The organism is Streptomyces albofaciens JCM 4342 (assembly GCF_008634025.1).
Taxonomy (GTDB): domain Bacteria; phylum Actinomycetota; class Actinomycetes; order Streptomycetales; family Streptomycetaceae; genus Streptomyces; species Streptomyces albofaciens.
On sequence record NZ_PDCM01000002.1, the window covers coordinates 2,562,672 to 2,619,528 of the forward strand.

The window sequence follows — 56,857 nt, forward strand, 5'->3', positions numbered from 1 at the left end:
CACGCACGCGGGCATGATCAGGTCCATCTCGTGCTTGCCGACGCGCCGGACGTACGGGTCGGGTTCGACCTCGGTGGCGAAGGAGGACGTGACCATCAGCGGCTGGTGGGCGCGGACCTCGCGGGCCGGGCCCCAGGCCGGTTCCAGGAGGGACCACAGGTCGGCGGTGGGTCCGGCCGGGCCGACGATGGAGGAGCAGCGGCGTCCCTGGCGGCGGGCCCGTTCGGCGAAGCCGCGCACCGCCTCGGGAGTGGCGCAGATGGGGACGAGGTTGGCGCCCGCGTAGCACAGCGACTCCAGGCGGCCGTCCGCGTACCAGCCCCACATCTCGCCGCCGAGGCGCCACGGGTCGAGCCCGGCGACCTGCACCCGCGCGGCGACGAACGCGTTGGCGACGGGGTCGCGGTCCAGCACCGCCAGCGCGTCGTCGAGCTCCCCGGGCTCCAGCACCTTGGTGGTCGTGGTGGTCAGCACGTGTCGGAAAGCCTCACCTTTACGGGCCTGGGAGGCCAGGCAACTGCGGGTCCTGGAACTTTACCTCCCCGGCGGCGCGAGCAGCGGATTCGCTGCGGGTACCGCTCCTGACGCGGTTTACGCATCGAGCCCCGCCACCGGTGTCGTCCGGTGGCGGGGCTCGTGGGGCGCGCGGGGCGCCGGGTCCTACGGGGTCGTACGGGTCAGCCGGCGACGGAGATCGTGGGCTCGCCGGACGTCACGCCGTCCTTCTCCATCTGCTCGGCGATCTTCATGGCCTCTTCGATGAGGGTCTCCACGATCTTCGACTCCGGGACGGTCTTGATGACCTCGCCCTTCACGAAGATCTGCCCCTTGCCGTTGCCGGACGCCACACCGAGGTCGGCCTCACGCGCCTCGCCCGGGCCGTTGACGACACAGCCCATGACCGCGACGCGCAGCGGCACCTCCATGCCCTCCAGGCCCGCGGTCACCTCGTCGGCCAGCTTGTACACATCCACCTGGGCCCGGCCGCACGACGGGCAGGAGACGATCTCCAGACGGCGCGGGCGCAGGTTCAGCGACTCCAGGATCTGCAGCCCCACCTTGACCTCCTCGGCCGGCGGCGCCGACAGGGAGACCCGGATGGTGTCGCCGATGCCCTCCGACAGCAGCGCGCCGAAGGCCACGGCCGACTTGATCGTGCCCTGGAAGGCCGGACCGGCCTCGGTCACGCCCAGGTGCAGCGGATAGTCGCACTGCGCGGCCAGCTGCCGGTACGCGTTGACCATGACGACCGGGTCGTTGTGCTTGACCGAGATCTTGATGTCCCGGAAACCGTGCTCCTCGAACAGCGAGCACTCCCACAAAGCCGACTCCACCAGCGCCTCCGGCGTGGCCTTGCCGTACTTCTGGAGCAGGCGGCGGTCGAGGGAGCCCGCGTTCACACCGATGCGGATGGGGGTGCCCGCGTCGGAGGCCGCCTTGGCGATCTCCTTGACCTTGTCGTCGAACTGCTTGATGTTGCCGGGGTTGACCCGGACCGCGGCGCAGCCGGCATCGATCGCGGCGAACACGTACTTCGGCTGGAAGTGGATGTCGGCGATGACCGGGATCTGCGACTTCTTCGCGATGACCGGCAGCGCGTCGGCGTCGTCCTGGGTCGGGCAGGCGACCCGGACGATCTGGCAGCCGGAGGCCGTCAGCTCGGCGATCTGCTGGAGCGTGGCACCGATGTCGGACGTGCGCGTGGTCGTCATCGACTGCACCGAGACCGGTGCGTCTCCGCCCACGGCGACCGGACCGACCTGGATCTGGCGGCTGACCCGGCGGTCGGCCAGCTTGGTCGGTACGTCCGGCATTCCCAGTGAAATGGCAGTCATCTGGCGAGCAACCCCAAGGTGTGGATCTAGGTCCCGAGATCGGCGGGCTCCGGCCTTCGAGATTACGGCACGGTGGTTGCCGCGGGCACATCGAACCCCTCCCGCCCCCCGTTGGGGGGCGGAGGAGCACCCGTGTGCGCGGTTCGAGCGGCCGGTGGGCGGGGCGGGGGCCCCGGTGCCTACGTCAGCTTCACCGGATTCACCACGTCCGCCACCAGCACCAGCAGCGTGAAGCAGATGAAGATCCCGGCGACCACGTACGCGACCGGCATGAGCTTGGCCACGTCGAAGGGGCCGGGGTCGGGGCGGCGGAAGACCCGGGCGAAGGCGCGGCGGACCGACTCCCACAGGGCGCCCGCGATGTGGCCGCCGTCCAGCGGCAGCAGCGGGAGCATGTTGAACAGGAAGAGGGACAGGTTGAACCCGGCGACCAGGAAGAGCATGGTCGCCACCCGCTGCTCCGGCGGGATGTTCAGCGAGAAGACCTCGCCGCCGACCCGGGCCGCGCCGACCACGCCCATCGGGGAGTCCTGCTTGCGCTCGCCCCCGTTGAAGGCGGCGTCCCACAGGTCGGGGACCTTGGCGGGCAGGTTGACCAGGGACTGGACGCCCTGTTCGACCATGTTGCCCATCCGGTCCACGGACTGCCCGAAGGACTGCTGGACGATGCCGGTGGCCGGGGTGAAGCCGAGGAAGCCCGCGGTGACGTACTCGCCCGGTACGTAGGAGCCGTGTCCGTCGGTCTTGGCGACCTTGTTCTCGATCAGGTTCGCGTGCAGCTGCTGCCGCTTGCCGTCCCGTTCGACGGTGATCGTCGCGGGGCCCGTGGTGTCCCGGATGCTCTGCTGGAGGCTGCCCCAGTCCGCCACGGGCCGGCCGTTGAACTCGACGATCTTGTCACCGGCGCGCAGCCCGGCGGCCTTGGCCGGGGAGTCCTTGGCGCCCTGCGTGCACTTGTCGGTCTTGGCGGAGGCCGCGATGACGCAGTCCGAGACCGAGCCGACCTGGGTGGTCTGGGTGTTGATGCCGAAGCCCATCAGCACCCCCATGAAGATCACGACCGCGAGGACCAGGTTCATGAACGGCCCGGCGAACATCACGATGACGCGCTTCCAGGGCTTGCGCGTGTAGAACAGGCGCTTCTCGTCACCGGGCTGCAGCTCTTCGAAGGCCGCCGAACGGGCGTCCTCGATCATGCCGCGCCAGGGGGAGGTGGACCGGGCGCTTATGGCGCCGTCCTCCCCCGGCGGGAACATCCCGATCATGCGGATGTAGCCGCCGAGCGGTATGGCCTTGATGCCGTATTCGGTGTCGCCCTTGCGCCGCGAGAACAGCGTCGGCCCGAAGCCGACCATGTACTGCGGCACCCGGATGCCGAACATCTTGGCCGTGGACAGATGCCCCAGCTCGTGCCAGGCGATCGAGAAGAGCAGGCCGACGACGAAGACGACTATGCCCAGAATGGTCATCCAGGTCGTCATGCGCGGGCCTCCGATGTCGTACGGGCCGCTCGGGCGGCCAGCTCACGGGCGCGGGCGCGCGCCCAGGTTTCCGCCTGCAAGACGTCCGCGACCGTCAGGGAGGTTCCCCCGGCGGGCGTGCCGTGCTCCGCGACCACTTCGGCGACCGTATCGACAATCCCTGTGAACGGCAGCCCGCCCTTGAGGAAAGCATCGACGCATTCCTCGTTGGCGGCGTTGAAGACGGCGGGCGCGGTGCCGCCCAGATCGCCGACGTGGCAGGCCAGCGGCACGGACGGGAACGCCTCGGTGTCCAGGGGCGAGAATTCCCACTGGTGGGCGCGGGTCCAGTCGATGCCGGGGGCGGCGTCCGGAACCCGGTCGGGCCAGCCGATGCCCAGCGCGATCGGCATGCGCATGTCCGGCGGGCTGGCCTGGGCCAGCGTGGAACCGTCGGTGAACTCCACCATCGAGTGGATGTAGGACTGCGGATGGACGACGACCTCGATGCGGTCGAAGGGCACGTCGTACAGCAGGTGCGCCTCGATGACCTCCAGGCCCTTGTTGACCAGGGTCGCGGAGTTGATCGTGATGACCGGGCCCATCGCCCAGGTGGGGTGGGCGAGCGCCTGCTCCGGCGTGACGGACGCCAGCTCCCGCTTCGTACGGCCGCGGAACGGCCCGCCGGAGGCGGTGACGACGAGCTTGCGCACCTCCTTGCGGGGGCCGCCCAGCAGCCCCTGGAAGAGCGCGGAGTGCTCGGAGTCGACGGGCACGATCTGGCCGGGGCGCGCCTGGGCCTTCACCAGCGGGCCGCCGACGATCAGCGACTCCTTGTTGGCGAGCGCCAGCGCGCGGCCCGCCTTCAGGGCGGCGAGGGTGGGCGCGAGGCCGATGGAGCCGGTGATGCCGTTGAGGACGGTGTGGCAGGCGGAGGCGGCGACCTCGGTGGCCGCGTCGGGCCCGGCGAGGATCTCCGGCAGCGGCTCCCCCGCCCCGTACCGCGCGGACAGCGCCTCGCGCAGCGCCGGCACCGCGTCCTCGCGGGCCACCGCCACCGTACGGACCCGCAGCAGGTGCGCCTGCTCGGCCAGCAGCTCCACCCGGCCGCCCGCCGCGGACAGCGCGGTCACCCGGAACCGGTCGGGGTTGCGCAGCACCAGGTCGATGGCCTGGGTGCCGATGGAGCCGGTCGAGCCGAGGATCACGATGTCGCGCGGCCCGTCGCCGCCGCCGGTGAGCGGGGCGGGGACGAAGCGCAGATGCGGGTCAGCGAGGGTGTCCGTCATGGGCACCATTGTTGCCGGTCCGGGAGGGGTCGTGAGCCGCAGGGGATTGTCAGTGGGTCGTGGGACCGTACGGACATGGAACGAACGATGTCCCCGCCCGCGCGACTGGCCGCCGGGCTGATGCCCGCCGACGCGGCGGAGCGCTGGACGGCGCTGCTGCGTCCGGCGGTGCGCCTGACGCGCCCCGACGACCGCCGCGGCCCGCTCGCCGGGCCGCCCGTGGGGTATCTGGGCGGCCGTCCCGAGCTGCCGGACGACGTGCCGTGGCCGGTCTGGGAGGGCAACGGACCGCTCACGTTCGTCGCTTCCCTGTCGCTGTCCGCACTGGCCGGCGCGGACCTGGACATACCGCTGCCCGAGGACGGCACACTGCTGTTCTTCGTGTCCTACGGCCCCGGGCAGGGTGACGGCGTGCCCGGTCTCGGCCCGGAGGGACAGCGGGGCGCCCGCGTGGTGTACGTGCCCGAGGGCACGCCCGTCGCCGAGCGCCGGGTTCCCGGGGGCCTCGAAGAGCCGTACCCCCGTGTCCCGCTGTCGGCCGAGCCGGAGATGACGTGGCCCGATCGCGAGGAGTTCTGGCTGGGGGATCTGGTGGGTGCCTCGCCCGGCGACGAGCTTCCGGAGTGGGCGGACGCCTTCGACGACGCCTTGACCGACCTCATGCCCGAGGTGTGGCACCGCGTCGGCGGCTACCCCATCCCCATACAGGGCGGTCTGGACTGCGACTTCCTCGGCGAGGACGAGGACCTGGACGACTGGGTGCTGCTCGCCCAGATCGACAGCGACCACCGGGCCCGGATGGACTGGGTCCACCAGGGCACCCTGTACTGGCTGATATCCCGCGCGGACCTGGCCGCGCGGAACTTCGCGGGAGCGCGCTTCACCTGGCAGTTCCTCTAGAACGGCACGGCCCGGTGAAGCGCGCCCCGCCCGGCTCAGCGGATCGGCCGGTGGACGTTCTCCTTGGCCGTCGGTCCGGGCGTCGCGTCGGCGATCCACGGGCCGTCGCCGCTCGGGTCCACGACGCCGTCCTCCAGCCAGGCGTAGGTGCCGGTGAGCACGCCGGAGACGACCTTGCGGTCCAGGTCGTCGGTGTTGGTCCACAGCCGGCCGAAGAGCTCGTCCACGCGGATCCGGGCCTGCCGGCAGAACACGTCGGCGAGCTGGTGCGCCTCGCGGCCGTGGTCGTCGGTGGCGCGCAGGTGCTCGGCCCGTACGACGGCCGCGCTCATGGCGAACAGCTCGGCGCCGATGTCCACGATCCGGCCGAGGAAGCCCTGCTTGGTCTCCATCCGGCCCTGCCAGCGGGACATGGCGTAGAAGGTGGACCGGGCGAGCTTGCGGGCGGCCCGCTCCACGTACCGCAAGTGCCCGGCGAGTTCCCCGAACTCCGCGTACGTACGGGGCAGTTGGCCGGGACCGGCGACCAGCTTGGGCAGCCAGCGGGCGTAGAACGTACCGGCCCTGGCGGCGGCCCTGCCCTTGTCGCCGAGCGACTTGTCGGGGTCGATGAGGTCACCGGCCACGGACAGGTGCGCGTCCACCGCCTCGCGGGCGATCAGCAGGTGCATGATCTCCGAGGAGCCCTCGAAGATGCGGTTGATGCGCAGGTCGCGCAGGATCTGCTCGGCGGGCACGGCGCGCTCACCGCGGGCGGCGAGGGAGGCCGCGGTCTCGAAGCCCCGGCCGCCGCGGATCTGGACGAGTTCGTCGGCCATCAGCCAGCCCATCTCGGAGCCGTAGAGCTTGGCCAGCGCCGCCTCGATGCGGATGTCGTTGCGGTCCTCGTCCGCCATCTGGGAGGACAGGTCGACCACGGCCTCCAGCGCGAACGTGGTCGCCGCGATGAAGGAGATCTTGGAGCCGACCGCCTCGTGCTTCGCGATCGGCTTGCCCCACTGCTCACGGGCGGCGGACCACTCACGGGCGATCTTCAGACACCACTTCCCGGCGCCGACGCACATGGCGGGCAGCGAGAGGCGGCCGGTGTTGAGCGTGGTCAGGGCGATCTTCAGACCGGCGCCCTCGGGCCCGATGCGGTTCGCGGCGGGCACCCGTACCCGGTGGAAGCGGGTGACGCCGTTCTCGATGCCGCGCAGGCCCATGAAGGCGTTGCGGTTCTCGACGGTGACGCCCTCGGCGGCGGCCTCCACGACGAACGCGGTGATGCCGCCCTTGTGCCCCTCGCTCTTCGGCACGCGTGCCATGACCACGAGGAGGTCGGCGACGACCCCGTTGGTGGTCCAGAGCTTCACGCCGTCCAGAACGTAACCCTCGCCGTCGGGCACCGCCGTGGTCGCCAGCCGGGCCGGGTCGGAGCCCACGTCCGGCTCGGTGAGCAGGAACGCGGTGATGTCCGTCCGGGCGCAGCGCGGCAGGAAGGTGTCCTTCTGCTCCTGGGTGCCGAACAGTTTCAGCGGCTGCGGTACGCCGATCGACTGATGCGCGGAGAGCAGCGCGCCGATGGCGGGGTTGGCGGAGCCGACGAGGGCGAGCGCCTTGTTGTAGTAGACCTGGGTGAGGCCGAGGCCGCCGTACTTGGTGTCGATCTTCATGCCGAGCGCGCCGATCTCCTTGAGACCGTCGATGGTCTCGTCGGGGATCCGCGCCTCGCGCTCGATACGGGCGCCGTCGATCTTCGTCTCGCAGAAGTCGCGGAGCTTGGCGAGGAACTCCTCACCGCGCTGGGCGTCCTCGGTGGCGGGGGTGGGGTGCGGGTGGATGAGGTCGAGCCGGAAGCGGCCCAGGAACAGTTCCTTGGCGAAGCTGGGCTTGCGCCAGTCCTGCTCCCGGGCGGCCTCGGCGACCTGCCGGGCCTCGCGCTCGGACACGTTGCGGGTGGATGGAGCGGTCATGAGGGGCTCACCTCGCCGCGGAGTCGGGTCACGGAGTGGGTCACCGGCCGGTGGGGCCGGGCGGTCGGTGGGATCAGGCGGCCGGCGGTCACGGAATCCGGCGTTCCGTAGCGGCCGACGCTGAGCCGGCAGGCGTACGGCGGTCCCGCCGCCGTCCGGCTACCGGCCGGTGCTACTTGTGAGTCTGTACCCGTTCCGTTCGACTTGCACCAGACTTCACGGCACGGAAGGGAGCGGACGGCGCCCCTCCGGCCCCGCCGGGCCTCACCGGGCGCCCGGCGTGACCAGCCCCGTCTCGTACGCCAGCACCACGGCCTGGGCCCGGCTGCACAGCCCCAGCTTGGCCATCGTCCGGTTCAGATGCGTCTTGACCGTGGCCTCGCTGATCACCAGCCGGGCCGCGATCTCGGGGTTGGACAGGCCCTTGGCGGTGTGCCGCAGCACCTCCAGCTCGCGGGCGGTGAGCGCCTGGAGGGTCCCGGGCCCGTCCGCCGGCTCCGGTCCGGGTTCGTCCCGCTGCCGTGCGTACGCCTCGACCAGCCTGCGGGTGACGCTCGGCGCGAAGAGCATGTCGCCGCCCGCGACGATGGCGATGGCCGAGAGCAGCCGCTCCGGCGGGGTGTCCTTCAGCAGGAAGCCGCTGGCCCCGGCGCGCAGCGCCGCGTAGACGTACTCGTCCAGGTCGAACGTGGTCAGCACCACGACGCGCGGGGCGGGTTCGGCGGCCTCGGCCGCGCCGCGCAGGATGCGTTCGGTGGCGGTGATGCCGCTGACGCCGGGCATCCGGATGTCCATGAGGATCACGTCGGGGCGGTGTTCGGCGGCCAGCCGGACCGCCTCCTCGCCGTCCGACGCCTCGGCCACCACCTCGACGTCGGGCGCGGCCCGCAGCAGGGCGGCGACACCGGCCCGGATGAGGACCTGGTCATCGGCCACCAGCACCCTGATCATGCTCCGTCGTCCCTTTCCGCGGCGGCGCCGGCCCCGCCGCGGAGTGGACAGGCAGGGTGAGCCGCACCTGGAAGCCGCCGCCCGGGGCAGGCCCGGCCCGCAGACTGCCGCCGTAAATCCTGGCCCGCTCGCGCATCCCTATCAACCCGTGTCCGGTCGACAGGTGGCCGGAAGCCGCCGGTGGAGCGGCGGCTTCCGCGGGCGGGCCGCCGTCGTCGCGCACCTCGACGGTGAGGCGTTCGGCGCCGTGGTGGACGTGCACTTCGACGCGGGCGCCCCGGGCGTGCTTGAGGGCGTTGGTCAGCGCTTCCTGGACGACGCGGTAGGCGCACTGTTCCAGACCCGGCGGGTACGGCCGCCGCTCCCCCGTCGTACGCCACTCGACCGGCAGCCCCGCGGCCCGCACCCGCTCGACGACCCCGCCGATCCGGTCCAGGCCCGGCGCCGGTTCATAGGCCCCGGCGTCCTCGCCCTCGCCCGTTTCCCGGCGGTCCACGGCGGCCGGGCCGCCCGCCATCTCCCGCGGGTCCACGCGCAGGACGGCCAGCAGCCGCCGCATCTCCTCCAGCGCCTCGCCGCTGGTCCCGGCGATGGTGTCGAGCGCGCGCCGGGCGGTGTCCGGGTCGGAGCCGAAGACGTACCCGGCCAGCCCGGCCTGTACGGAGATCACGGACATGTGGTGGGCGACCACGTCATGCAGCTCGCGGGCGATGCGCACGCGCTCGTCGGCGACGGCGCGCCGGGCGTTCTCCTCCTTCTCGCGGCGCAGCTGCCCGGCCATCTCGGTGAGCCGGACGTTGCGTTCGGCGGAGGTGCGGGCGATGTTGCCGAACCAGCACAGGATGACCGGGTACAGCACGCTCTGCCCGAGCACCGTCAGCCACGCGCTCTCGTTGCCCGTCACACCGGCGAAGTTCCACAGCGCGGCCAGCAGCACGGAACAGCCCGCGGCGACGCGCGGGGGCCGGTGGGAGGCGACGGTGTAGAGGGCCAGCAGGCCCGCGAGGCTGTTGACGACGGGCCAGTAGTCCAGGGCGATGTAGGCGAACCACAGGAGGAAGACGCTCAGGCACACCGCGACGGGGGCCCGCCTGCGGGCCACGAGCAGCAGATTGACCGCACAGGTCAGTACGGATCCGAGGCCGTCCAGACGGTGCCAGCCGGCGGGCGCGTTGTCGTGGCCGAGCAGCAGCGACACGGTCGCGAAGGCCGCGGCGACGGCCGTGTCGAGAGCGTACGGCGAGGGTTTCCGCACCCACCGTCGCACCGCCCCGGCCACCCCGCCCCTGCGCACGGCCGCAGCGTAACCCGGGCGGCACAGCGGGGCGTCGAACCGGAGGTGGCCGTCCGCCTACCGCGGAAGTTGTATGTCCGGGCCGGGGCTACCACGGAAGTCACACCCGCTTTTCCACCCGTGACGGGACGCCCCGGCGCACGGGACGCGCGTACGGTCGCAGAGCGACACCGCACCACGGCGCCGCCACGGGGGAACGGCGCCGGCGCACGGCCACGGGGGAACGGGGGAGGCGGCGTGCTCAGGGACGGGGTCCCGGAGCACGCCGCTCGTTCTCCAGGGGACGGCTGTCAGAGGTCCAGCCCCGTGAGCACCAGCACCCGCTCGTACGTGTAGTCCTCCATCGCGAAGCGCACGCCCTCGCGGCCCACGCCGGACTGCTTGGCGCCGCCGTACGGCATCTGGTCCGCGCGGTAGGACGGCACATCGCCGATGATCACGCCGCCGACCTCCAGCTCCCGGTGCGCCCGGAAGGCGGTCTGCACGTCGTGCGTGAACACGCCCGCCTGGAGCCCGTACTTGGAGTCGTTGACGGCGGCGAACGCCGCGTCCGCGCCGTCCACCTTCGTCAGGCTGAGGACCGGCCCGAAGACCTCCTCGCAGGCCAGCGTCACACCGGCCGGCACGCCCTCCAGGACGGTCGGCGCGTAGGAGGCGCCGTCCCGCTTGCCGCCCGCGAGCAGCTTCGCGCCCGCGCCCACCGCCTCGTCGACCCACGCCTCGACGCGCTTGGCGGCGTCCTCGCTGACCAGCGGGCCGACCTCGGTCTCGTCGTCCGACGGGTCACCGGTGACCTGCGCGTTGACGGCCGCGACGATCCTGGGCACCAGCCGGTCGTAGACGGACGCGTCGGCGATCACCCGCTGCACGGAGATGCAGGACTGGCCGCCCTGGTAGTTGGAGAAGGTGGCGATGCGCTGCGCCGCCCAGTCCAGGTCGGCGTCGGAGGCGTAGTCCGCCAGCACCACGGCCGCGCCGTTGCCGCCCAGTTCGAGGGTGCAGTGCTTGCGCGGCACCGAGTCCATGATCGCGTAGCCGACCTTCTCGGACCCGGTGAAGGAGATCACCGGCAGCCGCTCGTCCTGGACCAGCGCCGGCATCCGGTCGTTGGACACCGGAAGGATCGACCAGGAGCCGGCCGGCAGGTCGGTCTCGGCCAGCAGCTCGCCGAGGACCAGGCCGGACAGCGGGGTGGCCGGGGCCGGCTTGAGGATGATCGGCACGCCCGCGGCGATCGCCGGGGCGATCTTGTGGGCGCAGAGGTTGAGCGGGAAGTTGAAGGGCGCGATGCCCAGCACCGTGCCGCGCGGGAAGCGGCGGGTCAGCGCGAGCCGGCCGGCGCCGCCCGCGTCGGTGTCCAGGCGCTGCGCCTCGCCGCCGTTGAAGCGGCGGGCCTCCTCGGCCGCGAACCGGAAGACGGAGACGGCCCGGCCCAGCTCGCCGCGGGCCCACTTCATGGGCTTGCCGTTCTCGGCGGAGATCAGCCGGGCGATCTCCTCCGTGCGCTCCACCAGCCGCCGCTGCACGTGGTCCAGGGCCGCGGCCCGTACGTGGGCGGGGGTGGCGGACAGCTCGGCCTGTACGGCGACGGAGGCCGCGACGGCCTCCTCGACCTGCGCCTCGGTGGGAACGCTCACCGTGCCGACGAGACGGCCGTCCCAGGGGGAGGTGACGTCGAAGGTGTCCTCGCCGGTGGCCTGGCGACCGGCGAGCCAAAAGGCGGTGGGAGTAGTCACAGTGGGTCCCGGCCCTTCCGAAGTGGGGGTGGTACGGACGGCCCGCGCGGGCCTGGGTCCACCGTAGGGGCGGGGTGCGGCCAGGGCGTTTGTCCGGCACGTAGTAGTCGTACGGTGCGGCCCGCCGCATTGGCGTACGGGCCGCCGCCGTCCCGCTACGACCGCTCGGCGGTGCCGCCCCCGTACGGCTCCGCGACCGCCGCCGTCGTCTTGAGCGCCAGCCACAGCTCCATGCGCACGTCCGGGTCGTCCAGCGAGCGCCCGAGGATCTCCTCCACCCGCCGCATCCGGTAGCGCAGCGTGTGCCGGTGCACGCCCAGGTCGGCGGCGGCCGCGTCCCACTGGCCGTGCCGGGACAGCCAGGCCCGCAGGGAGGCGACGAGGTCGCCGCGGCCGGTGGCGTCGTGCTCGTGCAGGGCGCGCAGCAGACCGTCCGCGAAGGCCCGTACGGCGTCGTCGGCGAGCAGCGGCAGGACCGAACCGGCCGCCACGTCCTCGTGCTCGACGAGCACCCGGCCGCGGCGGCGGGCGACGGACAGGGCCTGCTCCGCCTGGCGGTAGGCGTGCGCGGCGTCCCGCGGCCCGGAGGGCGCGGACAGGCCGACGGCCAGGCCCTCACCGGAGCGCCCCGCCTCCGCCCGCGCCGCGCGCCCGACGGGCAGCGGCTGCCCGCCGTAGCGGGCCTCGGCCGCCGCGGCGTGCTCGGCACACGCCTCGGCGGCGGCCCCGCCGTCGGCGGCCACCACGACCAGCCGGCCGCCCTCCGGCACCGCCAGCACCGCTTCACCGGTGCGGGCCGCCGCCGACTCCATCGCGTCGGCGAGCGCGTCCAGGACGGGCGGCCCGTCCGCGGACTCCGCGCCGTCCGCGGCGACCGGTTCGGCGACCACCACCCGGAAGGGGGCGTCCAGGAGCCCGCCGTACAGCCGGCCCGCGACCGCCCGCGCGTGGTCCGGCTCGCCCGCCAGCAGCATCCGCAGCACCGCGGCGCCGAGCCGCTGCTCCGCCTCCTGGAGGGCGCGGGACCGCTCGGTGGTCAGGGTCAGCAGGGCCACGGCGGAGTGCACGGCGAAGCGCTCGGCGGTGCCCAGGGGCGCGCCCGTGCCGACCGCGAGCACGCCGCGGGCGCGGCGGCCGGTGCCCAGCGACTGGAGCTCGACCCGGTCGTCACCGGCCGCCTCGCTGACCACCGAGCTGGCGGGCGCCGGGCGCTCGCGCAGCCGCCCCACGTCGTCGCCGAGCCGGGCGGCGCGGCGCGCGGCCCAGTCGGGGGCCGCGGCGACCACCGCGCCGGACGCGTCGTACAGCGCGGCCCAGCCCTTGAGGTGTGCGGCGAGCCGGGCCAGCAGCTCGGCCGGGCCCTCGGCGCCGAGCGCCGCCCGGGTCAGCTCGCGCTGCGCCTCGAAGCCCTCGGTCACCGCGCGGTACTGGTCGGCGGCGACCGCGGCGGAGACGGCCTTGCTGATCGCGATGAACGGAGTGCTGCGGGGCACGCCCAGCAGCGGCAGCCCCTCCTCGGCGGCGGCGGCGACCAGCGCGTCCGGCACGTCGTCGTAGTTGACGCCGACCGCGAAGCCCAGCCCGACGACACCGGCGCCCGCGACCCGCCGCACATACCTGCGGGCGGTCTCCGGGTCCTCGGCGTCCAGCTTGAGGGCGGTGATGAGCAGCAGCTCGCCGCCTTCCATGTACGGCACCGGGTCGATCAGCTCACTGGCGTGCGCCCAGCGCACGGGGGTGTCCAGCCGGTCCGCGCCCGCGAGCACCGTCAGCTTGAGCGCGGAGTGGTGGGCCAGGGAGGCGAGGGTGTGCGGCATGGGACCTTCGGGGGGCGTCGGCGGGGCGGTGGCGGTGACGGCCGGGAATCTTCTTCGCCGTCCCGTATGAACGGTCGCTCTCGATTCTGCCTCAGCGGAAGGGTGCGGGGGTGGGTTCGTCCGCGGATACGTCCGTACGCGCACGGGGCGGCGCGCACGGGCGGCGGCCGGACCGGCCCCGGCCGGGGAAAACCGGTGGACGCACCGGGCGACGCCGTGAACTGATCGGCACCGACCGTTTCGGCAGCACCGCAGACGCCACCTCGGAGGAGTCCCGATGGCCCGCTTCACGACCGTGCCCGGCCTGTTCCCGCCCCCGCGCTACTCGCACGCCGCCGTCGTCGAGGCGGGCGAACGCCTGGTCTTCACCGCGGGCGCGGTCCCCCTCGACGCGGACGGCAACCTCGTCGGCCCCGGCGACCTCGCCGCCCAGACCCGCCAGGTCCTCGCCAACCTCGCCACTCAGCTGGAGGCGGCCGGCAGCGGCCTGGACCGGGTGATCGCAAGCACGGTGTACGTGGCCGCCACCACCACGGAGGCCCTCTTCCCCGCCTGGGAGGAGATCCGCGCCTCGGCCCTGTCCACCGGCCCGCACACGTCCACGCTCGTGGGCGTCACCGTGCTCGGCTATCCGGGGCAGCTGGTGGAGATCACGGCCACGGGGGTGGTGCAGGAAGCGTGAGCCGGGCCGCCGGCCAGGGTGCCACCGGCCGGGGCGGCGCCCCGGCCTTCCCGGCCCTCACCCCCGCAGATCCACCAGGACCGGCGGCGCGTGCTCCCCCCGCACCGACGTGACCGACAGCACCGCGTGCCCCGGCGGTACCGAGTTGGCCAGGTCGGAGGCGGACCAGCGTTCGCGTTCGACGGTGCGGACGGTGACGGCCTTGGCGGTGGCGGCCTTGCCGGTGACCAGGTGGCGGAAGACGTGGAACGCCTTCATCGCGGCGCCTTCCGCGATGATCTGCCGGTCGGTCACATCGCGCGTCTCGACCCACTCCTTGCCCCACACCTCCGCGAACCGCGCCCCGTCCCACGTCGTCACGCCCGCGAACGCCATCCGGCAGCCCACCGCGCCCAGCAGCGCGCTGCGCAGCGACTCGGGTACGTCGTCCAGGGAGCGCAGGGTCAGCAGGACGCCCGCGTTGGCGGCGCGCAGTCGCTGGAGGCCGCGCAGCGACTCGGCGGTGACGGTGTGCGCCGCGTCGTCGAGGATCAGGCAGGCGAAGAGCGAGCGGTCGGCGCGGGCCGCCGCGCACTCGGTGAACTGGGCCAGCACCAGCCGCGCCAGGATGCGCGAGGCCTCGGCGTGGCCGCGTTCGGGCAGGTCGATACGGACCCGCAGCGGGTGGTCGAGCGCGCGCAGGGACAGCCGGCGGTCGCCGCCTTCGGGGTCGAAGTACGGCGCGAAGGCGGGGCGGTCGAGGAGGGCGACGCGGTCGGCGAGGAGTTCGCCGATGTCGCCGGGGCGGCCGGACTGCCGTGCGCGGGCGTCGAGTTCGCGCAGCATCGGCTGCGCCCCGGCGGTCTCCAGCGCGTCCCGCAGCGCGGCCAGCGCCGTCGCCGAGCCGTCGAGGAGTTCGCGCAGTTCGGGTACGGACGGGAAGCGGCCGTGCGCGGCGCGGTACGGGCCGAGGAGCTGGCCGAGCGCGGTCGCGGCGCGCCGGCTGTCGCCGCCGGGCAGGGTGGCGGCCAGGTCGCCGACGAGCGCTTCGGCGAGGATGCCGGCCGCCTCGTCGGGGTCGGTGGTGCCGCCGTACAGGTCGAGGTCGCAGTCCGGTTCGGGGGCGCCGATCCGTACGACCGCGTCGAACGCGTCGTCCGGGCCGAGGGCGGAGCCGGCCGCGCCGACGGCGACCACCGCGCCGCGCCCGGCCAGCGCCTGGAGGCACATGGCCTCCACGACGGGCCGCACCACGCGGGTGGTCTTGCCGCAGCCGGGCGGGCCGACGGCCAGGAGGGAGGTGCCCAGCAGCGTCGGGTCGAGGGCGAAGCCGGCGCCGCGGTGGGCGTGCGGGTTGCGGGGGTGGTCGGTGGCGGTGCCGATGCGCACCTGCTGGGCGAGCAGGTCGTGGTGGGCGGCGCGGGCGGGCAGGTCGCGCAGGCCGGAGGGGTGGGCGCAGGCGGCGGCGCCGTGCCGCAGGACGGTGTCGGTGAAGGAGGCGAGGGAGTTCTTGCCGGAGCGCACGGAGTGCCAGGCGCGTTCGATGCGGGAGACGTCCACGTCGTTCATGCGGCCGGCCAGGGCCTCGGCGGCGAGCTTGTCGGCGGCGTCCGGCGCGCCGCCCGCACGCAGGGCGGGCCATTGGGCGCGGTCCGCCGCCGGCTCCGGTACGGCGTCGGGCCGCTGTTCCCGGGCGCGGCGCAGCACGGGCCCCAGCAGCCGCCGCCCCAGTTCCCGCCAGCGTCCGAGCCGTCCGAAGACCAGCACGAGAACGGCCAGAACCAGCGCGTAATAGAGGTACGTCAGCGTAACGAAGATCATTTTGTCGCCGCCGGCCGAGCGCCAGGAGTCGGGCGTCAGGAGCAGCAGCGGGTAGAGCCAGTACGGGCCGAGGTAGCCGTTCCACAGCAGGGACCACAGCAGCCAGCCGCACAGGAACGAGATCAGCGCGCCGGTGACGAGCTGCCGGGTGGGCACCCGGTCGGGGTTCTCGGCGGGCCGGGGGACGTGCCCGTACGTCCAGATGCCGGGCGCCGCGGCCCGGCGCGGCGCCCGCAGCCAGCGCAGGAACGCGCCGTCCTCGAAGGCGGGCGGGGCCGCCGGCACCGGCGGGATGCCGGGGGACGGCCGGGCGGCCGGGGCCGACGGCGGGGGGGACGGGACGGGTGGTGCCGCGGGACGGGGTACGGGGTGGTCGGTGCGGGTGTGCGGTGCGTCGTGCTGCGTGCCCTCGGTGTCCATCCGGTGCCCCTCGTCCCCCTTGAGACGTGCGGGCGCGGGGCGGATGCCCCGCCCGCGCACCCTGCCTGCTGTTCACTGCGTACGCCGCCGCTCAATCTACTGGCCGCGCCCCGCCGCTATGTCCGGTGCGGACAACGCAACACGCGTACTTCTCCCGAACGGAACATGCCGACGCCCGGTCCCGCCCCCTAGCCTGCGAGCACAACCCTTCAGAACGTCCCGTTCCACCCCAGGAGACTGCCATGACCGAACTGTCCGGAGGCCCCGCCCTCCCCCAGGAGCGTCGCGTCGTCACCGCGATCCCCGGCCCGAAGTCCCAGGAGCTGTGGGCGCGCAAGCAGGCCACGGTGGCCGGCGGCGTCGGGGCGGTGCTGCCCGTCTTCGCCAAGCGCGCGGGCGGCGGCATCCTGGAGGACGTCGACGGCAACTCCTTCATCGACTTCGGTTCGGGCATCGCCGTCACCTCGGTCGGCAACAGCGCCGAGGCCGTGGTGCGCCGCGCCACCGCGCAGCTGGCGGACTTCACCCACACGTGCGTGATGGTCACCCCGTACGAGCCGTACGTGGAGGTCTGTGAGCAGCTGGCCGAGCTGACCCCGGGCGACCACGCCAAGAAGTCGGCGCTGTTCAACTCGGGCGCGGAGGCCGTGGAGAACGCCGTCAAGATCGCCCGTGCGTACACCAAGCGCCAGGCGGTCGTCGTCTTCGACCACGGCTACCACGGCCGGACGAACCTGACGATGGCGCTGACCGCGAAGAACATGCCGTACAAGCACGGCTTCGGCCCGTTCGCGCCCGAGGTCTACCGGGTGCCGCTGGCCTACCCCTACCGCTGGCTGACCGGCCCGGAGAACTGCGCGAAGGAGGCCGCGGACCAGGCCATCTCGCAGATCACCAAGCAGGTCGGCGCGGAGAACGTGGCCGCGATCATCATCGAGCCGGTGCTCGGCGAGGGCGGCTTCATCGAGCCGGCCAAGGGCTTCCTGCCCGCCCTCGCGAACTTCGCGAAGGAGAACGGCATCGTCTTCGTCGCGGACGAGATCCAGTCCGGCTTCTGCCGTACCGGCCAGTGGTTCGCGTGCGAGGACGAGAACATCGTCCCGGACCTGATCACGACCGCGAAGGGCATCGCGGGCGGTCTGCCGCTGGCGGCCGTCACCGGCCGCGCCGAGATCATGGACGCGGCGCACGCGGGCGGCCTGGGCGGCACCTACGGCGGCAACCCGGTGGCCTGCGCGGCGGCGCTCGGCTCCATCGAGACCATGCGCGAGCTGGACCTGAACGCCAAGGCCCGCCGGATCGGCGAGATCATGAAGCCGCGCCTGGAGGCGATGGCGGAGAAGCACGACATCATCGGCGAGGTGCGCGGCCGGGGCGCGATGATCGCCATCGAGCTGGTGGAGTCCGGTTCCAAGGAGCCGAACCCGAAGGCGACCGCGGCGCTGGCGGCGGCCTGCCACCAGGAGGGCCTGCTGGTGCTGACCACCGGCACCTACGGCAACGTGCTGCGCTTCCTGCCGCCGCTGGTCATCGGCGAGGACCTGCTGAACGAGGGCCTGGACATCATCGAGAGCGCGCTCGCGACGGTGTGACCGGAGCGATCGGCAGCCGAACGTGAAGAATGTGTGCGGGGCCCATGGTGGGCAGGTGATCCGGCTGTCCGGCCCCGCCTCGCTGCCGTACGGTTTCTGCAGATGAGAGATACACCCCGCCCGCAGGAGACCGCGGGCGACGCCCGGCCGGGGCTTCCCCGGCTTCGGCCAGGCCGTGCCTTCGCGCACACCTCCGGGGCCCCGCGCCCCGGGCATCCTCACCGATCGGACGGCCGCCCGCCCCAAACCCCCCGGGGCGCGCGGCACTCCGGTCAGCGCGGCCGCCTCGGAACCACCCCCCCTGTTCCGAGGCGGCCGGCCCCTTTCCTCCGGCGCCGCCTTCTCCTCGGCATTCCGTGCGCCGCGCTCTTCGCGGTCCTCGCCTGGCAGGTGGCTTCCGGTGGCCCGCTGCGCGCGCTGGACGAACGCCTCGGCCGCGCGCTGGTCCACAGCTCCGTGCCCGCCTCCCTCGCGGAGTTCTTCGCCGACCTCGGCAACACGATCGTCGCGCTGCCGGTGCTCGCACTCACGGCGCTGTACGCGGCCTGGCGGGACCGACGGGCAGCCGCGCCACGCTGGTGGCTGCCGCCGCTGGCCGCCGTACTGACGATGGCGGTGCTGCCCGCGCTGGTGGTCCCGTTGAAGACGTGGCTGGCCCGTCCGGGGCCGCCCGAGATGGCGGGCGGCGCTCACAACGGCTTCTTCCCCTCAGGACACGCTGCGACGGCGGCGGTCGCGTACGGAGCGGTGGTGCTGCTGCTGGCCGTGTCATGGAAGCAGCCGCGCAGGCCGACACCGACCGCTGTCGCAGCCGTCGTCGTAGGACTGCTCAATCTGGCGGTCGGCATCGGCCTGGTGCGCCGCGGCTATCACTGGCCGCTGGACGTGCTGGCCAGTTGGTGCCTGGCCGGGGTGCTGCTCACCGCCTGTGCGGCGGTCTGCGGGCGCTGGGCCGCTCGCCCGCAGGGGCCGGACGGCCGGTGCGCCGCGCGGAGCGGCAAGGGTCAGCTCGCCACGTCGAACAGCTCCGACGCGATGTAGTGGCTCGGGCGCCAGCTCGGGCCCGCCGGTATCCCCACCCGCTCCGCCTCGTGCCGTTTCATCAGCCGGAAGCGGTCCGTACCGGTCTGTACGACGACGGCGTGCCAGGGCGTCAGCCAGTTGTCCGCCGCTTCCAGCAGCGCGATCCCGAACTTCGCCGAGCCGCAGGGCTGCGGGTGGATGGACAGCCGTACGTTGCGCGGGTAGTGGTGGGCGATCAGCTCGCCCCACGCCCGGCTGCGCCGCAGCACGCCGTAGGCGCGCCCGCGGCACTCGCGCTGCAACTGCGCCTTCGAGCCGGTCCACTCCGCGGTGTCCTCGACCAGGAAGCGGATGGTGCCGCGGTAGTGGCTCAGCGCCGGGCCGCCGGCCCGCACCTCGGCCCGCAGCTCCTCCGGGCTCTGTGCGAAGTCCCGCTCCAGCAGGGCGCGCTTCTCGTCGTAGCCGCGGTCCCCGTAGACCTGGTCCAGGCCGAAGGTGTCGATGTGCCGCAGGCCGGTCGTGTCGATCAGGTCGCGCAGCGCCTTGCCGTACGCGTCGATGTGTGCGTCCGGCACCCGTATGAGGTCGCCGAAGACATGGCCGTCCGAGCAGATCAGCAGCCGGGCGCCGGGCGGGTAGACGGCTCCGATCGCGGCGCACAGGTCGTCCAGGAAGCGCAGCGAGAGCAGTTCGCCGAGGTCGGGCAGGTGGCCGGAGACCTTGGCGGGGTTGGGCGACTTGCAGGGGAACGCCGGCAGGGTGAGCAGCACCGGTTCCCGGCGGGCGACGAAGTCCCGCAGCTGGGCGAGCTGTTCGGCGAAGCACTCCTCGGGCCGGTGGCCGTGGTGCGGGCCATCGCCCCCGGCCACCGCCTCGTCCGGGGCGCCGACGGGGCGGCGGTGCGGCAGCAGCAGGTCCAGGATCCGTGCGCAGTACCGCCGCGTGGCGGCCTCGTACGCGGTGTCGCCCTCGTCCTCCCCCTGTTCCGGGCGTTCGGCGTGCTGCTCGTACGTGACGGTCATGCGGTCCCCCGCTGGGTGCCGGCCCCGGTGGCGTCCCGCTGGTCGTGGAGGTGGCTGCGCAGCGGGGGGTCGCCCAGGACGTGGACGCGGCGCAGGTGGCGGGGCAGTCCGCGGCGGTAGGGCACCCGGGTGTGCAGGAGGGTGTAGTTGTCGGCGACGACGATGTCGTCCTGCTGCCAGGCGTGCACGTACACGTGCCGGGGGTCGTACGCGGCGTCGCGGATGGCGGCCAGTTCGGCGGCCTCCGCCGCGCCCTCCAGCCCGTCGATGCTCACGTCCGGCTCGTTGATGATGTGCTCGCCGTCCGGCACCGGTTCGAGGAACCGCAGCACCGGGAACCCGGCGTCCGGATGCGGTTCGATCAGGGGCGAGACGACGAGCCCTCCGTAGTGCGAGACCTTGGCGTTGCGGTAGCGCAGGGTCAGGCCGCGCCAGCGCTCCAGGGTCTCGGCGTCGGTGTCGGCGAGGACGCGGGTGGTGTCGCAGAAGAGCGTGCCGCCGCCCTCGGCCGCTCCGGGGGCCGCGACGCAGTGGAAGATCTGGAACTCGGGTACGTGCTCGACGTACATCCCGTCCCAGTGCAGCGGCATGAAGCCGGTGTCGAAGACGTGGTCCTCGGGCTCCTGGTGGGCGCGTACGTCGAAGACCGTGCCGAACGGCCACTCCATCGGCTCGCCCCAGGTGCGCGCGTAGGCGTCGAGGGCCGCGGCGTCGGCGGGGGCGGTGAAGCCGCGCAGGGCGACGAGGTGGTGGCGGCGGGCCAGGTCGCGCAGCCACGGTACGGGGACGGCGGTGACCGGGGTGCCGGGCTCGGCCGGGGTGATCAGAACGCCGAAGGGGCCGGGTTCGGCCAGGGTCCAGGACCGGGTGGCGGCTAAGGCGGCGGTGGCCGGGCCGGACGCGGGGACGGCTTGGGACGTCATGGTTCCTCTCCGGGACAGGGGTGTGCCGGGCCGGTCGGCGCGGGCACGGACAGCGACAGTACTTGAGGTTTCAAGATCTTTCCATTGTCGAGCGGCAACTCGCCGACAGCTGCGACCCTTCCGCCGCCGCGCCGCGCGCGGAAGGCGCCGCCGGTGGCCCGATCCGGCCGTGGCCGCTTCGGTCCCGCGCCGGCCGCTTCCCGGGCCCCGGGGCCCGCCCCAGACTCGCCCCACGCACCCAGCCCTTCGAGGATGTGAGGACCACGACATGATCGACCTCTTCCAGCCGCAGGCCGGGGACGCGGAACTGGCCGCCGTGGCGGCCGTGTTCGCGGACCGCTGGCTCGGGCACGGACCGCGCAGCGCCGCCTTCGAGGCCGCCTTCGCCGCACACCTCGGGACACGGCCGGAGCAGGTGCTGTTCCTCAACTCGGGTACGGCGGGGCTCTTCCTCGCCACCGAACTGCTCGGCCTGCGGCCCGGTGACGAGGTGGTGCTCCCCTCGCCCAGCTTCGTGGCCGCCGCCAACGCGGTCGTACGGGCCGGCGGCCGCCCGGTCTTCTGCGACGTGGACGCCCGCACCCTGAACCCGACCGCCGAGGACGTCGAGGCCGCCGCCACGCCCCGCACGAAAGCGGTGGTGGTGCTGCACTACGGGGGCTACCCCGGTGACATCGCGCGCATCGCCGCCCGCTGCCGCGCGGCGGGCCGCACCCTGGTCGAGGACTGCGCCTGCTCGGTGGCCTCGCGGGTGGACGGCCGGGCGGTCGGCACGTTCGGCGATCTGGCGATGTGGAGCTTCGACGCGGCCAAGGTGCTGACCACCGGCGACGGCGGAATGCTGTACGCGCGCGACCCCGGACTGGCCGCGCGGGCGCGCCGGTTGGCGTACCACGGCCTGGTGCAGCCGACCGGTCTGGGCCACGCGCGGGTCTCGTCCCGGTGGTGGGAGCTGGACGTGCCGGAGCCGGGGCGCCGGGAGCTCGGCAACGACCTGACCGCGGCGATCGGCGCGGTCCAGCTGGACCGGCTGCCCGCGTTCCTCGCCCGCCGCAGGGAGATCGTCGAGCTGTACGACCGGGAGCTGGCGGGCTGCGACGCGCTGCGCCTGCCGCCCCCGCTGCCCGCCGGGCACACGTCCTCGTACTTCTTCTACTGGGTGCAGATGGCGGCCGGTCTGCGCGACCGGGTGGCCGCGGCGCTGCTCCGCGACGGCATCTACACCACCTTCCGCTACGCGCCGCTGCACAAGGTGCCCGCGTTCGGGACCGGCGGCCCCGCCCTGCCGGGTGCGGAACGGGCCGCCGCGGAGACGCTGTGCCTGCCGCTGCACCCGGGGCTCGGCGACGGCGACGTCCGCAGGGTGGCCGCCGCGCTGCGCGGGGCCGTGGCCGCCGACGGCCGGCCGGCACCCACGGAGGAGGGCTGAACCGTGCGCGTCCTGGTGACCACGTCCCACGGAGCGGGGCACGTCTTCCCGCCGATCGCGCTGGCGCACGCGCTGCGCGCCGCGGGGCACGACGTGCTGTTCGCCACCCCCGGCGCCTCCTGCGCCCATGTGGCGCGCGCCGGACTGCACGCCTTCGACTCCTCCCCCGACGCCGACACCGAGGAGATCTTCGGGCGGCTGCTGGCCGAGCGCGGGATGACCTTCGACCGGTTCCGTACGGACTCGCCCGAAGCCGTCACCCTGGCCGCCGAACTGTTCGCCCGGACCTCGGAGGCCACCGTCGAGCGGACCGTCGAGGTCGCCACGGCCTGGCGGCCCGACCTGGTCCTGTACACCGAACTCCAGGGAGCGGGCCCCCTCGTGGCCGCGCTGCTCGGCGTCCCGGCCGTCGAGCACACCATCAGCTGTCACCACTTCCGGCAGATCAGCAGCCGCTTCGGGCCGTGGCTGGCCCCCGCGTACCGGCGGTACGGCCTGGCCGGGCCGCCCCCGCGCGCGGCGACGATCGACACCCGCCCGCCCAGCATCGCCGCGTACGACCTGGGCGGCTGGCCCATGCGGGCGCTCCCCTACACCACGGGAGCCGTGCTGCCGCCCTGGCTGCTGGAGCGCCCGGCCCGGCCCCGGGTCGCGGTCACGCTCGGCACGCTGCGCCCGCAGCTGAGCGGCGTCGGCGAGCTGCGCGGGGTGGTGCGCGCGGCCGGCGCGGTGGACGCCGAGTTCGTCCTGGCGCTCGGTGACGCCGGCCCCGCCGCGCTGGGGCCGCTGCCCGCCAACGTACGGGCCGAGGGCTGGCTGCCGCTGACCGCGCTGCTGGCGACCTGCACCGCGATGGTCCACCACGGCGGCAACGGCACCACGCTGGCCGGTCTCGGTGCGGGCGTACGGCACCTGGTCCTGCCGGGCGGCGCCGACGACCACGAGGTGGCCCGCATTCTGCGCGCACGGGGCGTCGCCATGGTCAGTTCTCCGGAGGCGGTGGACGCGGACCTGCTGCGCCGCCTGCTGGCGGACGACGCCATGCGGGCCGCGGCGGCCGAAGTCCGGGACGAGACGGCGGCCCTGCCGTCCCCCGCCGCGCTCGTGCCGCGGCTGGAGGGACTGGCGGGCTGACGGCCGCCGGCCCGGCCCTCACACCACGCGCACCTCCGGCACGTACCGGATCCACCGCCCGCCCGCGGCCCGGAACGCCCGCTCCCTGGCCATGATCTCTTCGGCGTGGTTCCAGGCGAACAGCAGCGCGTAGTCCGGGTAGGGCGAGGCGAAGGCCGCGGGCGGGCGGACGGGGAGGTGGGCGCCGGGAGTCAGCCTGCCCTGTTTGGCCGGGGTGCTGTCGCAGACGTAGGGGACCAGGCGGGGGCTCAGGCCGCAGTACGTGGTCACGGTGCAGCTCTTGGCCGTGGCCGCGTACCCCGCCACCGTACGGCCCGCGGCGCGCAGTGCTTCGAGCAGCGCCACCAGGTCCCCGCGCACGCGCTCCACCCGGCCCGCGAAGGCGTCCAGGGTCCCGGGCGCCGTCAGCCCGCGGGCCTCCTCGTCCGCCAGGACCTCCGCCACCGCCGGAGCGGGCCCGCGGCGTCCGGCCCGGGTGAGGACGTAGCGGAGCTGGCCGCCGTGCACCGGCAGCCGTTCGACGCCGGTGAGCCGGAATCCGTACCGCTCGGCCAGGAGGCGCACGGAGGTCGCGGTGAAGTACCAGTGGTGCTCGTCGTAGAACTGGTCGAAGGCGGTGCGCCGGACGATCTCGCCGAGATAAGGGTCCTCGAAGACGAACGCGCCGTCCGCGGTGAGGAGCTCGTCCAGGCCCGCGAACAGGCCGGGCAGGTCGGCGATGTCGCACACGGTGTTGGCGGCGTACACGACCCGGGCGCGGCCCTCGGCGGCGGCGACTTCGCGCGCGGACGCGGCGGTCAGGAAGTCGGGGCGCACCCGCGCCGCTTCGTACCCGCAGTGCCCGGACGGCTCGAAGGCGAGCGGACGCACCCCGGCCTCCGCCAGGGTCCGGAGCACCACGCCGTCCGTACGGCCGACCTCGACGGCCAAGGCGCCCCGCGCACCGCGCAGTTCGGTGTCCAGCAGGCGCCGCCCGGCCGCCCGGAAGTGGTCGCGCATCACGGCGGAACCGGACGAGTGGTACGGGTATCCCTGGTACGCCCGGTGTTCCCGCGGGACAGCGCTCGTGAGCTGCACCAGGGCGCAGCGCCCGCAGTGCCCGGCGGCGAGGCGGTAGCGGACCGTGTCGCCCGTCCCCGCCAGGGCCTCGGCGGGCGTCGGGAAGGCCGAGGACAGCGGGTGGTCCCCGAGGTCGAGGAAGGTGCGCAGCGGCGCCGCGCAGATCCGGCACGCCGTTCCGGTCATCGGGAGGCCTCCGGTCCGTGCAGGCTGCGCAGGCAGGTGAGCAGGGTGCGGGCCTGGACGGTGACGTAGTGGCTGTGGCGCAGCAGCGCGCAGATCTGACGCTCCGTCACCCAGCGGAAGTCACCCGCCGCCTCGTACGCGCCGGCCCCGTCGGCCGCCACGATCCGGTAGCGGTTGAGCGCGTGGTGGAAGCGGCCGCCCTCCTCCGACAGGAGCGCGTCGAAGAGCACCCGGTCCGGTGGCGCGTCCCGCACCTCGTCCAGGAAGCGCGGGCGGGCCGCGACCGGCAGCCCCGCGTAGTTCTCCGGGGTGCAGCACACCGTCGCGGTCAGCTCGGCCGCGTCCACGCCGCCCGGTTCGGCGGCGGCGTGCACCAGGACGTGCGGTACGCCGTCGATGCGGGTGTGCAGGAAGGCGATGACGCCGGTGCCGCACGGGCGCAGCATGGGCTGGGTCCAGCGCCGCACCTCACGGCCGCCCGCCCGTACCTCGACCGCGACGACCTCGAAGAACCGGCCGCCGTCGTGGCGGATCGCGTGCTCGGCGCGATGCCAGCCCGGCAGTCCGCGCAGCGGTACGGGCCGGGTGCGCAGGCCGGGCCGGCTGCGGACCTCGGTGAGCCAGCACAGGATCTCCCGCCCGGTGTGGCGCGCCCGGCCCGCCGGGCCGGGCGGCGGGGGCAGGCAGGCGAGCACGCTCCGGGCGTCCATGTTCACCACGTCACCGGCCGTGAGCAGCGCGTGGATCTGCGGCAGCGTCATCCACCGGTGCCCCGGCAGCACCGCCACGTCCTCGGTCGTGCGCACGATCATGTTGCGGTTGCGCTTGCGGTAGAACCACGCGCCCTGTTCCGACTGGCGTACGTCCGCGATCAGCGCGCGCGGCGGCGGGTTGCGGAAGTGGCGCAGGTAGGGCACGGCCAGCCCGCCGTGCGCGCGGGTGAAATTGGAGCGGGTGGCCTGCACGGTGGGGGCGAGCTGGAGGCCGCCCGCGTTGCCCGGTTCGGGTTTGGCCTGCATCAGGTAGTGCGGCACCCCGCCGAAGTCCTTGACCAGCAGCCCGAGGATGCCGGTCTCGGGCTGGTGCAGGACGGGCTGCGCCCAGTGCGGCACGGGACCGTCCGGCGCCGTCACGTCCAGACCCCCGACGCTGAAGAAACCGCCCCCGTCGTGGACGAGGTCGCCGGTGCGCGCGTCGGTGTGCCAGCCCTCCAGGGCGTCCAGCGGGATGCGCCGGGTACGGGTGTACGTGCGCTCGCCGACCTCGGCGAACCAGCGGCCGACCGCGCCGGGGACCACAGGGACGGCGGCGGGCGCGGACGCCGCCGTGGACACGGGGGCGGCCATCACAGCCCTCCCAACACATCGAGCAGCGCACCGATCACCTTGTCCTGGAGACCCCGCGGCAGCGACGGATACATGGGCAGCGAGAAGATCTCCCCGGCCAGCGCCTCGGTGACGGGCAGCGCTCCCCTGCCGTATCCCAGGTGTGCGAAGCCGCTCATGGTGTGCACCGGCCACGGGTAGCTGATGTTGAGCGCGATGTCGTACCGCTCCTCCAGGAGACGCAGGATGCGGTCCCGTTGGGGGTGGCGGACGACGTAGAGGTAGTACACGTGGTCGTTGCCCGGGGCCGTGACGGGCAGCACCAGGCCGCTGCCCGCGAGCGCCTGCTCGTAGCGCCGGGCGACCGCGCGGCGGGCGGCGATGTAGCGGTCCAGGCGGCGCAGTTTGCGGCGCAGGATCTCGGCGTGCACCTCGTCCAGGCGGCTGTTGTGGCCCGGGGTGCGGACCACGTAGTAGCGCTCCCGCATGCCGTAGTACCGCAGCCGCCGCAGCGCCGCGTCGACCCGGGTGTCCGGGGTGAGCACGGCGCCGCCGTCGCCGTATGTGCCGAGGACCTTGGTCGGGTAGAAGGAGAACGCCGCGGCGTCGCCCAGGGTTCCGGCCAGGCGGCCGTGGTGCCGGGCGCCGTGGGCCTGCGCGCAGTCCTCCAGGACGGCCAGTCCGTGCGCGTCGGCGACGGCACGGAGGGGCGCCGTCTCCACGCACTGCCCGTACAGGTGCACCGGGAGCAGGGCCCGGGTGCGGCCCGTCACGGCCGCCGCGACCTGCCGGGTGTCCATCAGGTACGTGTCGGGGTGCACGTCCACGAAGACGGGTACGGCCCCGGCCGCGTCGATGGCGAGGACGGTGGGCGCCGCGGTGTTGGAGACGGTGACGACCTCGTCGCCGGGGCGGATGCCGAGGGCCTGGAGGGCGAGGGTGACGGCGTTGGTCCCGTTGTCGACGCCGACGCAGTGGGCGGTGCCGTGCCAGGCGGCGTACTCGGCCTCGAAGCCGCGGACGCTGTCGCCGAGCACCAGCTGCCCGGAGCGGAAGACCGTGTCGACGGCGTCGAGCAGGTCCGCCCGCTCGTCCGCGTACTCGGCCAGGTAGTCCCACACTCGTGTGGTCATCGGTGTGCCGTCTCCTTCCACCATTCGGGGTGGGCGCGGTACCAGGCCACGGTGTCGGCCAGGCCGCGGTCGAAGCCGGTGCGCGGCGTGTGGCCCAGCTCCGTACGGATCTTGGTCGCGTCGAGCGCGTAGCGGCGGTCGTGGCCTTTGCGGTCGGCCACCCGGCGGACACTGGACCAGTCGGCGCCGCACAGCCGCAGCAGGTGCCCGGTCAGCGCGAGGTTGGTGTGCGCGCTGCCGCCGCCGACGTGGTAGATCTCGCCCGCCCTGCCGTGGTGGAGGACCCGGTGGACGGCGCGGCAGTGGTCGTCCACGTGCAGCCACTCGCGGACGTGGCACCCGTCGCCGTACAGGGGCAGTTCGCGGCCCTCCAGGAGGCGGGTCACGAAGCGCGGGATGAGCTTCTCGGGGTGCTGGTACGGGCCGTAGTTGTTGCAGCAGCGGGTGATCGACACGTTCAGCCCGTGGGTGTGGTGGCAGGCGAGCACGAGCAGGTCGGCGCCCGCCTTGGACGCCGCGTACGGCGAACGCGGCGCCGGCGGCTGGTCCTCGGTCCACGCGCCGTGCGCGATCGAGCCGTAGACCTCGTCGGTGGAGATGTGCACCATGCGGCCGACGCCGGTGCGCAGGCAGGCGTCGAGGAGCGTCTGGGTGCCGAGGACGTTGGTCCGGACGAAACCGGGCGCGGCGTCCGGGGCGAGCGAGCGGTCGACATGCGTCTCGGCCGCGAAGTGCACCACGGCGTCGTGGCCGGGCAGCAGGGCCAGCAGCAGTGGCAGATCGCCGATGTCGCCGGGCACGAAGCGCATGCGGGGGTGGTGCGCGGGCAGGTTGGCGCGGTTGCCCGCGTAGGTGAGCAGGTCCAGGACGGTGACGTGGGTGTCCGCGTCGGACCGCTCCCCGAAGCCGCCGCCCAGGAGCGTACGGACGTAGTGCGAGCCGATGAACCCGGCGCCGCCGGTGACCAGGAGCTTCACGCCGCCACCTCGATCCGGCTGTCGTCGCCCACCAGCAGCCGGTTCCGCCCGTCGCCGGGACGAGCACGGCCGACGCGGGCGGCGCGGCCGATCAGCGAGCCGTGCAGGCCGCCGACCCGGTCGATCGTCACGCCGTCGAGGGTGACGGAGTCCGCGATCCCGGCCCGGCGCAGCACACAGTCGCGGCCCAGGGCGGTGTACGGGCCGAGACGGCTGTCCTCGACGACGGTGCCCGCGCCGACCAGGGCCGGTCCCTCGATCACCGATCCGGTCACCCGGGCTCCGGCCTCGATCACGACCGGCCCGGAGAGCCGGCTCGCGGCGTCGACGGTCCCCGCCGTCACCGGCCGGATGTCCTCCAGGAGCCTGCGGTTGCACGCCAGTACGTCGTCGGCGCACCCGATGTCGCGCCAGTAGCCGCCGTACTCCCCCGCCCGGACCTCGGCGCCCGCGTCGATCAGCCACTGCACGGCGTCGGTGATCTCCAGTTCGCCGCGCCGGCCCGGTGCGATGGCGGCCACCGCCCGGTGCACCTCGGCGGTGAAGAAGTAGACGCCGACCAGGGCGAGGTCGCTGCGCGGCCGGTCCGGCTTCTCCGTCACCCGCAGCACGGCGCCGTCAGCGTCCAGCTCCGCGACGCCGAAGCGGCGCGGGTCGGGCACCTTCCGGAGGGTCAGCTGAGCGGCGGGGCGCTCGGCGGCGAAGCGCGCGGCGAGCGTGCCGATCCCTTCGGGCAGCACATTGTCGCCGAGGTGGAGCAGGAAATCGTCGGTCCCCAGGAATTCCCGGCCGAGAGCCACACAATGGGCCAGGCCCAGCGGCTGTTCCTGGCGGAGAAAGGTGAGCCGTACGCCGAGGTCCGCGCCGTCGCCGAGGGCCGCCGCGATGTGCCGGTCCCGTGCGTCGACGACGATGCCGATATCCGTGATGCCCAGCTCCCGGATGTTCTCCAGGACGTGCCGCAGCACGGGCTTGCCCGCGACGGGAATCAATTGTTTGGGCATCGCATACGTGAAAGGGCGGAGCCGGGTACCCGTTCCGCCGGACAGCACCAGAGCCTTCATGACAACGGAGTGTCGACGCGCCCGTCGTACCGGAGAAGAGCCCTTCGGTGGACCGAACCGGCCATGTCCCTTTCGGTCCACGCTCCGGCCGCCGAGGAAAGGCACGCGGAATTCCGGCCGGTCGTGGCGCACCGGCCGGAATGCCCCGCTCGTGCTGTCCGGCGCGTCAGGCGGAGGACGCCGGAAGATATCCCAGCTGGGCGGCGAGCACGCCCGCCTGGAACCGGCTGCGCGCCTTCATGCCCGCCATCGCGTCGGTCGCGATCCGGCGGGCCGTACGGGCCGAGACGCCCAGCCGCCGGGCGACCGTGGCGTCCGTGTGGCCCTCGGCGAGCAGTTGCAACGCGGCCAGCTGCTGCCGGGTGAAGCCGTCCGCCGCCCGCCGGGACGGCGGCGGGCCCAGCCGTTCGGCCGCTGCCCACACGGCGTCGAACAGCGTGCTCAGCGCGGTCACCACGCCGTGCACCCGTACGGTGACGGCGGTCTGCGCGGTGTCCTCCGCGGAGGTGGAGACGAGCGCGCAGCGGCGGTCCACGACGACCATACGGGTGGGCAGCACGGCGACCGTACGGACCTCCGCGCCGGCCGACGCCAGCCACTCGGCGTGGGCCACGGCCGCCGGATCGTGCCGGGCGCTGTCCAGGCAGACGGTACGCACCCGGATTCCGCGGGCCAGCAGCCTCTCGTACAGCGGCCGCAGCGTCGGCAGTCCGGGCAGCGCGCCCGCCTGCCCGGGCGCGAACACCTGCAATTCCTCTTCGGCGGCCGCGCCGATCTCCGCCAGATGGTCGGATATCCGGTCGGCCCCGGCCAGCCGGACCACGCCGTGCTCGGCGGCGGATTGCTGGTGCACGGCGTATTCGGAGACGAGCCGGGCGGCGGCGGCCCGGCTTTCCTCCACGCGCTGTTGCTGCGCGGCGAGTTCGGCCTGCTGCCGGGCGAGCAGGATGTCCATGCCCAGCCGCGGGCTCACCGCGTACAGCCTGCCGGAGTGCTCCGCCGAAGGGCGGGCCAGCGCCAGTTCCGCCAGGCGGACCAAGGCCAGCTCGACTTCCCGTTCGGTCATTCCCGTACGGTCCGCCAATGACGCCGGTGCGGCGTACGGCTGGGCCAGCAGCGCCCGGTAGACCATTTCCGTCTCCGGCTCGACGCCGAGTCTCCCGAGAACGTGTTCCGACGTGCGCACAACTCTTCCCCCCTGGAAATGCGGCACCTGATGCGGGCGTCGGGCGCCCCCTGCGCCCGGCCCGGTCGGGGAGTCCTGGCGTACGGCCTCCCGTCCCGGAACACGGATGCCGGGTCCGGGCGACTCAACGGCGCGCCCCGAAAGGCCGGTTCGTGTGCCACCTCACGTCCCGTCCGCGAGCGAGGCGGCCGCTTCGTGCATCGCCAGTTCGAGCACCGCCGGTTCGGTGAGCCGCCCCGTGCCGTCGGGGGTGACGAGCCAGCGGACACCCCCCGTCGCCCGGCCCGGGTACGGCACCACGATCCAGCTGCCGCTGCCCGCGCCGCGCACCCCGGTGCCCAGCCAGCGCGCGGCCGTGCCCGGCGGCACGAAGAAGCCCGTACGGGCGTCCCCGAAGTCCCCGAGCACCGGCCCCGGACGGCCCGCCACCCGCGTCAGCACGTCCAGCGTCGGGCGTCCCAGCGCGCCGGGCACGATCAGCACGTCCCAGAGCCGGCCGGCCGGGAGGAGCGCCACCCCGAGGGGGTTGCGCTCCCACTCCCACCGGCAGGCATCGGGGTCCGCTGCCGCCGTCACCAGCCACTCCACTGCGTTCTTGGCCCCCGCGGCGTCCATGTCCCCTCGCTTCCGCGGTCCGCTCGGACCGCTGTCCGCCCGGTGAGAGACCGCGGCGGCGGCATCCTTACACGGGTTTGCCGGGGTTTTTCGCGGTGGACGGAAGCGGTGGGGGGCGTGGAGTGGTGCGTACGGGAGCTTTGGGCGGTGGGCGCGCCCGAGGAGCACGGGCGCGCGCCGTACGGCCCGTCGTCAGCTGTCGAAGCCGAGCCCGGCCCTGTCCATCGCCCGCAGCCACAGGTTGCGGCGGCCGCCGTGGATGTCGGCCCTGGTCATGGACCACTGCGTGAGGCCGATCCCGGCCCAGCGCAGCGGCTCCGGCGGGAACGGCAGCGGCTTCGTGCGGACCATCTCCAGCTCGGTGCGCTCGGTGCGCTCGCCCGCGAGGAAGTCGAGCATGACCTCCGCGCCGAAGCGGGTGGCACCCACGCCCAGGCCCGTGTAGCCGGCCGCGTAGGCGACCCGCCCGGCGTGCGCGGTGCCGAAGAAGGCCGAGAAGCGCGAGCAGGTGTCGATGGCACCGCCCCAGGCGTGGGTGAAGCGCAGGCCCGCCAGCTGCGGGAAGCACTGGAAGAAGTGCCGGGCCAGCTTCTCGTACGTGGCCGGGCGGTGGTCGTACTCGGCGCGGACCGAGGCGCCGAAGCGGTAGACGGCGTCGTAGCCGCCCCACAGGATGCGGTGGTCGGCGGTCAGCCGGAAGTAGTGGAAGTGGTGGTTGCTGTCGGACAGGCCCTGGCGGCCCCGCCAGCCGATGGCGGCACGCTGTTCGTCGGAGAGCGGCTCCGTCATCAGCGCGTGGTCGTAGACCGGGACGACGTACGGGCGCACGCGGCGCACCAGGGACGGGAAGACGTTGGTGCCCAGCGCGACCCGGCGGGCGAAGACCCGGCCGTACGGCGTGCGGGCCGCCATGCCGAGGCCGTCGGCGGCCAGGGCGGTGGCGGGGGTGTGCTCGTAGATCCGTACACCGAGGTCCAGGCACGCCTTCTTCAGCCCCCAGGCCAGCCGCGCGGGGTTGAGCATGGCGACGCCCGTACGGTTCCAGAGGCCGGCCAGGAAGGTCGGCGAGTCGACCTCGGCGCGCAGCGCCTCGCGGTCGAGGAACTCGATGCCGGTCAGGCCCAGCCGTTCGGCCTGCTCGGCGCCCTCCTTCAGCTCGGCGACCTGGTGGGGTTCGGTGGCGACGTCGATCTCGCCGGTGCGTTCGAAGGCGCAGTCGATGCCGTAGCGGGCGACGGCGTCCTCGATGGCGTCGAGGTTGCGGGCGCCCAGTTCTTCGAGTTTCCCCACCTCGCCCGGCCAGCGGTCCAGTCCGTTGCCGAGGCCGTGGGTCAGGGAGGCGGCGCAGAAGCCGCCGTTGCGGCCGGAGGCGGCCCAGCCGACCTCCTGGCCCTCGACGAGGACGACGTCGCGCGCGGGGTCGCGTTCCTTGGCGAGCAGGGCGGTCCACAGGCCCGAGTAGCCGCCGCCGACGACGAGCAGGTCGGTGTGCTCGTCACCGACGAGGGCGGGGAGGGCGGCCGGACGGTCCGGGTCGTCCAGCCAGAAGGAGGTCGGTGCGGCGTCCGCGAGGGCGTGGACGGGGGTGGTCATGGCAGCTCGTGCCATGGTTCTCAGCTCCTCTTCCGGCGTCCGGAGAGCAGCTGTGCCCCCAGGACGCAGAGCACGGCGATCAGGAACATCGCCGTTCCGATGACATTGATCTGAACGGGTGTGCCACGCTGTGCCGATCCCCAGACGAACATGGGGAACGTCACAGTCGAGCCGGCGTTGAAGTTCGTGATGATGAAGTCGTCGAAGGACAGCGCGAAGGAGAGCAGCGCGCCGGCCGCGATGCCGGGCGCGGCGATCGGCAGGGTGACGCGCAGGAACGTCTGCGCGGGCGACGCGTAGAGGTCCTGCGCCGCCTGTTCCAGGCGCGGGTCCATGCTCATCACCCGGGCCTTGACCGCCGTGACGACAAAGCTCAGACAGAACATCACGTGCGCGATCAGGATCGTCCAGAAGCCGAACCGGATGCCCATGTTGAGGAACAGGGTGGCCAGCGAGGCGGCCATCACCACCTCGGGCATCGCCATCGGCAGGAAGATCAGGGTGTTGACGGCGGGCCGGGCGCGGAAGCGGTAGCGGGCCAGCGCGAAGGCGATCATGGTGCCGAGGACGGTCGCGCCGAGCGTCGACCAGACGGCGATCCGCAGGCTCAGGCCCAGCGAGCCGCACAGGTCGGCGACGCCGCACGGGTCGGTCCAGGCGTCCGTGGAGAAGCGCTGCCACGCGTAGTTGAAGCGCCCGTTGGGCTTGTTGAACGAGAAGACCAGCACGACGAGGTTGGGCAGCAGCAGGTACCCGAGCGTGGCCAGGCCCGCGAGCACGACGAGGTGGCGGCGCAGCCACCGGAGCACGGCCCTCACACCAGGTCCTCCGTCCCGGACTTGCGGATGTAGAGGGTGACCATGGCGAGGATGGCCGCCATGAGGATGAAGGAGAGCGCGGCGGCCGTCGGGTAGTCCAGGACGCGCAGGAACTGCGACTGGATCACGTTGCCGATCATCTTCTGGTCGGTGGAGCCGAGCAGTTCGGCGTTGATGTAGTCACCGGCGGCCGGGATGAAGGTCAGCAGCGTGCCGGCCACCACGCCCGGCATGGACAGGGGGAACGTCACCCGGCGGAAGGTGGTGGCCGGCCGGGCGTACAGGTCGCCGGCGGCCTCGTGCAGCCGCGGGTCGATGCGCTCCAGCGAGGTGTACAGCGGCAGCACCATGAACGGCAGGAAGTTGTACGTCAGCCCGCACACCACCGCCAGCGGCGTGGCCAGCAGCCGCTGTCCCTCGGTCAGCCCCAGCCAGCTCGTCACGTCCAGGACGTGCAGCGAGTTCAGTACGCCGACCACCGGGCCGCCGTCCGCCAGGATCGTCTTCCAGGCCAGGGTGCGGATCAGGAAGCTGGTGAAGAACGGGGCGATGACCAGGATCATCACGACATTGCGCCAGCGGCCCGCCTTGAAGGCGATGAGGTACGCCAGCGGGTAGCCCAGCACCAGGCAGAGCACCGTCGCGGTGGCCGCGTAGCCGACCGAGCGCAGGAACTGCGGCCAGTACTCCCCCAGCGCGTCCCAGTAGGTGGCGAAGTGCCAGGTGACCTCGAAGCCCTCTTCGAGGGAGCCGGTCTGCACGGACGTCGACGCCTGGTAGACCAGCGGCGCGGCGAAGAAGACGACCAGCCAGAGGATGCCGGGGAGCAGCAGCCAGTACGGCACGAGGCGCTTGCGCGTCGCGCGCCCGCGGACCTCCGGCGCGTCCTCGGGGGCCGCGGGTGGCGGTGCTTCGGTGGTCGTCGTCACGCCGCCTCCTCGCCGGTGTCCGCCCCGGCCCCGATGTCCTGGGAGGCGTCCAGGCCGAAGGTGTGCGCGGGGTTCCAGTGGAGAATCACGTCGGCGCCGGGCACCAGGCGGGGGTCGCGCTCGACGTTCTGCTCGTAGACGGCGAGGCGTCCGGCGCCCGGGGACTCGATGACGTACTGCGTGCTGACGCCGAGGAAGCCGGCGTCCCGGACGCGTCCCGGCAGCCGGTTGCGGCCCTCGGCGATGCCGCCCGCGTCGTCGGCGTGGGTGAGGCTGATCTTCTCGGGCCGTACGCCCGCCAGGACCTTGCCGCCGGTGCGGGCCGTGGCACGGCATCGCCCGGCGGGCATCCGCAGCTTGGTCTCCCCGGCGGTCAGCAGCAGGTCGTCGCCGCCGGCCGCCACCACCTCGGCCTCGATGAGGTTGGAGGTGCCCAGGAAGTTGGCGACGAAGGTGGTGGCCGGGTTCTCGTACAGGTCGGCGGGCGCGCCGAGCTGCTCGACCCGGCCGCCGTTCATCACCGCGACCGTGTCGGCCATCGTCAGGGCCTCCTCCTGGTCGTGGGTGACGTGCACGAAGGTGATGCCGACCTCGGTCTGGATGCGCTTGAGTTCGAGCTGCATCTGGCGGCGCAGCTTGAGGTCGAGGGCGCCGAGCGGCTCGTCCAGGAGAAGCACCCGCGGATGGTTGATCAGCGCGCGGGCGACCGCGACGCGCTGCTGCTGGCCGCCGGAGAGCTGCTGGGGTTTACGGCGCGCCATCGGCCCGAGTTCGACCAGGTCGAGCATCTCCTCGACCTGTTTCTTCACGGATTTGATGCCGCGGCGGCGCAGACCGAACGCGATGTTCTCGTAGATGTCCAGGTGCGGGAAGAGCGCGTAGTTCTGGAAGACGGTGTTGACCGGGCGCTTGTACGGCGGCAGGGCGGTGACGTCCCGGCCGTCCAGCTCGACGGTCCCGGTGGACGGGTCCTCCAGCCCCGCGATCATGCGCAGGGTGGTGGTCTTGCCGCAGCCGGAGGCGCCCAGCAGCGCGAAGAAGGAGCCCGCCGGGATGGTCAGGCCGAGCGGGTGGACGGCGGTGAAGGAGCCGTAGGTCTTGCTGATTCCGGAGAGGCGGACGTCGCCACCGGAGGTCTGTGTCATGGGTGGTCCCGTGGGTCGGAAGGCGGGCGGGGCCGGTGCGCGGCCGGGTGCAACGGTCTCAGGCACCCGTGGGTCAGGCGAATTTCCCGGGCGGATTCCTCGCTCGCCGCGCTGTTCGGGCGCGGAAGGAAGGTGACCGGGCGGCGGACTCCCGGTCCGGGCGGAGCAGCGGGTGGTCCGCCAGGTACCGGCCGGTCTCCGCCGGTTCCTCGCGTACGCCGGCGACCGGGCCCCCATGGGTGACGTACGCCGCGATCCGGGCCGGGACCGCCGGGCTCCGGCTCGGGCGCGGACCGGCTCACGGGCTGCCGGGTGTCCTCCATGCGCGGTGCCCTTCCAGGATGAGCCCGGTGGTCGGCCGGTGCGGCCATGTGCGGCGGCTGCCGCCCCGCTCTCAGGCGCGGTCCCCGAAGACGGTCCGGTGCCAGTCCTTCCTGGCAATGCCGGTGTTGTCGTACATGACGTGCTTGACCTGCGTGTACTCCTCGAAGGAATAGGCGGACATGTCCTTGCCGAAGCCACTGGCCTTGTATCCGCCGTGCGGCATCTCGCTGAGGATCGGGATGTGGTCGTTGACCCAGACACAGCCCGCCTTGATCTCGCGGGTGGCGCGGCCGGTGCGGTAGACGTCCCGGCTCCACGCGGAGGCCGCCAGGCCGTACGGCGTGTCGTTGGCCAGCGCGATCCCCTCGTCGTCGCTGTCGAAGGGCAGCACGGCCAGCACCGGCCCGAAGATCTCGCTCTGCACCGCCTCGCTGTCCTGCGCGGCGTCGGTGATCAGCGTGGGCAGGTAGTACGCGCCCTTGGCGCATTCGCCCTGCGGGGCCGCGCCGCCGGTGACGACGGTGGCGTACGACCGGGCCCGGTCGACGAACCCGGCGACCCGGTCGCGCTGGGTGTACGAGATCAGCGGGCCGAGGTCGGTGTCCGGGTCGAACGGGTCGCCGAGCCGCACGGTCGCCATGAGGTCGGCGACACCGCTGACGAACGCGTCGTACAGCGGGCGCTGCACATAGGCGCGGGTGGCGGCGGTGCAGTCCTGCCCGGTGTTGATCAGGGCGCCGGCCACCGCGCCGTGCACCGCGGCTTCCAGGTCGGCGTCGTCGAAGACCACGAAGGGGGCCTTGCCGCCGAGTTCCAGGTGCAGCCGCTTGACGGTGCTGGTGGCGATCTCGGCGACCCGCTTGCCGACCGCCGTCGAGCCGGTGAAGGAGGTCATGGCGACGCCGGGGTGGGCGACCAGGTGCTCACCCGCCTCCCGGCCCGCGCCCGAGACGATGTTGAGCACGCCGTCGGGGATGCCCGCCTCGGTCGCCGCCTGGGCGAACATCACCGAGGTCAGCGGCGTGATCTCGGCGGGCTTCAGCACGACCGTGTTGCCTGCCGCGATGGCCGGCAGCACCTTCCAGGCGGCCATCTGGAGCGGGTAGTTCCAGGGCGCGATGGAGCCGACGACGCCGATGGGCTCCCGGCGGATCACCGAGGTGTGGCCGGGGCTGTACTCCCCCGCCGACCTGCCCTCCAGATGCCGGGCGGCCCCCGCGAAGAAGGCCGCGTTGTCGACCGACCCCGGTACGTCGAACCCCTCGCTGAGCTTGACCGGCTTGCCGCACTGGAGCGACTCGGCGTAGGCCAGTTCCCCGGCCCGTTCGCCGAGGACGGTGGCGAACCGGTGCAGGGCGTCGGAGCGCTCGCCCGGGGTCGCCCCGGCCCACTCGGGGAAGGCGCGCCCGGCGGCCTCGACCGCCGCGTCCACGTCCGCCGTGGAGGCCAGCCGGTAGCCGTACACCTGCTCGCCGGTGGCCGGATCGACCACGTACTGGGTGCGGCCGGAGCTGCCGTCCCGGAGGCCGCCGGCGAGGTACTGCGCGCCCTCGGCGAATCGGTCCCGCACGTCGAATCGCTGGATCATGGTGCTCTCCTCCGCCGGACGCCGGGCCGCTCCGCGGCACCCCAGGCGTAGCTCTTTCCGGAATCGATGGCTGATCTTGACAGAGGAGCAGGACCCCAACAAGGGATTCCGTTGTTGCCTTTTGATTACGCGACGGATTCTGCGATTTCCGTCGTACGGCACCCCGACACGTTGTCAGTGCCCGCTGACAGAATCCCGGCATGATGCACGACAGCACGGGGGGCACGGGGATGAACGAGCCGGGAAGCGGCGCGGCGGACACGGCGACGGCCGCACCGACGGCGGACGGGCCGCGGTCGGCCGAGGAGCTGACCGCGCGGACGGCCGCCGGTGAGCGGTACAAGTACGTGTATTTCTGGGGCCACACGCCCCGCCGCGACGGCGAGCTGGGCGCGAGCTGCTTCAGCCAGTGGTGGCCGTCGCCGTTCACGGTCGACGGCGTGCGCTACGCCACCGCCGAGCACTGGATGATGGCCTGCAAGGCCCGGTTGTTCGGGGACGCGGAGGCGGAGCGGCGGGCGCTGGCCGCCGGGCATCCGAAGCAGGCCAAGGACGCGGGCCGCTCGGTGCGCGGCTTCGACGGCGCGCTGTGGGAGCGGCACCGCTTCGCGTACGTCGTCGAGGGCAATGTGCACAAGTTCGGCCAGGACGACGCCCTGCGCGCGTATCTCCTCGGGACGGGCTCCCGCGTCCTGGTCGAAGCCAGCCCGCTGGACCGCATATGGGGCATCGGACTGGCCGCCGACGACGAACGCGCACAGGACCCGGCGCGCTGGCGCGGTCTGAACCTGCTCGGCTTCGCCCTGATGGAGGCCCGGCAGCGGCTGGGGGCGGGCGCCTAGAACCGGGCGAGGAGGACGAGCTGGGCACTGGACCGGTCCGCCGGAAGGTTCCGCAGGTTCGGGACGGCGGCCGGTCCGGGCGAGGCGGCGTACGCGGGCGCGGCTTCGTGCGCACGGGGGCCGGGTGCGGCTGCGGATTCGTACGCACGGGGGCCGGGTGCGGCTGCGGCCGCGGCTTCGTACGTATCCGGGTCGTCCGCGTCGGGACCGTCCGCATCGGGACCGTCCATGTCCGGACCGTCCATGTCCGGGCCGTCGTCGGAGTCGAAGCCGCCGGGGCCCGAACCGTCGGTGCCCGAACCGTCGGAGTAGCCGGGGTCCCACGGGTCGTCGTCCATATAGGGCGCGTTCGACACCACCACGAAACAGACCATGAGCACGCTCAGCAGCATCGCCACACCGCCCATGATCAGCCCGGCCAGCGCGCTCCCGCCGTTGTCCGCCTCGCCCCGGTCGGCCTTGCTCCGCCCGATGGCGCCGAAGATGATCGCGAGCAGACCGAGGAGGAATCCGAAAGCCACGGTGAAGAAGAGAACCGTGCCCACGATCCCGAGGACGAGAGCGGCGGTGCCGAACCCGTTGTTCAGCGCGAGCGGCACCCAGTAGGGCTGGTAGCCGGGCGGCAACTGCTGCCCCGGACCGCCGCCCGGGTACGGGGCGCCACCCCATCCACCGGAGCCGGGGCTGCCGTACGGAGACACGGGCATGCCGTGGGGGCGGGGCGCGGCGCCCGAGGGGAGACCGCCGTCGTCACCCGGCTGCCCGCCGGTGCCGTTCCGGCTGTCAGCCCGCGGCCCGTCCATCCCGGCGCCGGATATCGGCGGCACACCGGAGCCGGGCGGCGCATACGCCCCTGCGGTGGCCGGCGCGGGCGGCGGCGGAGGCACGTCGTACCGACCTCCGGGGGAGTCCGCGGGGGTTCCGGCCACGGGGGTGGTGGGCGCGGGCGTGGTGGGCGCGGGCGTGTCCACGGTTGGGGCGGCCGGCTCCGGCACGGCCGGCTCCGGGACGGCCGGCTCCGGGACGGCCGGCTCCGGGACGGCCGGCTCCGGGACGGCCGGCTCCGGGACGGCCGCCTCCGGCGTAACCGACTGCGGCGTGACCGACTTGGCCGGCCCCGCCTCCGGGATGCCCGTCCCAGCCACGCCCGGCGCCTTCCGCTGCTCCGGCGGAGCCCATGGATCGCGCGGTTCGGGCTGCGCCACGGTCCCCGCATCGACGGTGGGTTCCGACACACCCGCCTTCGCCACGGCCGACTTGGTCGCCGTCGGCTCCGGCACACCCGTACCGGCCGCAGCGGAGATGGGTTCCGGCATGCCCGTCCCAGCCGCGCCCGGCGCCTTCCGCTGCTCCGGCGGAGCCCATGGATCGCGCGGTTCGGGCTGCTGACTGCCGGACATCGACACCCCCACATTCCCCCCACGTTTCACTTACGCCCATGCTAAGACCTGCCCCGATCCGTACGACGCTGCCCGCCTACGATGACTTCCGTCCGTGGCACGCCCCAGCTCGCTCCCTCGACCAGGAGGAACCGTTGTCCGATCTCGACGCCTTCATCGCCGGACTGCCCAAGGCCGAGCTGCACGTCCACCACATCGGATCGGCGTCTCCGCGCATCGTCGCCGAGCTGGCCGCCCGCCACCCGGACTCCGCGGTGCCCACCGACCCGGAGGCGCTCACCGACTACTTCACCTTCCGGGACTTCGCCCACTTCATCCAGGTCTATCTCTCCGTGGTGGACCTCATCCGCGACGCCACGGACGTCCGGCTGCTGACGTACGAGATCGCCCGGGACATGGCGCGGCAGAACATCCGTTACGCCGAGCTGACCGTCACCCCGTACAGCTCCACCCGCCGCGGCATCCCGGATACGGCCTTCGTCGAGGCCATCGAGGACGCGCGCAAGGCCGCGGAGTCCGAGCTGGGCGTGGTGCTGCGCTGGTGCTTCGACATTCCCGGTGAGGCCGGGCTGGAGGCCGCCGAGGAGACCGCGCGGATCGCCTGCGACCTGCGCCCGGAGGGCCTGGTCTCCTTCGGGCTCGGCGGCCCGGAGATCGGCGTGCCGCGCCCGCAGTTCAAGCCGTACTTCGACCGTGCCATCGCGGCCGGCCTGCACTCCGTCCCGCACGCCGGGGAGACCACGGGACCGCAGACCGTCTGGGACGCGCTGACCGAGCTGCGTGCCGAGCGGATCGGCCACGGCACCAGCTCCGTCCAGGACCCGAAGCTGCTGGCCCACCTCGCCGAGCACCGCATTCCGCTGGAGGTCTGCCCGACCTCGAACATCGCCACCCGCGCCGTGCGCACCCTCGACGAGCACCCGCTGAAGGAGATGGTCGACGCGGGTGTCCTGGTGACGATCAACAGTGACGACCCGCCGATGTTCGGCACGGACCTGTGCCTGGAGTACGGCGTCGCCGCGCGCCTGCTGGACCTCGACGCGGCCGGGGTCGCCGCCCTGGCCAAGAACGCCGTCGAGGCGTCCTTCATGGACACCGCCGCGAAGGCCGCGCTGACCGCCGAGATCGACGGCTACACGGCGGCGTGGCCGCGGTGAGGGCCGCGCGGCGCGCGACGGCTTGGGCGCCGGTGCCCGCGCGGGGCCGGGTGGCGGTCATCGGGCACCGGGGCGCCCCGTACGAGGCGCGCGAGAACACCCTCGCCTCCCTGCGCGCCGCGCTCGAAGCGGGCGCCGACGCGGTCGAGATCGACGTACGGCTGACCGCCGACCGCGTCCCGGTCCTGCTGCACGACGCCGCCCTGGAGCGGCTGTGGGGCCACGACCGCCCGCTGGCCGCACTCACGTACGGCCAGGTCGCCGGACTCACCGCGGACGGCGTTCCGACCCTGCGCGAGGCCCTCGCGCTCACGGCCAAGTACCCGTCCGCGCGCGCCCTGGTCGACCTGCCCGACCCCGCGGCCGCGTCGGCCGCCGTCGCCGAGGTCCGCGAATCCGGCGCCGAGGACCGTGCGTACTACTGCGGCGGCGGGCTGTCCATGCTCGCCGTCCGCGCCGCCGACCCGGCCGCGGAGATCGCTCTCTCCTGGTGCCGTACGGCCCCGCCGCGCCCCGAACTGCTGGCCCGCGTCCGCCCGCGTTGGCTCAACTACCACTTCGGCCTGGTGACCCCGGAGCTCGTCGAACGGGCCCACGCGGGCGGGTACTTGTTCGCGGCGTGGACCGCCGACCTGCCCCGCACCGCGCGCCGCCTCAAGCGCGCGGGCGTCGACGCCGTCACGACCAACCGGGTGGCCGCCGTCCGCGCGGCGCTCTGAGGCGTACCGGCCCCGCGCGCCTCAGCTCCGTACCAGCCGCCGCGCCACGAAGTGCGACAGCACGGTGGCCGCCCCGGCGGCAGCCAGCCCGCCCGCCACGCCCCGCGCGTCCGTCGGGCGGAGCCGCCCCGCGCGCCGCAGCCGGCCGCGCGCCCACAGCGCGTACGGGACGACGATGACCGGTGAGGTGGCCGAGCCGGGGGTGTAGCCGCGTACGGCGGCGGCCTGCGCGAGGTGCACCAGGCCGTGCAGCCCGAACCCGTCCACCGCCCCCTGGAAGAAGGCCGAGCGGCCGCCGGTGCGGTGTCCGCGTGCCGCGGCGGCGGCCACGATCACCGCCATGGCGCCCACGGCGACCGTGAACTCCCGCTGGTCGACGCCCTCCAGCGCCCGCCAGAGCCGTTCGGGCGCGCCAGGGAACCGTTTCCGCAGCTCCGGCAGACGGTCCCGGATCCAGCGCGGCCCGAAGGCCACCTCCTCCGCGTCGTGCAACGCCCAGGCGGCGAGCAGTCCGAACGTGACGGCGGGGCTCAGGTCCTGCGTGTTCTGCGACATGAGCGGTGAGTCTGGCACGGCCGCGGAGGCCGCCCGCGAGGGGGGCAACGGTTCCGGGCAACGGGTCCGGGCACCCGTCCCGGTCACTGGTCCGGCGTGGCCCAACGGCCGCTCACATCCGGGCACTTACCGTCGCCGCTTGACCTTGTCACCGTGTCAGACCGTGCACTGGTGAGCACTGCCCGGCAGACGCCGCCCGCCCCGCACACGAGGAGACCCATGCTCGCCTACACCGGCTCCGGCCCGTACTGCTACAGCCACTCCCTGGCCATGGTGCTCGGCCCGGACGCCGCCCCGTCCCCCGCCGTCATCGAGACCCTCACCGGCTCGCCCTTCGGCATGCAGCTCGTCGGCGGCACCCTGCCGTGGTTCGACCCGTACGGCTGGGACCCGGAAGCCGGCATGGACGCCGCCGTGCCGGCGCTCGGCCTGCGCTGTGTACGCAGCGCAGGCGGCACCCAGGACCAAGCGCTGGCCCGGCTCGGTGCCGCCTGTGCGGAAGGCCCGGCCCTGGCCGGCCCGGTGGACATGGGCCTGCTGCTGTACCAGCCCGGCTCCGGCACCCCGACCGGCGCCGACCACTACGTGGTCGTGCTGTCGGTCGAGGACGGCACCGTCCTCCTCCACGACCCGCACGGACACCCGTACGCGACACTGCCCGCCCCGGCCTTCGCCGCCGCCTGGCGCGCGGAGTCGGTCACGTACACGGACGTGCCGTACGTGATGCGCTCCGCCTTCGTACAGGAGCGGGCAGCCGACCCGGCCGAGGCCCTGCGGCGGTCGCTGCCCGACGCCGTACGGTGGCTGGCCGGTCGTGACGACCTGCCGATGCCGCCCGGATCGCTCGGCGGCACGGCCGCCGCCGAAGCGCTGGCGGACCGCGTGGCCGAGGGCCTGCCGCCGGAAACCCGCGAACTGCTGCGCGTCTTCGCCGTCCGCGTCGGCGCCCGCCGCCTCAACGACGCGGCGGCCTGCCTCGCCTCACTGGGCCTCGATGTCCCGGCCGCCCTGCTGGCCGAGCAGTCCCGCATCGTCGGCGGCCTGCAACACCCTGTCGTCTCGGAGGACGACGGCGCCCTGGAAGCCGGCCTGCGGCGGCTGGCTCCTACGTACGGGAGGCTGCGTACGGCCTTGGAGCAAGCCGTCACGCGGAGCTGAACCGCGCGCCGGCCCCCGCCTCACAGCCCCACGATCCCGTTCCACTCCTTGGCGAACGCCGGGCGTTCCTTGGAGGTGATGTCGCGGGCGGTGGCCAGGCGCTTGCGCAGGGCGTCGTCGGGGAAGACCAGCGGGTCCTCGGCCAGCGCGGCGCGCTCCTCGTCCTTGGAGGAGGCGAGGACGTCGCGCGCGGCCGGTACGGGGCAGACGTAGTTGACCCAGACGGCCAGTTCGGCGGCGATCTCCGGCTGGTAGTAGAAGTCGACCAGCCGTTCCGCGTTGCGCTTGTGCTCGGCGCGGTCGGGGATCATCAGGCTCTCCGCCCACAGTTCGGCGCCTTCCTGCGGCACCACGAACTCGATGTCCGGGTTGTCCTCCTTGAGCTGGATGACATCGCCCGAATACGCCTGGGCCGCGAGCACATCGCCCGAGGCCAGGTCCTTGATGTAGTCGTTGCCGGTGAAGCGCCGGATGTGCTTCTTGGCGACCAGACGGCGGATCCGGTCCGTCATCCGGTAGAAGTCGTCCTCTTTCCAACGCGCGATGTCCACACCGTCGCCCTGCATGAGCATCGCGAAGGACTCGTCCATCCCGGACAGCAGCGTCACCCGTCCGCGCAGATCGTCCTTCCACAGGTCGGCGGTGTGCTGGATCTCCCGGCCGAGCTTCCTGCGGTTGTACGCGATGCCGGTGATGCCGGACTGCCACGGCACGGAGTGCCTGCGCCCCGGGTCGAAGTGCGGGTCGCGCAGCAGCGGATCGAGGTGGCGCGCGACGTTCGGCTGCCGGGCCCGGTCCATCTCCTGCACCCAGCCGAGGCGTACGTAGCGGCCGCACATCCAGTCGCTGATGACGATCAGGTCGCGGCCGGTGGGCTGGTGGTTCATCAGCGCCGGACTGATCTTGCCGAAGAACTCGTCGTTGTCGTTGATCTCCTCGGTGTACGTCACCGAGATGCCGGTGTGCTTCTCGAACGCCTCCAGCGTCGGCCGCCGCCGCTGGTCCCGCTCGTCCACGTCGATGTAGAGCGGCCAGTTGGCGAAGGTCAGGCGCCGGTCCCGGGCCGAGCGGTCGGGGGCGGCGCGGTCGGCGGGGGCGACGTACGCGGCGGGCACCCCGCATCCGGCCGCCAGCAGGGTCAGGGCCCCGGCCGCTCCCGTACCGACCGTGCTCCGTAGCAGCGAACGCCGCGAAAGTTCAGGCATGGCGTGCACTCTCACGTGCCGGGGGCGGCGACGGCAACCCGGCAGAACGTCGGCCGCCGGGCCGCCGCCCACGACGGTGTGCCGGGCGGCGGGGCGCCGCGCGGGCCCCGCCGCCCGGGTGGGCTCAGCCGTCCAGCGACGTCATCACGTGCTTGACGCGCGTGTAGTCCTCGAAGCCGTAGCCCGACAGGTCCTTGCCGTAGCCGGACTTCTTGAACCCGCCGTGCGGCATCTCGGCGACCAGCGGGATGTGGGTGTTGATCCACACGCACCCGAAGTCCAGCTTCTTGGACATCCGCATGGCCCGGGCGTGGTCCTTGGTCCACACCGAGGACGCCAGCGCGTACTCCACGCCGTTGGACCACTCGACGGCCTGGTCCTCGTCCCGGAAGGACTGGACGGTGATGACCGGCCCGAAGACCTCCTTCTGGACGATCTCGTCGTCCTGCTTGAGGCCGGAGACGACGGTGGGCGCGTAGAAGTAGCCCTTCTCGCCGACCTGGTGGCCGCCCGCCTCGATCTTGGCGTGCGCGGGCAGGCCGTCGATGAAGCGCTTGACCTGGGCGAGCTGGTTGGCGTTGTTCAGCGGGCCGTAGAGCACGTCCTCGTCGTCGACCGGGCCGGTCTTGGTGTCGGCGGCGGCCTTGGCGAGCGCGGTGACGAACTCGTCGTGGATGGACTCGTGGACCAGCACCCGGGTCGCGGCCGTACAGTCCTGGCCGGCGTTGAAGTAGCCCGCGACGGAGATGTCCTCGACGGCCTTGGCGATGTCGGTGTCCTCGAAGACCACGACCGGGGCCTTGCCGCCCAGCTCCAGGTGGACCCGCTTGAGGTCCTTGGCGGCGGACTCGGCGACCTGCATGCCGGCCCGCACCGAGCCGGTGATCGAGGCCATCGCCGGGGTCGGGTGCTCGACCATCAGGCGGCCGGTGTCGCGGTCGCCGCAGATGACGTTGAACACGCCGCGGCTGTGGCCCAGCTCGTCCAGCACACCGCCGATGATCTCGGCGATCAGCACGGTCGAGGCGGGGGTGGTGTCGGAGGGCTTGAGGACGACGGTGTTGCCCGCGGCCAGCGCCGGGGCGAACTTCCACACCGCCATCATCATCGGGTAGTTCCACGGCGCGACCTGCGCGCAGACGCCGACCGGCTCGCGGCGGATGATGGACGTGAAGCCGTCCATGTACTCGCCCGCGGCGCGGCCCTCCAGCATCCGGGCGGCCCCCGCGAAGAAGCGGATCTGGTCCACCATCGGCGGGATCTCCTCCGAGCGCACCAGCGCGATCGGCTTGCCGCAGTTCTCCGACTCGGCGGCGATCAGCTCCTCGGCCCGCTCCTCGAAGCGGTCGGCGATCTTGAGCAGGACCTTCTGGCGCTCGGCCGGCACCAGGTCGCGCCAGGCGGGGAACGCGGCCTCGGCGGCGGCCATCGCCGCGTCCACGTCCGCGGCGGCGGACAGCGGAGCGGTGGCATACGCCTCACCCGTGGCCGGGTTGACCACCTCCGTGGTCCGCCCGTCGGCGGCGTCCCGGAACTCCCCGTCGATGTAGTTGCGCAGCCGACGCAGTTCGGTGGTCACGAGCGACCCCTCCTGTCAGGTGTCCATTGGTTGAGATGCCCACCCTAGCCAGGAAGGCAACGTTTTCGACATACCCACAACGGATGAACGACGAAATCAGTGGCGTCGACTTCTCAGCACAACTGATTTCATTGAATCGGGGTTGCGGGACTGACGAGGCTCGTGCACAGTGAGGGCTGTGGCCACTCGTGACAGAAACGGCACCCAGTCGATCGACTCCGTCTCCCTGGCGATCATCGAGCAGCTCCAGGAGGACGGCCGCCGTCCGTACGCCGCGATCGGCAAGGCCGTGGGCCTGTCCGAGGCGGCGGTGCGGCAACGCGTACAGAAACTGCTCGACCAAGGCGTGATGCAGATCGTCGCGGTCACCGACCCCCTCACGGTCGGCTTCCGGCGGCAGGCGATGGTCGGGATCAACGTCGAGGGCGACCTCGACCCGGTGGCCGACGCCCTGACGGCCATGGAGGAGGTCGAGTACGTCGTCATGACCGCGGGCTCCTTCGATCTCCTCATCGAGATCGTCTGCGAGGACGACGACCACCTGCTGGAAATGATCAACAAGCGCATCCGCACGCTGCCCGGCGTCCGGACCACGGAGAGCTTCGTCTATCTCAAGCTCCGCAAGCAGACCTACACCTGGGGAACCAGATAGCCATGACCGCTGACCTCTCGAAGACGGCCTACGACCACCTGTGGATGCACTTCACCCGCATGTCGTCGTACGAGAACGCCCCCGTGCCGACGATCGTGCGCGGCGAGGGCACGAACATCTACGACGACAAGGGCAGGCGCTACATCGACGGCCTGGCCGGCCTGTTCGTCGTGCAGGCCGGGCACGGCCGCGCCGAACTCGCCGAGACCGCGCTCAAGCAGGCCCAGGACCTGGCGTTCTTCCCCATCTGGTCCTACGCCCACCCCAAGGCCGTGGAGCTCGCCGAGCGGCTGGCGCACCATGCGCCGGGCGACCTGAACAAGGTCTTCTTCACCACCGGCGGCGGCGAGGCCGTCGAGACCGCGTGGAAGCTGGCGAAGCAGTACTTCAAGCTCACCGGCAAGCCCACCAAGCACAAGGTGATATCGCGTGCGGTGGCCTACCACGGCACACCGCAGGGCGCGCTGTCCATCACCGGTCTCCCCGGCCTGAAGGCCCCGTTCGAGCCGCTGGTCCCGGGCGCCCACAAGGTCCCCAACACCAACATCTACCGGGCGCCGCTCTTCGGTGACGACCCGGAGGCGTTCGGCCGCTGGGCCGCCGACCAGATCGAGCAGCAGATCCTCTTCGAGGGCCCGGACACCGTCGCCGCCGTCTTCCTGGAGCCGGTGCAGAACGCGGGCGGCTGCTTCCCGCCCCCGCCCGGCTACTTCCAGCGCGTCCGCGAGATCTGCGACCGCCACGACGTGCTGCTCGTCTCCGACGAGGTCATCTGCGCCTTCGGCCGCCTGGGCACGATGTTCGCCTGCGACAAGTTCGACTACGTACCGGACATGATCACCTGCGCCAAGGGCATGACCTCCGGCTACTCCCCCATCGGCGCCTGCGTCATCTCCGACCGGCTGGCCGAGCCGTTCTACAAGGGCGACAACACCTTCCTGCACGGCTACACCTTCGGCGGCCACCCGGTCTCCGCCGCCGTCGCCTGCGCCAACCTCGACATCTTCGAGCGCGAGAACCTCAACCAGCACGTGCTGGACAAGGAGGACGCGTTCTTCTCCACCCTGAAGAAGCTCCACGACCTGCCGATCGTCGGCGACGTCCGCGGAAACGGCTTCTTCTACGGCATCGAACTCGTCAAGGACAAGACCACCAAGGAGTCCTTCGACGAGGAGGAGACCGAGCGCGTCCTGTACGGCTTCCTCTCCAAGGCCCTCTTCGAGAACGGCCTGTACTGCCGCGCCGACGACCGCGGCGACCCGGTCATCCAGCTCGCCCCGCCGCTCATCGCCGACCAGCCGGTCTTCGACGAAATCGAGCAGATTCTGCGGGGGACGCTGAAGGAGGCCTGGGAGAAGCTGTGAAGCCGGGGCGCACTCCTTGAGATGACGGGGCGTCCGGGGCCGGCTTCCCCCGGACCGCTCGGCTCGCGGCCCCGGCGTGCGCCGGGCGAGCCCGTACGCCCGCCGTCCACGCGAGCCGCGCTGCCGGCTCGCGCGCCCGCCCGTGGGGTGAGCAGGTCCGTGACCGTACGGACCTGCGCGCCTGCCGGGTGGGCGCGGTCCGCCCCGCAGCGCGCGGGCCCCGGACGCCTGCCGGCCCCGCCCTCCCCCCTTCAGCCCGCCTCTCTCACCCCTCCGCCCAGATTCTTCATATAAGCCTCCATTTGAGTGAACCTGGGCCGTGGTGCGCGCCGAGCGCCGAATACCGAGGGTCGCCACTCCTTACCGTGCCAGTGACCGATACCCTCCATGGTCGTTCACCCGGTCGGGGGAACGATCGGACGCGACGAGCATGAGGTGCGCAGATGGTGGCCCCACCTGACAACGACGTTCTCTGGGCGCGCGGCCTGCACCACACATACGCCGGCACCCGCGTGCTGACGGGGGTCTCCGTCAGTGTCCGCGAGGGCGAGATCCTCGCCGTCACCGGGCCCCGCGGCTGCGGCAAGACGACCCTCCTGCGGTGCCTTTCCGGCCAACTTGCGCCGGACAGCGGCGAAATCTGGTTCAACAGTTCACCGGTGCACACGCTCTCACCGGCCGGCCGGGAACGGCTGCGCCTGGAACGCTTCGGCTGGGTGGACACCGAACCGCACCTCGTCCCCGAGCTGACCGCCTGGGAGAACGCCGCCCTCCCGCTGCTCCTGCGCGGGACCGGCCACCGCGCCGCCAAGCAGACCGCCTGCGAGTGGCTGGAGCGTCTGGACGTGGGGATGTGCGCCCGCCAACGCCCCGGCCGCCTCGACCAGTCGCAGCGCCAGCGCGTCGCCGTCGCCCGCGCCCTGGCCGGCGCGCCGCGGGTGCTGTTCGCCGACGAGCCCACCGCGCCCCTGCACCGCGCGGACGCCGCGCAGGTCCTGCGCACCATCACCACGGCCGCCCGCTCGCACGAGATCACGGTCGTCCTCGCGACCCACGAGCCCGAGGCCGGCACCCTCGCGGACCGTACCGTGGCACTCCTCGACGGCCGCCGCGTCGGCGCCAAGGCCCCCGCCCCCGACAAGGAAAGCAGGGCAGAGTGCTCGCTCTCCGTCTAGCCCGCGGGGCCCACCCCCTCGTCCTGCTGCGCCGCCTGCTGGTCGCCGCCGCGTCCGGCGGCACCGGCTTCCTCCTGCTGGCCGCGCTCGGCCACGCCGCGGCCCACCCGGAGACGGCCGCCGACTCGTTCGCACGCCTTTTGTGGTGCGCCGTCCCGGTCGCGGCCACCATCCAGCTCGCCGTGTCCGCGGCCCGTACGGATCCCGCGTCCCGCCCCCATCGGGGCATGGCGGCCGCCGGGTTGGGCCCCGTACGGCTGACGGTGATCGCCGCCGCCTCCACGGCCGTGTCGTGCGTCCTGGGCAGCTTCGTCGCGCTGCTCGCCTTCCTCGTGGTGCGCGGCGACCTCGGCGGCGTCACCGCCTCCGACTCCGCCACCCGGCTCCTCGGCGCGGGCGGCCCCCTTCCGCTCGCCGGCGCGCTGATGCTCCTCGCCGTCGTCCCGGTGACGGCGGCCACCGCCACCGCCGTCGTCCTGCGCCCGCGGGTGAACGCCCGTGGCGGCGCACGGCGTACGGGCCCGGCCACCGGCGCCGGGGCCGGCGAGCCCCTGTCCGCCACGGCCGCCGGCGGCACCGCCTCCGCCGTGCCCGCCGGGCTCCCCTGGGGCGTCGCGCTGACGGCGGCCGGACTCGCCCTGGAGACCTACGTCAGCCGCGGCCCCGCCGACGCCGACACACTCCTGCCGTTGCCCGGACGCCTCATCGGCAGTCCGCCGGGCGTCCTGGCGGGCTGGGCGCTGTCCACCCTCGGCCTCGTCCTGGCCGGGCCCGGCCTGGCGCGGCTGTCCGGCCGCCTCCTGGCCGCCGGCCGCCCGGGGGCCGTCCGCCTGCTCGCCGGCCGCGTCCTCCAGGAGGAGTCCCGGCGCATCGGCCGCCCCCTGGGCGTACTCTGCGCCGTCGCCTCCGGCGCGTACGCGGCGGTGAAGGTGTACGAAGCGGCCCCCACCCGCCCGTTCGGCCCGCTCACCGGTCTGGGCGCGGCCCTCGTCCTGGCCTGTGTCACGGCCAGCGCCCTCACGGCGGCCCTCGAAGCCCGCTGGGCCCGTACGCACACCACCGCCGCACTGCGCCGCCTCGGCACGCCGCGCTCCCTCCTCTTCCGCGCCGCCGTCCTGCGCGTGCTGGCCCTCCTCGTCGTCCTCACCCCCTTGACCTGGGGCATCGCCGAGCTGGCCGCGCTTCCGCTGCTCCACTGAGCCGCACCCGACCGCCCCCGCCGGCCACCGGTCCGGCCCCTGCCCGGACTTGTCACACCGCCCGCCTACGATGACGACCGTGCAGCCGAACCCCGACTCCCCCGCGCACCACCGCCCCATCGAGCGCTCACCGCACCACCGCGGCGACCGCGAGATCGAGACGCTCGCCGCCTTCGACCGCGTCCTGGAGACCGGCAGCCTCTCCGGATACCGCGTCCAGTCGGTCGACCTGACCGGCCGCACCACCGCGCTGCTCGGCACGCCGGTCGCCGAGGCCGTCTTCCTCGGCTGCCGCATGGAACCGCAGGCCGCCGCGCGCGTCCGGGCAGGCGGCGCACTGGTCTTCCCGCCGATACCGGACCTGCCCTTCGATCCGTACCGCGGCCGCCTCTACTCGCCCGGCGAACTCTTCGCGTCCCTCGCCACCGCCGCCGGCTACGCCGCCACCCCCGACGCCCTGGCCCACGACTGGTACCAGCGGACCATGTCGGACGGCGACGTCTTCGCCTCGATGCTGCGCAGCATCCACGACGACGCCATCTCCGACGCGCTGGACGAACACCTCGCCGGCGCCCGCGTCGTCGGGGTCATGGGCGGGCACGCGCTGGAACGCGGGTCCGACGCGTACGAAGGCGCGGCCCGGCTCGGGCGGCGGCTCGCCCGCGCGGGCCTGACGGTGGCCACGGGCGGCGGTCCGGGCGCCATGGAGGCCGCCAACCTCGGCGCGTACGCCGCCCCCTTCGAGGACGCCATGCTCGACGAGAGCCTGGCCCTCCTCGCCAAGGTGCCGCACTTCACCCCCTCGGTGACCGACTGGGCGCGGGCCGCCTTCGAGGTACGCGAACGCCGGCCGGACGGCGGCGCTTCGGTCGGCATCCCCACCTGGTTCTACGGCCACGAGCCGCCCAACGCCTTCGCGACCCACATCGCCAAGTACTTCGTCAACGCGGTCCGCGAGGACGGCCTCCTGGCGCGCTCCAACGCCGGGGTCGTCTTCCTGCCCGGCGCGGCCGGGACCGTACAGGAGATCTTCGACAACGCCACCCCGAACTACTACGGGTCGCGGGGCGAGCCGACCCCCATGGTCCTCGTCGACCGCGCGCACTGGACCGAGAAGCTGCCCGCCTGGCCGCTGCTGCGGGCCCTCGCCGCCGGGCGCCCCATGTCCGCGAGGATCGCGCTGGTCGACTCGGTGGAAGAAGCGCCGGAAGCCCTCGCCGCCCTCATGGACGGGCCTCGCCGCGACCCGGCTTCCCGACCGGACGGGGCGGTTTCCTGACCGGCCGGGGTGGATTCCCGTCCGATTGCGTGCCCGAGGCAACTCCCGCCCCCGAATCCACGTCTGCCTAGCCAGGTAATGAACTGGTAAATCCAGGCAGTGCGCGAACGGAGTTCTTGGTGCTCATCGGTCTTCTGACGGCGGTAGCGGCTTCGGCCTGCTACGGCACGGGGTCGGTCCTGCAAGCGGTGGGATCGCGCAAATCCGCGCGTCGGGAAGCGGCCGCCGCCTCCACGACCGGCGTCACCCAGCATGGCGGCCCCAGTCTCTCGTCCACCGCCAAGGCCGCCGTGACCTGGGAATTCATGGTCGGCACGGTGCTGGACTTCATAGGGTTCGGGCTCGGCGCGCTGGCCGCCCGGCTGCTGCCGCTGTTCCTCTCGCAGACCGTCATCAGCGCCAACCTCGTCATCACCGCCGTGCTCAGCATCAAACTGCTCGGCATCCGGCTGAACGCGCGCGAGTGGGTCTCCATCGGCGTGGTCTGCTCGGCGCTGGTCCTGCTGGCCACGGCCGCCGGGCCGGAGGGCGGCGGTGACGCCTCGACGGCCACCCACTGGTGGCTGCTGGCCGCCTCGGTCCTGGTGATCGGCGGCGGCACGCTGGTCGTCCGGCTGCTCGGCAGCCGCGCCGCGATCCTCGCCGGTCTGCTGTCCGGCCTGGGCTTCGGCGCGCTCGGCGTCGGCGTCCGCGTACTGAACGGCATCGACCCGTTCCACCTGCCCACGCTGCTGGCCGACCCGGCGCTCTACGCCATTCTCGTCGCCGGCGTCGGCGGCATGTACCTGCACACGGTGGCCCTCCAGATCGGTTCGGTCAACGGCGCCACGGCGGCACTGGTGGTGGGCGAAACGGTGGTGCCCGGCATCCTCGGGGTGCTGTGGCTCGGCGACTCCTCCCGACCGGGCTTCGCCTGGATGGCCGTACTCGGCTTCGTCGTCGCGGTGGCCGGTGCCGTCGCGGTCGCCTGGTTCGGCGAGCCGGAGGGCGGTGCCGAAGCCCCGGATACGGCGTCGGGTGACGGCTCGGCGGACCCCGTACGCGCGACCGGGGCAGGGACAGGGGCAACGGCCCCGGACGGCACGCGGGCTCCGGACAGGGCCGCCGCCGGAGGGTGACGCCGGAGCGGCCCGGCGGACACCGGGCCGCTCCTCGTAGGGACGCCCCTCAGCGCTCCAGAACCACGACATCCCCGGCAAGGAACGCGACGCCCACCGTCTCCCCGTCCTCCGGGGCGTCCCGCAGCGCGCAGGCCGCCTCCAGCTGCGGGCCGTCGGCGGGCTGGAGGAGGAGGGTGACATGGGTGCCGCGGAAGGTGCGGGCCGTGACGGTGCAGGGCAGGCCTTCCGCGGCGGTCGTGATGCGTACGCCGGCCGGGCGTACGAGCAGGCGGCACGCCCCCTCCGGCGTTCCCTCCGGGACGGGGATCTTGCCCCACGGCGTGTCGGCCGCCTCGCCCCGTACGGTCGCCGTCACCACGTTGTCGAAGCCGAGGAAGCGGGCGACGAACTCGGTGGCGGGGCGCTGCCAGACCTCCAGCGGTGTGCCGCTCTGCGCGATGCGCCCCTCCTGCATGATCACCACCCGGTCGGCCAGCGCGAACGCCTCCCCCTGGTCGTGCGTCACGGCCAGCACGGTCGTGCCCACCTCGCCGAACACCCGCCGCAGTTCCACGACCAGGCGCTCGCGCAGGCCGCGGTCGAGCTGGCCGAGGGGCTCGTCCAGCATCAGCAGCCGGGGGCGGGGCGCGAGGGCGCGGGCCAGCGCGACGCGCTGCTGTTCGCCGCCGGAGAGGGCCGCCACGGCACGCCGCTGGGCGCCCGGCAGGCCGACGAGGTCCAGGAGTTCGGTCACCGTACGGTCCTGCTCGGCGCGGGGCACCCGGTGCATGCGCAGGCCGAAGGCCACGTTGCCGCCGACGTCCCGCTGCGGGAAGAGCTGGTGGTCCTGGAACATCAGCCCGACGCCGCGCCGGTGCGTGGGCACCTCCGCCTGGTCGCGCCCTTCCAGGAACACCCGCCCCGCGTCGGGGGCCTGGAGCCCCGCCACGACCCGCAGCAGGGTGGATTTCCCGCTGCCGCTGGGCCCCAGCACGCAGACGATCTCCTGTGCGGCGACGCTCAGGTCCACCGCGTCCAGTGCCGGCGGGCGCCCGTCCCGGAAGCGGACGGTGATGTCCTCCAGGCGCAGCAGGGTCCGGTCCGACGCCGTGTCAGCGTGTTCCGCCATCAAAATTCTCCGGCCTGATCGGTGCGGACGCGCTCCAGTGCCAGCAGGGCGCCCGCACACACCACCATCAAGATCGTCGACAGGGCCATCGCCTGCCCGTAGTTCAGTTCTCCGGCGCGTCCCAGCAGCCGTGCCACGGCGACCGGGAGGGTCGGGTTGTCCGGCCGGGCGATGAAGACCGTCGCGCCGAACTCGCCCAGCGACACGGCGAAGGCGAAACCCGCGGCGATCAGCAGCGCCCGCCGTACCAGCGGCAGGTCGACCTCGCGCCACACCCGCCACGGCGACGCCCCGAGCACCGCCGCGGCCTCCCGCAGCCGCTCGTCCACCGCGCGCAGCACGGGCAGCATGGTCCGTACGACGAAGGGCACCCCGACCAGCGCCTGCGCCAGCGGCACCAGCCACCACGAGGACCGCAGATCGAGCGGTGGCTCGTCGAGAGTGATCAGAAAGCCAAAGCCCACGGTCACGGCCGAAACTCCGAGGGGCAGCATCAGGAGCGCGTCGAATCCCCGCACCAGCCTGCCGCCCCGCCGCGTCAGCGCGGCCGCGGCCAGCCCGCCCACCACCAGGGCGATCAGCGTGGCAGCGGCCCCGTAGGCGAGCGAGTTCCGCAGGGCGTTCAGCGGGGCGACGGCGAAGGTGCTGTCCATGGAGGCGGCGGACTCCAGCGCCCGGTAGAACGTGAGCCCGTAGCCGTCCGGCCCGGCGAACGACCGCTCGACCAGTACGGCCAGGGGCACCACCAGCAGCAGCGTGATCACGACGAGCGTGCCCCACAGCAGCGCCCACTGCCCCGCGCCCTGGGGCCGCCGGGCCGTACGCGCCGGGTCGACCAGCGTGAGGGTGGCTTCCCGCCGCCGTACGGTCCAGGCGTGCAGGGCCAGCAGGGCCAGTACGGCGGCGAACTGCAGCAGCGTGAGGACGGCGGCCGTGGGGAGGTCCAGGAAGTCGGCGGTCTGCCGGTAGATCTCCACTTCGAGCGTGGAGAACCCCGGCCCGCCCAGGATCTGCACCACCCCGAAGGAGGTGAAGGTGAAGAGGAAGACCATCAGCGCGGCCGCCGCCACGGCCGGTGCCAGGGCGGGCAGCGTCACCCGGAACCACGCCTGCCGGCGGGACGCCCCCAGCACCCGGGCCGCTTCCTCCTGCCGCGGGTCGAGCTGGCTCCAGAGGCCGCCGACGGTCCGTACGACCACGGCGTAGTTGAAGAACACGTGCGCCAGCAGGATCGCCCATACGGAGGTGTCCAGCCGTACGCCCCACAGATCGTCCAGCACCCCGCCACGCCCGATCAGCGCGAGGAACGCCGAACCGACGACCACCGTCGGCAGGACGAACGGCACCGCGACGACGGACCGCAACAGCTTCTTCCCGGGGAATTCGAAGCGCGCGAAGACGTACGCGCCGGGGAGCGCGATCAGGAGCGTGAGCCCGGTCGAGGCCGCCGCCTGCCAGACGGTGAACCACAGGACGTGCAGCACGTCCGGGTCGGAGAGCACCTCACCGGCCCGGCCCAGCTGCCACTGTCCGCCGTCCTTCAGGCCCCGCCCCACGATCGCGACGACGGGGTAGGCGAAGAAGAGCGCGAAGAAGACGAGCGGCAGGGCCATCAGGGCCGGCCGCGAGACCGTTCCCCGTGAGACGCGCGCCCGCCTCTTGCGGCCGGTTACTTCAGGACGAGCGAGGACCACTGCTTGATCCACCGTTCGCGGTTCTCGGTGATCTTCTCCGGGGCCACCGTCCCCGGCTTGTCGATCTTCTCGCCGTACTTGGTGAACAGCTCCGGCACCTTGACGTCCGTACGCGCCGGATTGACGAACATCTGGAGCGGCACGTCCTCCTGGAACTTCTTGCTCAGCAGGAAGTCCAGCAGCGCCTTGCCGCCCTTCTCGTTCTTGGCGCCCTTGAGCAGGCCGGCGAACTCGGTCTGCCGGAAGCAGGTGCCGGTCGCGACGCCGGTCGGCGCCTCCTCGGGCTCCGGCTTCTTGCCGAGCACCTCGACCGGCGGGCTGGAGGCGTAGGAGACCACCAGCGGCTTGTCACCCTTGCCCTTGCCGGCCGCCGAGCCCGAGAACCGCTCGTTGTAGGCCTGCTCCCAGCCGTCCACGACCTCGACGCCGTTGGCCTTGAGCTTCTTCCAGTAGTCCTGCCAGCCGGACTCGCCGTACCTGGCGATGGTGCCGAGCTGGAAGGCCAGCCCGGGCGACGACGTGGCGGAGTTCTCGGTGACCAGCAGCCCCTTGTACTCGGGCTTGAGCAGGTCGTCGAAGGTCCGCGGCGGCGCGATCTTGTGCTCGGTGAAGTAGGCGCGGTCGTAGTTGACGCAGGTGTCGCCGTAGTCCACGGGCGTCACCCGGTGCTGCGCCTTGTCGAGCTGAAGCTCCTCGGGGACGCTCTCCAGCCCCTTGGCCTGGTACGGGCTGAAGATCCCTTCCTTCAGCCCCCGCGACAGCAGCGTGTTGTCGATGCCGAAGAAGACATCGCCCTGGGGGTTGGCCTTCGACAGGATCGCCTGGTTGACGGCCTTGCCCGCGTCACCGCCCTTGAGCACGTTGACCTTGTAGCCGGTCTGCCGGGTGAACTCCTCCAGTACGGACTTGGAGGCGTTGAAGGAGTCGTGGCTGACGAGCGTGACCGTCTTGGGGTCCGCGCTTTCGCCGCCGCCCGAGCCGCAGGCGGCGAGCGCCGTCAGGCCGGCCGCGACGGCCAGCGCGGTGACGGTGGCCCTTCTGGTGGTGCTCACTGGTTTTCCTCCTGGCTGGCCAGGAAGAGACGCGGCCCCACCCGGCGCTTCGTGGGGAAGGCCGGGCGGGGCGCAACAGCATGAGTGACGACCGAACTTCCTACCCGGAATGACCCGGGCGAGGTTCAAGGGTCTGCGGCACTGTGTGTCCGTGACGCTCGGTCCGTGACACTGCCGCACTCTCAGCGCTGTGGCGCTCCCCTGTCGGAATGTGCATTTGTTCGATCACACAGTACCAGCGGGCGCTCAGCGCTCCGCGGCGGCGAGCTGCCCGCAGGCGCCGTCGATCTCCTGCCCGCGCGTGTCGCGGACGGTCACCGGCACCCCGTGCGCGGCGATGGCCTCGACGAACGCCTTCTCGTCCGCCGGGCGCGAGGCGGTCCACTTCGAGCCG

General features: G+C 73.1%; 48 protein-coding genes (2 of these 48 only partly in view). 16 read left to right on the top strand and 32 right to left on the bottom strand.

Translation table 11 applies throughout. From position 1 onward, the window contains the following. The 4 genes from CP973_RS31055 to dxr form a co-directional block, all read right to left on the bottom strand. A protein-coding gene (locus CP973_RS31055; RefSeq protein WP_150247174.1) for a GNAT family N-acetyltransferase crosses the window boundary here: on the bottom strand, positions 1 to 474 show its 5' portion. The gene continues 372 nt to the left of window position 1, outside the view; only the first 474 of its 846 coding nucleotides appear in the window; it begins with the start codon at positions 472 to 474; its stop codon lies off the left edge, out of view. Positions 475 to 677: 203 nt separating this feature from the next. After that, positions 678 to 1,835: a flavodoxin-dependent (E)-4-hydroxy-3-methylbut-2-enyl-diphosphate synthase gene (gene ispG, locus CP973_RS31060; RefSeq protein ID WP_150247175.1), complete on the bottom strand. Its 1,158-nt coding sequence runs from the start codon at positions 1,833 to 1,835 to the stop codon at positions 678 to 680. Positions 1,836 to 2,014: 179 nt separating this feature from the next. Then, positions 2,015 to 3,316 (bottom strand): M50 family metallopeptidase, encoded by a 1,302-nt coding sequence (locus tag CP973_RS31065; RefSeq protein WP_150247176.1) that lies wholly within the window; start codon positions 3,314 to 3,316, stop codon positions 2,015 to 2,017. After that, positions 3,313 to 4,584, bottom strand: coding sequence for a 1-deoxy-D-xylulose-5-phosphate reductoisomerase (dxr, locus tag CP973_RS31070; RefSeq protein WP_150247177.1), 1,272 nt, complete (start codon positions 4,582 to 4,584; stop codon positions 3,313 to 3,315). The genes CP973_RS31065 and dxr overlap by 4 nt, the downstream gene beginning before the upstream one ends. A gap of 75 nt (positions 4,585 to 4,659) precedes the next feature. On the opposite strand from dxr, the gene CP973_RS31075 reads away from it, so the two are divergent. Further along, positions 4,660 to 5,484, top strand: a complete 825-nt coding sequence (locus tag CP973_RS31075) for a YwqG family protein (RefSeq protein WP_150247178.1) — start codon at positions 4,660 to 4,662, stop codon at positions 5,482 to 5,484. 35 nt (positions 5,485 to 5,519) lie between these two features. Here CP973_RS31075 and CP973_RS31080 read toward each other — a convergent pair whose 3' ends face one another. The 5 genes from CP973_RS31080 to CP973_RS31100 all read right to left on the bottom strand — a co-directional run bounded on the left by CP973_RS31080 (position 5,520) and on the right by CP973_RS31100 (position 13,237). After that, complete coding sequence (locus CP973_RS31080; protein ID WP_150247179.1) at positions 5,520 to 7,439, bottom strand: acyl-CoA dehydrogenase family protein; 1,920 nt, start codon at positions 7,437 to 7,439, stop codon at positions 5,520 to 5,522. A 264-nt stretch (positions 7,440 to 7,703) separates the two neighbouring features. Beyond that, the gene (locus CP973_RS31085) at positions 7,704 to 8,390 is read right to left on the bottom strand and encodes a response regulator (RefSeq protein ID WP_150247180.1); all 687 of its coding nucleotides are present in this window, start codon (positions 8,388 to 8,390) and stop codon (positions 7,704 to 7,706) included. Then, positions 8,365 to 9,684, bottom strand: coding sequence for a sensor histidine kinase (locus CP973_RS31090; RefSeq protein WP_341874868.1), 1,320 nt, complete (start codon positions 9,682 to 9,684; stop codon positions 8,365 to 8,367). The genes CP973_RS31085 and CP973_RS31090 overlap by 26 nt, the downstream gene beginning before the upstream one ends. Before the next feature lie 290 nt (positions 9,685 to 9,974). Beyond that, positions 9,975 to 11,420 (bottom strand): aldehyde dehydrogenase family protein, encoded by a 1,446-nt coding sequence (locus CP973_RS31095; protein ID WP_150247181.1) that lies wholly within the window; start codon positions 11,418 to 11,420, stop codon positions 9,975 to 9,977. A gap of 155 nt (positions 11,421 to 11,575) precedes the next feature. Further along, positions 11,576 to 13,237, bottom strand: a complete 1,662-nt coding sequence (locus CP973_RS31100) for a PucR family transcriptional regulator (protein WP_150247182.1) — start codon at positions 13,235 to 13,237, stop codon at positions 11,576 to 11,578. 277 nt (positions 13,238 to 13,514) lie between these two features. On the opposite strand from CP973_RS31100, the gene CP973_RS31105 reads away from it, so the two are divergent. Next, entirely contained in the window at positions 13,515 to 13,919 is a 405-nt protein-coding gene (locus tag CP973_RS31105; RefSeq protein ID WP_150247183.1) for a RidA family protein, read from the top strand. A 57-nt stretch (positions 13,920 to 13,976) separates the two neighbouring features. Here the strand turns inward: CP973_RS31105 and CP973_RS31110 are convergent, their stop codons facing one another. Continuing rightward, entirely contained in the window at positions 13,977 to 16,139 is a 2,163-nt protein-coding gene (locus tag CP973_RS31110) for a type IV secretory system conjugative DNA transfer family protein (protein ID WP_150247184.1), read from the bottom strand. 242 nt (positions 16,140 to 16,381) lie between these two features. Here CP973_RS31110 and gabT point away from each other — a divergent pair, with 242 nt between their 5' ends. Next, entirely contained in the window at positions 16,382 to 17,731 is a 1,350-nt protein-coding gene (gene gabT / locus CP973_RS31115; protein ID WP_150247185.1) for a 4-aminobutyrate--2-oxoglutarate transaminase, read from the top strand. A gap of 390 nt (positions 17,732 to 18,121) precedes the next feature. Then, positions 18,122 to 18,772, top strand: a complete 651-nt coding sequence (locus tag CP973_RS31120) for a phosphatase PAP2 family protein (RefSeq protein ID WP_244410134.1) — start codon at positions 18,122 to 18,124, stop codon at positions 18,770 to 18,772. On the opposite strand, the gene CP973_RS31125 is transcribed toward CP973_RS31120, so the two are convergent. Both CP973_RS31125 and CP973_RS31130 read right to left on the bottom strand, forming a co-directional pair. Continuing rightward, positions 18,736 to 19,776, bottom strand: a complete 1,041-nt coding sequence (locus CP973_RS31125) for an L-tyrosine/L-tryptophan isonitrile synthase family protein (protein WP_150247186.1) — start codon at positions 19,774 to 19,776, stop codon at positions 18,736 to 18,738. The two genes, CP973_RS31120 and CP973_RS31125, sit on opposite strands and share 37 nt — an antisense overlap. After that, positions 19,773 to 20,699, bottom strand: coding sequence for a TauD/TfdA dioxygenase family protein (locus CP973_RS31130; protein ID WP_150247187.1), 927 nt, complete (start codon positions 20,697 to 20,699; stop codon positions 19,773 to 19,775). The genes CP973_RS31125 and CP973_RS31130 overlap by 4 nt, the downstream gene beginning before the upstream one ends. Positions 20,700 to 20,967: 268 nt before the next feature. Between CP973_RS31130 and CP973_RS31135 the strand changes: the two genes are divergently transcribed. Beyond that, positions 20,968 to 22,128 (top strand): DegT/DnrJ/EryC1/StrS family aminotransferase, encoded by a 1,161-nt coding sequence (locus CP973_RS31135; RefSeq protein ID WP_150247188.1) that lies wholly within the window; start codon positions 20,968 to 20,970, stop codon positions 22,126 to 22,128. A 3-nt stretch (positions 22,129 to 22,131) separates the two neighbouring features. Then, positions 22,132 to 23,262: a nucleotide disphospho-sugar-binding domain-containing protein gene (locus tag CP973_RS31140; protein WP_150247189.1), complete on the top strand. Its 1,131-nt coding sequence runs from the start codon at positions 22,132 to 22,134 to the stop codon at positions 23,260 to 23,262. An 18-nt stretch (positions 23,263 to 23,280) separates the two neighbouring features. On the opposite strand, the gene CP973_RS31145 is transcribed toward CP973_RS31140, so the two are convergent. From CP973_RS31145 to CP973_RS31200, 12 genes are all read right to left on the bottom strand, one after another. Continuing rightward, the gene (locus CP973_RS31145) at positions 23,281 to 24,507 is read right to left on the bottom strand and encodes a class I SAM-dependent methyltransferase (RefSeq protein WP_150247190.1); all 1,227 of its coding nucleotides are present in this window, start codon (positions 24,505 to 24,507) and stop codon (positions 23,281 to 23,283) included. Then, the gene (locus CP973_RS31150; protein ID WP_150247191.1) at positions 24,504 to 25,853 is read right to left on the bottom strand and encodes an NDP-hexose 2,3-dehydratase family protein; all 1,350 of its coding nucleotides are present in this window, start codon (positions 25,851 to 25,853) and stop codon (positions 24,504 to 24,506) included. The genes CP973_RS31145 and CP973_RS31150 overlap by 4 nt, the downstream gene beginning before the upstream one ends. Then, on the bottom strand, positions 25,853 to 26,965 hold the full coding sequence (locus CP973_RS31155; protein ID WP_150247192.1) for a DegT/DnrJ/EryC1/StrS family aminotransferase: 1,113 nt from the start codon (positions 26,963 to 26,965) through the stop codon (positions 25,853 to 25,855). Before CP973_RS31155 ends, CP973_RS31150 begins: the two co-directional genes overlap by 1 nt. Further along, positions 26,962 to 27,942, bottom strand: a complete 981-nt coding sequence (gene rfbB, locus CP973_RS31160) for a dTDP-glucose 4,6-dehydratase (RefSeq protein ID WP_150247193.1) — start codon at positions 27,940 to 27,942, stop codon at positions 26,962 to 26,964. Before rfbB ends, CP973_RS31155 begins: the two co-directional genes overlap by 4 nt. Next, on the bottom strand, positions 27,939 to 29,006 hold the full coding sequence (locus CP973_RS31165) for a glucose-1-phosphate thymidylyltransferase (protein ID WP_150247194.1): 1,068 nt from the start codon (positions 29,004 to 29,006) through the stop codon (positions 27,939 to 27,941). The genes rfbB and CP973_RS31165 overlap by 4 nt, the downstream gene beginning before the upstream one ends. Positions 29,007 to 29,172: 166 nt before the next feature. Next, a complete protein-coding gene (locus CP973_RS31170) occupies positions 29,173 to 30,192 on the bottom strand; it encodes a helix-turn-helix domain-containing protein (protein WP_244410136.1) in 1,020 nt (339 codons plus the stop codon). Between the two features lie 162 nt (positions 30,193 to 30,354). Next, the gene (locus tag CP973_RS31175; RefSeq protein WP_150247195.1) at positions 30,355 to 30,807 is read right to left on the bottom strand and encodes a bifunctional DNA primase/polymerase; all 453 of its coding nucleotides are present in this window, start codon (positions 30,805 to 30,807) and stop codon (positions 30,355 to 30,357) included. A 192-nt stretch (positions 30,808 to 30,999) separates the two neighbouring features. Then, complete coding sequence (locus CP973_RS31180) at positions 31,000 to 32,415, bottom strand: NAD(P)/FAD-dependent oxidoreductase (RefSeq protein WP_425282038.1); 1,416 nt, start codon at positions 32,413 to 32,415, stop codon at positions 31,000 to 31,002. A 5-nt stretch (positions 32,416 to 32,420) separates the two neighbouring features. After that, on the bottom strand, positions 32,421 to 33,218 hold the full coding sequence (locus CP973_RS31185) for an ABC transporter permease (protein WP_150247196.1): 798 nt from the start codon (positions 33,216 to 33,218) through the stop codon (positions 32,421 to 32,423). After that, positions 33,215 to 34,147 (bottom strand): ABC transporter permease, encoded by a 933-nt coding sequence (locus tag CP973_RS31190; RefSeq protein ID WP_150247197.1) that lies wholly within the window; start codon positions 34,145 to 34,147, stop codon positions 33,215 to 33,217. The genes CP973_RS31185 and CP973_RS31190 overlap by 4 nt, the downstream gene beginning before the upstream one ends. Continuing rightward, complete coding sequence (locus CP973_RS31195; protein ID WP_150247198.1) at positions 34,144 to 35,292, bottom strand: ABC transporter ATP-binding protein; 1,149 nt, start codon at positions 35,290 to 35,292, stop codon at positions 34,144 to 34,146. The genes CP973_RS31190 and CP973_RS31195 overlap by 4 nt, the downstream gene beginning before the upstream one ends. A gap of 394 nt (positions 35,293 to 35,686) precedes the next feature. Then, complete coding sequence (locus CP973_RS31200) at positions 35,687 to 37,204, bottom strand: gamma-aminobutyraldehyde dehydrogenase (RefSeq protein WP_150247199.1); 1,518 nt, start codon at positions 37,202 to 37,204, stop codon at positions 35,687 to 35,689. Between the two features lie 230 nt (positions 37,205 to 37,434). Here CP973_RS31200 and CP973_RS31205 point away from each other — a divergent pair, with 230 nt between their 5' ends. Then, on the top strand, positions 37,435 to 38,046 hold the full coding sequence (locus CP973_RS31205; RefSeq protein ID WP_150250540.1) for an NADAR family protein: 612 nt from the start codon (positions 37,435 to 37,437) through the stop codon (positions 38,044 to 38,046). Here the strand turns inward: CP973_RS31205 and CP973_RS41495 are convergent. Continuing rightward, positions 38,043 to 39,362: a DUF4190 domain-containing protein gene (locus CP973_RS41495; protein WP_167538548.1), complete on the bottom strand. Its 1,320-nt coding sequence runs from the start codon at positions 39,360 to 39,362 to the stop codon at positions 38,043 to 38,045. The two genes, CP973_RS31205 and CP973_RS41495, sit on opposite strands and share 4 nt — an antisense overlap. A 122-nt stretch (positions 39,363 to 39,484) precedes the next feature. Between CP973_RS41495 and CP973_RS31220 the strand changes: the two genes are divergently transcribed. Both CP973_RS31220 and CP973_RS31225 read left to right on the top strand, forming a co-directional pair. Next, positions 39,485 to 40,603, top strand: a complete 1,119-nt coding sequence (locus tag CP973_RS31220) for an adenosine deaminase (RefSeq protein ID WP_425282039.1) — start codon at positions 39,485 to 39,487, stop codon at positions 40,601 to 40,603. Continuing rightward, positions 40,600 to 41,322 (top strand): glycerophosphodiester phosphodiesterase, encoded by a 723-nt coding sequence (locus CP973_RS31225; protein WP_244410285.1) that lies wholly within the window; start codon positions 40,600 to 40,602, stop codon positions 41,320 to 41,322. Before CP973_RS31220 ends, CP973_RS31225 begins: the two co-directional genes overlap by 4 nt. Positions 41,323 to 41,343: 21 nt before the next feature. Here the strand turns inward: CP973_RS31225 and CP973_RS31230 are convergent, their stop codons facing one another. After that, positions 41,344 to 41,877 (bottom strand): HXXEE domain-containing protein, encoded by a 534-nt coding sequence (locus CP973_RS31230; protein ID WP_150247201.1) that lies wholly within the window; start codon positions 41,875 to 41,877, stop codon positions 41,344 to 41,346. A 219-nt stretch (positions 41,878 to 42,096) separates the two neighbouring features. Here CP973_RS31230 and CP973_RS31235 point away from each other — a divergent pair, with 219 nt between their 5' ends. Further along, positions 42,097 to 43,035: a hypothetical protein gene (locus CP973_RS31235; protein ID WP_150247202.1), complete on the top strand. Its 939-nt coding sequence runs from the start codon at positions 42,097 to 42,099 to the stop codon at positions 43,033 to 43,035. 20 nt (positions 43,036 to 43,055) lie between these two features. Here CP973_RS31235 and CP973_RS31240 read toward each other — a convergent pair whose 3' ends face one another. Together CP973_RS31240 and CP973_RS31245 are read right to left on the bottom strand one after the other, a co-directional pair. Further along, positions 43,056 to 44,240, bottom strand: coding sequence for a polyamine ABC transporter substrate-binding protein (locus tag CP973_RS31240; protein ID WP_150247203.1), 1,185 nt, complete (start codon positions 44,238 to 44,240; stop codon positions 43,056 to 43,058). A 124-nt stretch (positions 44,241 to 44,364) separates the two neighbouring features. Next, a complete protein-coding gene (locus CP973_RS31245; RefSeq protein ID WP_150247204.1) occupies positions 44,365 to 45,819 on the bottom strand; it encodes a gamma-aminobutyraldehyde dehydrogenase in 1,455 nt (484 codons plus the stop codon). Positions 45,820 to 45,997: 178 nt separating this feature from the next. Between CP973_RS31245 and CP973_RS31250 the strand changes: the two genes are divergently transcribed. The 6 genes from CP973_RS31250 to CP973_RS31275 all read left to right on the top strand — a co-directional run bounded on the left by CP973_RS31250 (position 45,998) and on the right by CP973_RS31275 (position 52,606). Beyond that, positions 45,998 to 46,471, top strand: coding sequence for an Lrp/AsnC family transcriptional regulator (locus tag CP973_RS31250; protein ID WP_003980199.1), 474 nt, complete (start codon positions 45,998 to 46,000; stop codon positions 46,469 to 46,471). Between the two features lie 2 nt (positions 46,472 to 46,473). Further along, the gene (locus CP973_RS31255; protein ID WP_150247205.1) at positions 46,474 to 47,835 is read left to right on the top strand and encodes an aspartate aminotransferase family protein; all 1,362 of its coding nucleotides are present in this window, start codon (positions 46,474 to 46,476) and stop codon (positions 47,833 to 47,835) included. A 443-nt stretch (positions 47,836 to 48,278) separates the two neighbouring features. Next, positions 48,279 to 49,010 carry an ABC transporter ATP-binding protein gene (locus CP973_RS31260; RefSeq protein WP_150247206.1) on the top strand — a complete coding sequence of 244 codons (732 nt, stop codon included), beginning with the start codon at positions 48,279 to 48,281 and terminating at the stop codon, positions 49,008 to 49,010. Next, the gene (locus tag CP973_RS31265; RefSeq protein WP_150247207.1) at positions 48,992 to 50,209 is read left to right on the top strand and encodes a hypothetical protein; all 1,218 of its coding nucleotides are present in this window, start codon (positions 48,992 to 48,994) and stop codon (positions 50,207 to 50,209) included. Before CP973_RS31260 ends, CP973_RS31265 begins: the two co-directional genes overlap by 19 nt. A 70-nt stretch (positions 50,210 to 50,279) precedes the next feature. Beyond that, the gene (locus CP973_RS31270; RefSeq protein WP_425282040.1) at positions 50,280 to 51,488 is read left to right on the top strand and encodes an LOG family protein; all 1,209 of its coding nucleotides are present in this window, start codon (positions 50,280 to 50,282) and stop codon (positions 51,486 to 51,488) included. Between the two features lie 119 nt (positions 51,489 to 51,607). Continuing rightward, positions 51,608 to 52,606, top strand: coding sequence for a DMT family protein (locus CP973_RS31275; protein ID WP_150247208.1), 999 nt, complete (start codon positions 51,608 to 51,610; stop codon positions 52,604 to 52,606). A 49-nt stretch (positions 52,607 to 52,655) separates the two neighbouring features. Here CP973_RS31275 and CP973_RS31280 read toward each other — a convergent pair whose 3' ends face one another. From CP973_RS31280 to rlmN, 4 genes are all read right to left on the bottom strand, one after another. Further along, positions 52,656 to 53,717 carry an ABC transporter ATP-binding protein gene (locus CP973_RS31280; RefSeq protein ID WP_150247209.1) on the bottom strand — a complete coding sequence of 354 codons (1,062 nt, stop codon included), beginning with the start codon at positions 53,715 to 53,717 and terminating at the stop codon, positions 52,656 to 52,658. Further along, positions 53,717 to 55,330 carry an ABC transporter permease gene (locus CP973_RS31285; RefSeq protein ID WP_150247210.1) on the bottom strand — a complete coding sequence of 538 codons (1,614 nt, stop codon included), beginning with the start codon at positions 55,328 to 55,330 and terminating at the stop codon, positions 53,717 to 53,719. The genes CP973_RS31280 and CP973_RS31285 overlap by 1 nt, the downstream gene beginning before the upstream one ends. 56 nt (positions 55,331 to 55,386) lie before the next feature. Next, positions 55,387 to 56,463: a thiamine ABC transporter substrate-binding protein gene (locus CP973_RS31290; RefSeq protein ID WP_150247211.1), complete on the bottom strand. Its 1,077-nt coding sequence runs from the start codon at positions 56,461 to 56,463 to the stop codon at positions 55,387 to 55,389. A gap of 246 nt (positions 56,464 to 56,709) precedes the next feature. Then, positions 56,710 to 56,857: the 3' end of a dual-specificity RNA methyltransferase RlmN gene (gene rlmN, locus CP973_RS31295; protein ID WP_150247212.1), read on the bottom strand. 959 nt of this gene lie beyond the right edge of the window; the window shows 148 of its 1,107 coding nt (coding positions 960-1,107); its start codon lies beyond the right edge, outside the window; it ends in the stop codon at positions 56,710 to 56,712.

Excerpts from the sequence above, each read along its gene's own strand:
- dxr (WP_150247177.1), bottom strand. The coding sequence starts at position 4,584 with ATGACGGACACCCTCGCTGACCCGCATCTGCGCTTCGTCCCCGCCCCG.
- CP973_RS31150 (WP_150247191.1), bottom strand. The coding sequence starts at position 25,853 with ATGGCCGCCCCCGTGTCCACGGCGGCGTCCGCGCCCGCCGCCGTCCCT.
- CP973_RS31195 (WP_150247198.1), bottom strand. The coding sequence starts at position 35,292 with ATGACACAGACCTCCGGTGGCGACGTCCGCCTCTCCGGAATCAGCAAG.
- CP973_RS31240 (WP_150247203.1), bottom strand. The coding sequence starts at position 44,240 with ATGCCTGAACTTTCGCGGCGTTCGCTGCTACGGAGCACGGTCGGTACG.
- CP973_RS31085 (WP_150247180.1), bottom strand. The coding sequence starts at position 8,390 with ATGATCAGGGTGCTGGTGGCCGATGACCAGGTCCTCATCCGGGCCGGT.
- CP973_RS41495 (WP_167538548.1), bottom strand. The coding sequence starts at position 39,362 with ATGCCGGAACCCATCTCCGCTGCGGCCGGTACGGGTGTGCCGGAGCCG.
- CP973_RS31145 (WP_150247190.1), bottom strand. The coding sequence starts at position 24,507 with ATGACCGGAACGGCGTGCCGGATCTGCGCGGCGCCGCTGCGCACCTTC.
- CP973_RS31165 (WP_150247194.1), bottom strand. The coding sequence starts at position 29,006 with ATGAAGGCTCTGGTGCTGTCCGGCGGAACGGGTACCCGGCTCCGCCCT.
- ispG (WP_150247175.1), bottom strand. The coding sequence starts at position 1,835 with ATGACTGCCATTTCACTGGGAATGCCGGACGTACCGACCAAGCTGGCC.
- CP973_RS31080 (WP_150247179.1), bottom strand. The coding sequence starts at position 7,439 with ATGACCGCTCCATCCACCCGCAACGTGTCCGAGCGCGAGGCCCGGCAG.
- CP973_RS31205 (WP_150250540.1), top strand. The coding sequence starts at position 37,435 with ATGAACGAGCCGGGAAGCGGCGCGGCGGACACGGCGACGGCCGCACCG.
- CP973_RS31270 (WP_425282040.1), top strand. The coding sequence starts at position 50,280 with ATGACGACCGTGCAGCCGAACCCCGACTCCCCCGCGCACCACCGCCCC.
- CP973_RS31280 (WP_150247209.1), bottom strand. The coding sequence starts at position 53,717 with ATGGCGGAACACGCTGACACGGCGTCGGACCGGACCCTGCTGCGCCTG.
- CP973_RS31130 (WP_150247187.1), bottom strand. The coding sequence starts at position 20,699 with ATGACGTCCCAAGCCGTCCCCGCGTCCGGCCCGGCCACCGCCGCCTTA.
- CP973_RS31155 (WP_150247192.1), bottom strand. The coding sequence starts at position 26,965 with ATGACCACACGAGTGTGGGACTACCTGGCCGAGTACGCGGACGAGCGG.
- CP973_RS31110 (WP_150247184.1), bottom strand. The coding sequence starts at position 16,139 with ATGGACACCGAGGGCACGCAGCACGACGCACCGCACACCCGCACCGAC.
- CP973_RS31260 (WP_150247206.1), top strand. The coding sequence starts at position 48,279 with ATGGTGGCCCCACCTGACAACGACGTTCTCTGGGCGCGCGGCCTGCAC.
- CP973_RS31180 (WP_425282038.1), bottom strand. The coding sequence starts at position 32,415 with ATGGCACGAGCTGCCATGACCACCCCCGTCCACGCCCTCGCGGACGCC.
- CP973_RS31230 (WP_150247201.1), bottom strand. The coding sequence starts at position 41,877 with ATGTCGCAGAACACGCAGGACCTGAGCCCCGCCGTCACGTTCGGACTG.
- CP973_RS31105 (WP_150247183.1), top strand. The coding sequence starts at position 13,515 with ATGGCCCGCTTCACGACCGTGCCCGGCCTGTTCCCGCCCCCGCGCTAC.
- CP973_RS31200 (WP_150247199.1), bottom strand. The coding sequence starts at position 37,204 with ATGATCCAGCGATTCGACGTGCGGGACCGATTCGCCGAGGGCGCGCAG.
- CP973_RS31220 (WP_425282039.1), top strand. The coding sequence starts at position 39,485 with ATGCTAAGACCTGCCCCGATCCGTACGACGCTGCCCGCCTACGATGAC.
- CP973_RS31065 (WP_150247176.1), bottom strand. The coding sequence starts at position 3,316 with ATGACGACCTGGATGACCATTCTGGGCATAGTCGTCTTCGTCGTCGGC.
- CP973_RS31075 (WP_150247178.1), top strand. The coding sequence starts at position 4,660 with ATGGAACGAACGATGTCCCCGCCCGCGCGACTGGCCGCCGGGCTGATG.
- CP973_RS31175 (WP_150247195.1), bottom strand. The coding sequence starts at position 30,807 with ATGGACGCCGCGGGGGCCAAGAACGCAGTGGAGTGGCTGGTGACGGCG.
- gabT (WP_150247185.1), top strand. The coding sequence starts at position 16,382 with ATGACCGAACTGTCCGGAGGCCCCGCCCTCCCCCAGGAGCGTCGCGTC.
- CP973_RS31100 (WP_150247182.1), bottom strand. The coding sequence starts at position 13,237 with ATGCCGCACACCCTCGCCTCCCTGGCCCACCACTCCGCGCTCAAGCTG.
- CP973_RS31125 (WP_150247186.1), bottom strand. The coding sequence starts at position 19,776 with ATGACCGTCACGTACGAGCAGCACGCCGAACGCCCGGAACAGGGGGAG.
- CP973_RS31135 (WP_150247188.1), top strand. The coding sequence starts at position 20,968 with ATGATCGACCTCTTCCAGCCGCAGGCCGGGGACGCGGAACTGGCCGCC.
- CP973_RS31285 (WP_150247210.1), bottom strand. The coding sequence starts at position 55,330 with ATGGCCCTGCCGCTCGTCTTCTTCGCGCTCTTCTTCGCCTACCCCGTC.
- CP973_RS31235 (WP_150247202.1), top strand. The coding sequence starts at position 42,097 with ATGCTCGCCTACACCGGCTCCGGCCCGTACTGCTACAGCCACTCCCTG.
- CP973_RS31255 (WP_150247205.1), top strand. The coding sequence starts at position 46,474 with ATGACCGCTGACCTCTCGAAGACGGCCTACGACCACCTGTGGATGCAC.